The sequence below is a fragment of the Chromobacterium piscinae genome, assembly GCF_021129175.1.
GTDB lineage: Bacteria > Pseudomonadota > Gammaproteobacteria > Burkholderiales > Chromobacteriaceae > Chromobacterium > Chromobacterium piscinae.
In genome coordinates this window covers 113,279-156,983 of record NZ_JAJOHV010000003.1, presented here as the reverse complement: position 1 = coordinate 156,983, position 43,705 = coordinate 113,279, and the positions used below count along the sequence as shown (strand labels likewise).

The window sequence follows — 43,705 nt, the reverse complement described above, 5'->3', positions numbered from 1 at the left end:
AACCCATGTAGAAAAAGCCGCTCTGTGCGGCTTTTTCTACATGGGTTCCGGGAAGCGCTTACTCCCCGAAACCACAGAACACTTCGCGCATCATCCTGAGCACGTCCAGCGTGCGGATGTCGCCCACCCGGTAGTAGACCCGGTTGGCGTCCTTGCGCGTGCGCAAAACGCCCTTGTCCCGCATAATGGCCAAGTGCTGGGAAATATTGCTCTGGGAAGTGCCAACCTGCTCGACGATGTCTTGCACGCTCACCTCCCTGTCTTCCAGCACCGATATGATCTTCAGACGCAGCGGATGCGACATGGCCTTCATCGCCCGCGATGTCTGTTCGATCTGGTCGTCGTTGAACAGCAAAGCTTTTCTCCTAATGTAGCCTGACATTTTTTTGATTTGACTGCGGTACAATAGTATCCACAAAACCAGATACTATCAAGGTTTTCTAATATTCTGAATGCGAATGCCATGAAATCCATCAAGCCAGTGTTGTTATTGATCCTCGACGGTTTCGGCCACCGCACGGAAGGCGATGACAATGCCATCCTGCACGCCAGAATGCCGGTATGGAACCGCCTGTGCGAACAGTACGCATACGGAACAATAAACGCCTCGGAAAACTTCGTCGGCCTGCCCTCCGGCCAGTTCGGCAACTCCGAGGTCGGCCATCTGAACATCGGCGCCGGCCGCATCGTCCAGCAGGACATCAGCCGCATCGACTGCGACATCGAGGACGGCCGCTTCGCCGACAATGACACGCTGCAGCAATCCATGAGCAAAGCTCAAGGTTCGGCCCTGCATATCCTGGGCCTGCTGTCCGATGGCGGCGTTCACAGCCACGAGAACCACATCCACGCGCTGATCCGCGCCGCCCAAGCCGCCGGCGTGCCCCAGATTTACGTCCACGCCTTCCTCGACGGCCGCGACACGCCGCCGCGCAGCGCCGAAACCTATCTGAAGCGCCTGGACGCGGCGCTGGCCGAGTGCCCGAACGCGCGCCTGGTTTCCGTGACCGGCCGCTACTGGGCGATGGACCGCGACAAGCGCTGGGAGCGCGTCGAGCCCGCTTATCGCCTGCTGGTGGATGGCGAGGGCCTGTTCCACGCCGAAACCGGCCTGGAGGCGCTGGCCGCCGCCTACGCCCGCGACGAGAACGACGAGTTCGTCAAGGCCACCGGCATCGGTGCGCCGGTGAAGATGCAGGACGGCGACGCGCTGATCTTCATGAACTTCCGCGCCGACCGCGCCCGCCAGCTGACCACCGCGCTGACCGACCCGGCCTTCGACGGCTTCCAGGCGCGCCAGCCCAAGTTCTCGTGCTACGCCACGCTCACCAGCTACGGCGAAGCCTACTCGGCCCTGCCGGTGGCCTACGCGCCGCAGAAGATCCACAACGGCATGGGCGAATACCTGTCGTCGCAGGGCCTGAAACAGCTGCGGATCGCCGAAACCGAGAAGTACCCGCACGTCACCTACTTCTTCAACGGCGGCGAGGAGCAGGTCTACCCGGGCGAAGACCGCATCCTGGTGCCCTCGCCCAAGGTGGCCACCTATGACCTGCAGCCGGAAATGAGCGCCGGCGAAGTCACCGACAAGATCGTCGCGGCGATCCAGTCCGGCCAATACCAGGCCATCTTCTGCAACTACGCCAACGGCGACATGGTCGGCCACAGCGGCGTGTTCGACGCCGCGGTCAAGGCGGTGGAGGCGCTGGACGGCTGCATCGAACGCTGCGTGGAAGCGATGCTGGCCGCCGGCGGCGAGGTGCTGATCACCGCCGACCACGGCAACTGCGAGCAGATGTACGACGGCCAGCACCACCAGCCGCACACCCAGCACACCACCAACCAGGTGCCCTTCCTGTATATCGGCCGCCCGGCCAAGATTCGCGCCGGCGGCTCGCTGCGCGACATCTCGCCGTCGCTGCTGAAAATGATGGGGCTGGAACAACCGGCGGAGATGACCGGTCAATCGCTGATCGACTTCCAATAATCGCCTCACGGAGCGGCGGCCATGCTCCGGCATGGCCGCCGTTATTGCCTCAAGCGAAAGAACATCAAGGGCATGAAACCTTACCTGCTGCTGGCCTTGCTGGCCGGCGCCGCCCAAGCGGCCAACACCAACGCCTCCTCTACCAGCCTGTCCGCCGCGCCGCACCAGCAGGACCTGAAAAACGTGCGCAAGGAAATCGACAGTCTGAGGAAGGATCTGGCGCAGAAACAGACGGTCCAGAAAGAGGCGCAATCCGCGATCCAGGAGTCTGAGCAGGCGATCACCCAGACCAAGCAGGCGTTGGCCACGCTGGAGCAGCGCCAGAGCCGCTCGGAGCAGCAATTGGCCGAGCTGCGCGGCAAGATCGAGCAAACCCGCGCCAAGCTGGCCGGCACCCGCCAGCGCGTCGGCCAGATGCTGGTGCGCCAGTACAAGAATGGCCGGCATGACGCGATGAAGCTGATGCTGAACGCCGACGACCCGAACCAGAGCGCCCGCGACCTCGCCTACTATCAGCACATCGCCCGCGCCGAACAACAGTTGGTCCAGCAGCTGGTCGCCCAGCAGCGGCAGTTGGAGACGCTGTCCGCGCAACTGGAACAGGAGCTCGCGCGGCTGAACAATTTGTCCGATCGCAAGTCGCAGGAAAAGAGCGATCTGGAAAAGGACAAGACTCAGCAGGTGCAGCAGCTGAACAAGGTGGCCGGCGAGATCAAGCAGGGCCAGAGCAAGCTGACCCAGCTGCAAGAGGATGAGAAGCATCTGGCCAACGTGATCGCCCAGATCAACCGCGAAATCCAGCGCCGCAAGGCGGAAGCCGCGCGCAAGGCCGCCGAGGCGCGCAAAGCCAAGCTGGCCGCCGCCCGCGAAGCCGCGCGCAAGGAAAACGAGCGCCGCCGCAAGCTGGCCGAGCAAGCCAAGAAACAGGGCAAACCGGTGCCGGAAGAAGCGAAGAAGCCGGTGATCGTCAAGGAAGAACCGGCCCAGAAGGTGGACGAGGTCGCCGACGACAGCACCTCCGGCCGCGCCTTCGCCAGCCTGCAGGGCAAGATGAAGATGCCGGTGGCCGGCCAGATCGGCGGCGCCTACGGCAAGCCGCGCAAGGAAGGCACCACCTGGAAAGGCGTGTTCATCCGCGCCGCCGCCGGCCAGCCGGTGCGCAGCGTGGCCGACGGCACCGTCGTCTATGCCGATGAGTTGCGCGGATTCGGCAAGGCGGTGATCATAGACCATGGCGGCAATTACATGACGGTGTACACCAATCTGTCCGCCATCGCCAAATCGTCCGGCGGCAGCGTCAAGGCCGGGGAAACACTCGGCAACACTGGATCGCTGGACAACGGGGAATCCGGATTGTACTTTGAAATCCGGCACCTGGGCCGCACCCTCAACCCGCAAGCCTGGACACGCTAAGGTGCCGGACACGGAGAATCAGCAAAGCATGAGCAGCCAAAAAATGAAGAAAATCGCATGGTTGGTGGCAGGCGCCATGGCCGGTGGCGTACTGACCCTCAGCATGCAGGCCCTGGCCGACAAGGAAGCCTCGCCGCTGCCGCTGAACGAACTGCGCACCTTCGCCGAGGTATTCAGCGTGATCAAGCAAAGCTACGTCGAGCCGGTGACGGACAAGAAGCTGATCGACGAAGCCATCAAAGGCATGCTGACCGGCCTGGATCCGCATTCCGACTACATGGACGCCGAGGAATTCAAGGAACTGCGCGAAGGCACGCAGGGCGAATTCGGCGGCCTGGGCATCGAGATCGGCGCCGAGGACGGCCTGGTCAAGGTGGTATCCCCCATCGAAGACACGCCGGCGCAGAAGGCCGGCATCAAGAGCGGCGACCTGATCATCAAGATCGACGACACCCCGGTGCGCGGCCTGTCGCTGAACGACGCGGTGAAGAAGATGCGCGGCAAGCCGGGCAGCAAGGTCACGCTGACCATCGCCCGCAAGAACGAAGCCAAGCCTCTGGTGTTCACGCTGGCGCGCGCGGTGATCAAGACCAAGAGCGTCAAGTACAAGATGCTGGAATCAGGCTACGGCTACGTGCGCATCGCCCAGTTCCAGGAGCATACCGCGGAAGACCTGGCCGCCGGCCTGCAGAAGCTGTACCAGGAGAACAAGCAGCCGCTGAAAGGCCTGGTGCTGGACCTGCGCGACGACCCGGGCGGCCTGCTGAACGGCGCCGTCGGCGTCGCCGCCGCCTTCCTGCCCAAGGACAAACTGGTGGTCTACACCGAAGGCCGCACGCCGGACGCCAAGATGCGCCTGACCGCCACGCTGCAGAACTACGCCCGCCAGAACGGCAGCGACCCGCTGGCCAAGCTGCCGGTGGCGGTGCGCAGCGTGCCGCTGGCCGTGCTGGTCAACGGCGGCTCCGCCTCGGCGTCGGAAATCGTCGCCGGCGCGCTGCAGGACCACAAGCGCGCGGTGCTGGTGGGCACGCAGACCTTCGGCAAGGGCTCGGTGCAGTCCATCCTGCCGCTGGGCAGCCAGGGCGGCATCAAGCTGACCACCGCCCGCTACTTCACGCCTAGCGGCCGCTCCATCCAGGCCAAGGGCATCACGCCGGACGTGGTGGCCGAGGACGCGACCCTCACCGCCGCCGACCAGGCACTGCGCGTGCGCGAGGCCGATCTGGAAAACCACCTGGCCAATCCCAATGGCGACGACAAGCCCGCCAAGACGGCCAAGCCCGCCGCCAAGCCGGTGCCGCCGCCGGCCCCCGCGCCGGAGAGCAAGGACAAGGAGCCGGCCGCACCGGAGGCCCAGGGCGGGCAGCGGATGCCGAATCCGAAAAACGACTACCAGCTGTCGCAGGCGCTGAACGTGCTCAAGGTGCAGCAGATCCTGCAGAAAAACGAGAACTGAGCTTCCAGTTCCCGACATCGTGCCGCCCGGTCCCGCCGGGCGGCATTTTTCATGCCGCCGCGCTTACTTTCCGAAACACAATGCCGCGGCAATCCTGATATTCTTGATGGTTATCCATCCCTTCCACCGGCCGGAGCCCGCCGCATGCTGACCCGCGAGTTCGTCCACACCTTCCGCGAAGCCGCGCCTTACATCAACGCCTACCGCGGCAAGACCTTCGTGCTGGCCATGGGCGGCGAAAGCCTGCTCGACGGCGACTTCTCCAGCATGGCGCAAGACATCAACCTGCTGGTCAGCCTGGGCGTGCGCATCGTGCTGGTCCACGGCATCCGGCCGCAGATCGAAACCCTGCTGCAGCGCCAGGGCATCGCCCCCCAGTTCCACCAAGGCCGACGCGTCACCGACGCCGCCACCATGGACATCGTCAAACAGGCCGCCGGCGCCACCCGCCACGACGTGGAGGCGCGGCTGTCGATGGGCATGCCGCACTCGCCGATGCACGGCTCCCACCTGCATGTGGCCGGCGGCAATTTCGTCACCGCACAGCCGCTGGGCGTGCTGGACGGCGTGGACATGCAGTACACCGGCCAGGTGCGCCGGGTGGACGCCGCGGCCATCCGCCAGCGGCTGGACGCCGGCGAGCTGGTGCTGTTGACCCCGGTTGGCTATTCGCTGACCGGCGAAAGCTTCAATCTGACCATGGAGGAACTGGCCGCCCACGCCGCCATCGCGCTGAAGGCGGAGAAACTGATCTACGTGGTCGAAGGCCGCGGCGTCGTCGAGCACGACGGCCAGCTGGTCAGCTCGCTGACCTCCCATCAGGCCGAAGAGATGCTGCAATCGGGCAGCCTGCCCGACGACGTGGCCACTTACCTGCCCTACTGCATCCGCGCCACCCGCGACGGCATCCCGCGCGCCCACTTGGTCAGCCGCCATCAGGACGGCGCGCTGCTGCTGGAGCACTTCACCCGCGGCGGCAACGGCACCATGATCGCCCGCGACCCGCTGGTCAAGGTGCGCAACGCCAGCATCGAGGACGTCGGCGACATTCTGGGCCTGATCCGCCCGCTGGAAGAACAAGGCATCCTGGTGCGGCGCAGCCGCGAGCGGCTGGAAGTGGAGATCGGCGAATACTCGGTGCTGGAGCACGACGGCAAGATCTACGGCTGCGTGGCGATGCACCCGTTCCCGGAGGCGGAAACCGCCGAACTGGCCTGCCTCGCCGTGTCGCAGGAGAAGCGCGACGGCGGCTTCGGCGAAATGCTGCTCAAGCACGTCGAATACCAGGCGCGCACCCGCGGCCTGCAGTCGCTGTTCGTGCTGACCACCCAGACCTCGCACTGGTTCGTCGAGCGCGGCTTCGCCGAGGCCGACAAGAGCTCGCTGCCGCTGGCCCGCCAGCAGTTTTACAATTACCAGCGCCGTTCCAAGGTATTCGTAAAGAAGCTGTAACAATTAACGGCGATGATGCCGCCACGGTTGGAACGGCGCGGGCTCTGTGACACAATAGCCTGTTGTTTCAATCCGATTTCAAGCAAGGATTTCAAGCGATGAGCCGAACCGTTAACTGCATCAAGCTGGGCCGCGAAGCCGAGGGCCTCGACTTTCCCCCGCTGCCGGGCGAACTGGGCAAGCGCGTTTACGAAAGCGTGTCCAAAGAAGCCTGGCAAGGCTGGCTGCGCTACCAAACCATGCTGATCAACGAGAACCGTCTCAGCCTGGCCGACGCCCGCGCTCGCCAGTATCTGGCCAGCCAGCTGGACGCCTACTTCTTCGGCCAGGGCGCCGACGCGCCGGCGGGCTATACGCCGCCGCAGAACTAAAGCCGTGAACAAGCCCTCCAAGCGAGGGCTTTATTGTTTCCGATCACCGTCATTTTGGCTCGCTACCGTATGTCACAACCGCAAGACTTGCTGCTGAACCGTGAACTGGGACTGATAGAATTCAACCGCCGGGTCCTGGCCCAGGCGGAGGACCCGGACCTGCCTCTGCTGGAACGCCTGAAGTTCCTCTGCATCGTCTCCTCCAATCTCGACGAATTCTTCGAGGTCCGCGTCGCCTGGCTGCAAGACGCGGCCCACGCCACGCCGGACCGCATCCTGGCCGATGGCTCCACGCCGGAGCAGGCGCTGGTCAAGGTGGCCCGCGCCAGCCACCAGTTGGTGCGCGATCAATACGCGGTGATGAGCGAAGTGCTGTTCCCGGCGCTGCGCGAACAGGGAATCGTCTTCCTGCGCCGCAGCGAATGGACGGAGCAGCAGCAGGAATGGGTGCGGAATTATTTCTTCCGCGAGCTGATGCCCATCCTGACGCCGATCGGACTCGATCCATCCCACCCCTTCCCCAAGGTGCTGAACAAGTCGCTGAACTTCGCGGTGGAACTGGAAGGCCGCGACGCTTTCGGCCGCGCCTCCGGCACCGCCATCGTGCAGGCGCCGCGCATCCTGCCGCGGGTGATCAAGCTGCCGGCCGACGCCTGCGACGGCCGCCCGCACTGCTTCGTCTTCCTGTCATCCATCCTGCACTCGCACGTGCATGAGCTGTTCCCCGGCATGACGGTCAAGGGCTGCTACCAGTTCCGCGTTACCCGCGACAGCGAGCTGTCGGTAGACGACGACGACTTCAAGAACCTGCGCACCGCGCTGCAGGGCGAATTGCGCCAGCGCCAGTTCGGCGACGCGGTGCGGCTGGAAATCGCCGACACCTGCCCGCAGCACATGGAATCCTTCCTGCTGACCCAGTTCAATCTGCAGCCGCGCGACGTCTACCGCGTCAACGGCCCGGTGAACCTGGTGCGGCTGATGCAGGTGCCCGACCTAGTGGACCGCGCCGATCTCAAGTTCGCGCAGTTCACCCCCACGCTGCCGCTGCCGCTGCAGAAAAAATCGAAGTCGTCGCCGCTGTTCGAAACGATACGCAAAGGCGACATCCTGCTGCACCACCCGTACCAGAGCTTCCAGCCGGTGATCGACTTCCTGACCCAGGCGGCGACCGATCCGCACGTGGTGGCGATCAAGATGACGGTGTACCGCACCGGCACCGACTCGGTGTTGATGGAGTCGCTGATCGCCGCCGCCCGCGCCGGCAAGCAGGTGACGGTGGTGGTGGAGCTGATGGCCCGCTTCGACGAAGAAGCCAACATCGGCTGGGCCAGCCGGCTGGAAGACGCCGGCGCCCACGTCGTGTACGGCGTCATCGGCTACAAGGTGCACGCCAAGATGCTGATGGTGGTGCGCCGAGAAGGCCCCGGCCTGCACCGTTACGTGCATCTGGGCACCGGCAACTACCACCCGCGCACCGCGCGGCTGTACACCGACTTCGGCCTGTTGACCTGCAACGAGGAAATCGCCAGCGACGTCAACGACATCTTCATCCAGCTGACCGGCCTGGGCCGCGCCAGCAGCCTGAAGCGGCTGTACCAAAGCCCGTTCACGCTGCACAGCATGATCATGGAGGCGATACAGCGCGAGACCGAGCACGCGCAGGCCGGCAAGCCGGCGCAGATCATCGCCAAGATGAACTCGCTGCTGGAGCCGCAGGTGATCCACGCGCTGTACCGAGCCAGCCAGGCCGGCGTGAAGGTGCAGCTGATCGTCCGCGGCGTGTGCGCGCTGCGCCCCGGCGTGCCGGGCTTGTCCGACAACATCTCGGTCCGCTCCATCGTCGGCCGCTTCCTCGAACATCCCCGCATCTTCTATTTCTACAACGACCACAAGGAAGACCTGCTGATGTCCAGCGCCGACTGGATGAGCCGCAACTTCTTCCGCCGCATCGAAACCTGCGCGCCGATCCTGGACAGCAAGCTGAAGCGCCGCATCATCAAGGAGGCGCTGCGCCTGTACCTGGAAGACAACGTCAACAGCTGGGAGATGCTGCCCGACGGCGGCTATAAACGCCGCTCCAGCCGCGGCAAGCCGCACTGCGCGCAGCGCGAGCTGCTGGCCTCCTACACCGGCAACCCCGAGGCGGAGTAAACGCATGGAAATACTCGGCTATATCGCGGCCGCGCTGATGGTGCTGGCCGGCCTCGCCGGCACCATCCTGCCCGCCATTCCCGGCCTGCCGCTGATGTTCGGCGGCCTGCTGCTGGCCTCCTGGCTGGACGGCTTCAACCACCTAGGCGCCGTCAGTCTCACCGTGCTCGCGGTGCTGGCCGCGCTGGGCCTGTTGATAGATTTCGTCGCCGGCCTGCTCGGCGCCAAGGCCACCGGCGCCAGCCGCCAGGCGCTGTGGGGCGCCTTCATCGGCAGCCTGGTCGGCATGTTCTTCGGCATCGCCGGCGTCATTCTCGGCCCGCTCGTCGGCGCCATCGTCGGCGAATTCATCGCCCGCAAGGACGCGTTCCAGGCCGGCAAGGTCGGCGTCGGCACCTTCATCGGCTTCATCGTCGGCGCGGTGGCCAAGGTGGCCTGCGCATTCGCGATGCTGGCCACCGCCGCGCTGGCGCTGGCGCTGTAACCCCCTGGCCATGCGGATGGACGGCGCAGCCATCCCGCACCAGGCGCGAAGATTTTGCTATGCTGCTGCGATCGATAGCGTCCGCCCCTTCAGCCGAGGACATTCGCCATGGCACTGCAGCACCTGATCTACGTCAGCACCGCCCGACGGGAGCTTAGCAACGCGGAACTGGAAACCTTGCTTGAGTCCTGCGTGCGCCACAACCTGCAGAACGACATCAGCGGCGTGCTGCTGTATGGCCCCGGCAACTTCATCCAGGTGCTGGAAGGCGAAGCCGAAGCCGTCGCCGAAACCTACCAGCGCATTCTGGACGACCCCCGCCACCACCATCTGATAGAAATCCTGCTCGAAGACATCGAACGGCGCAGTTTCGCCAACTGGCGCATGGGCTTCACTCGGCTGGACGATGAAGCCATCCGCAGACAGCCTGGCTTCGTCGATGTCTACGGCCCTGACTTCCAGCCCACGCGGCTGGCGGAGCGGCCGACGCTGGCGATGAACATGCTGCTGAGCTTCCGCGAAAATTGCCGCTGACTGCCGCACCGGCGCTCATCCGGGGCGCTGGACCCGCGCGGATTTCGTTATAATCGCCGATTAGTCCCATCCAACCAATGTGAACGCACTCATGGCCCAATACGTGATGTCGATGCTCCGCGTGAGCAAGATCGTCCCGCCCAAGCGGCAAATCATCAAAGATATTTCCCTCAGTTTCTTCCCCGGCGCCAAGATCGGCCTCTTGGGCCTGAACGGCGCGGGCAAGTCGACCGTGCTGCGCATCATGGCCAACGTGGACAAGGAATACGACGGCGAGGTGCAGCACCTGGCCGGCGTCAAGATCGGCTACCTGGAACAGGAACCGAAGCTGGACAATGACAAGACCGTGCGCGAGGAAGTGGAAAGCGGCATGGGTGACGTGATGGGCGCGCAGAAACGCCTGGAGGAAGTCTACGCCGCCTACGCCGAGCCGGACGCCGACTTCGACGCGCTGGCCGAAGAGCAGGCCAAGCTGGAAGCCATCATCTCCGCCGGCGCCGGCGACAATGTGGCGCTGCAACTGGAACTGGCCGCCGACGCGCTGCGCCTGCCGCCGTGGGACGCCAAGATCGGCCCGCTGTCCGGCGGCGAGAAGCGCCGCGTGGCGCTGTGCAAGCTGTTGCTGTCCAAGCCGGACATGCTGCTCTTGGACGAGCCGACCAACCACCTGGACGCCGAATCGGTGGAGTGGCTGGAGCAGTTCCTGGTGCGCTTCCCCGGCACCGTGGTGGCCGTCACCCACGACCGCTACTTCCTCGACAACGCCGCCGAATGGATTCTGGAGCTGGACCGCGGCGAAGGCATCCCGTGGAAGGGCAACTATTCGTCCTGGCTGGAACAGAAGGAAGAGCGCCTGGCGCAGGAAGCCAAGAGCGAAGGCGCCCGCATGAAGGCGATGAAGCAGGAGCTGGAATGGGTGCGCCAAAACCCGAAGGGCCGCCAGGCCAAGTCCAAGGCGCGTATCGCCCGCTTCGAGGAGCTGTCCAGCTTCGAAACCCAGAAACGCAACGAGACCCAGGAAATCTTCATCCCGGTGGCCGAGCGCCTGGGCAATGAAGTGATCGAGTTCGACGGCGTGTCCAAGGGCTTCGGCGACCGCCTGCTGATCGACAACCTGTCGTTCAAGGCCCCGCCGGGCGCCATCGTCGGCATCATCGGCCCCAACGGCGCCGGTAAATCGACGCTGTTCAAGATGATCGCGGGCAAGGAACAGCCGGACAGCGGCGCGGTGAAAATCGGCCAGACCGTGCAGATGGCTTTCGTCGAGCAGAGCCGCGAAGGCCTGGACGGCGACAAGACCGTGTTCGAAGACGTGGCCGCCGGCGCCGACATCCTGACCGTCGGCCGCTTCGAGATGTCCAGCCGCGCTTACCTCGGCCGTTTCAACTTCAAGGGCGCCGACCAGCAGAAGAAGGTGGGCATGCTGTCCGGCGGCGAACGCGGCCGCCTGCACCTGGCCAAGACCCTGCTCAAGGGCGGCAACGTGCTCTTGCTTGACGAACCGTCCAACGACCTCGACGTGGAAACCCTGCGCGCGCTGGAAGACGCGCTCTTGGAATACGCCGGCACCGTGTTCGTGATCTCTCACGACCGCTGGTTCCTGGACCGCATCGCCACCCACATCCTGGCGGCGGAAGGCGATTCGCAGTGGACCTTCTTCGACGGCAACTATCAGGAATACGAGGCCGACAAGAAGAAGCGCCTGGGCGAGGAAGGCGCCAAGCCCAAGCGCATCCGCTACAAGCCGATCAGCCGCTGATCCGCTGCGCATCGCCAAGCCCCCGCCCGCGGGGGCTTTTTGCCGCCCTCAATCCAGATAACGCGCCACGATTCGGGCGCTGGTGCCGTCTTCATGCAACTGCTTGAGCGCGGCGCCCAGCTTTTGCGCCATGTCGTCCGGCAAGCGCCGGCTGCAGGCCAGATAGATGCCGGTGCTCTGCAGCTTCATCACCTCGCGTATCGGCACGCCGCCGCTGCCCTGCTTCTTCACCATGTAGCGCGCCACCGGACTATGCACCGCCCAAGCCTCGGCCACGCCGCTGCTGAGCTCGCGGTAAGCATCCTCGGTGGTCGGCAGCTCGGAAAACGCCACCTGATGCTGCCGCAGCCAGTCCGCCATCGACGAGCCAAGCAGCGTCACCACCCGCAAGCCCTTCAGATCCGCCACGCCGCGAAGCTGCAGCTTGCTGCCGGCCGCCACGAACAGCGATTGGCTGCTCTCGTCTATCAGCCCCACCCAGCGGTAGGTATCTTCGCGCTTGGGCGAACGGGTCAGCGGCAGCAGGCAGCCGCTTCCCTCAGCCTGCACCTGCATCTGCGCCCGCTTCCAGGGCAGATCGACATATTGCGCGCGCACTCCGCTGCGCGCCAACGCCTGCGCCAGCAACTCTACGGCGATGCCATGGGGGGGACGGTCAGTGCCTTCGCGGATCACGAAGGGCGGGTAATCCACGGTATACAAGTTGATTGATGGCTCCGCCCGACAAAGGGAACCTATGCAGCACAAGCCAAGCCAAAACCATTTCCTCATCGCGAAGCCCCGTTCCTCCCCGCGCCCGGACAGCAGCCCGGACAGCGGACGGTGATAGAATCCCAAACCATGTCCTTGCGTACCCTTATTCTTTGTAGCAGCTTATTGCTGGCTGCCTGCGCCACCCCATCCTCGCCGAGCGCGCCTGCGCCGGCGGGTTATTACCGCGTGCAGCCGGGCGACACGCTGTACCGCATCGCCCGCCAGAACAAGCAGAGCGTCGCCAACCTGGCGCGCTGGAACCAGTTAGCCGACCGCTCCAGCATCCAGGCTGGCCAGTTGCTGCGGGTTCAGCCGCCAAGCGGCGCGGCCAAGCCCGCTTCATCCGGCGCTGGCAAGCCTGCGGCGTCGAAGCCGGCGGAGACCAGGCCGGCCCCGCCGCCGGCGAAGCTGGACATCAAACTGCAATGGCCGGCCGACGGCGCGCTGATTTCCGGCTTCGACGGCAACCGCAACAAGGGGCTCGATCTGGCCGGCAAGGCCGGCGACCCGGTGCGCGCCGCCGCCGCCGGCAAGGTGATATACGCCAGCAAAGGCATACGCGCCTACGGCAACCTGCTGATCGTCAAGCACAATGAAAACACGCTGACCGTCTACGCCCACAATCAGAAGCTGTTGGTGCAGGAAGGCCAGCAAGTGAGCGCCGGCCAACAAATCGCGACCATGGGCGACTCCGGCGCCAACCGGGTGATGCTGCACTTCGAGCTGCGGCTGGGCACCCGGGTGGTGGATCCGGCCGCCTACCTGCCGCCTCGCTGACCGCCTACGCAAGCCGAGCACGAACAGCGCGCCAGGCTTCGCTTGCCCGCGGCGGCGGCTTGGCCTAAGCTCGCCGCTGTCGCACCCTCGCTCCAAATACAATGAGAACATTCAGCCTGATGCTGTTATGCGCGCTGCTGGCCGCTTGCGCCGACACACGCCCCCTCCCGTCCTCCGCGCCGGCGCTTCTGCCCGAAGCCGCGCCGCCGCCGACAGAACCTCTGCCCCAGCAGCCCGCAATCGTCGAGCCGCCACCCACAACTCCCACAACGCCACCCGTCAGCCAGCCCAAGCCGCTGCCGGCCTCGCGCGCCTTCATCGTCGCCGCCGTGCCAAGCAACGCGCGCGACCGCCAGGGCTGGATCGCCGATATCGACGCCGCCTTCCGCCACCTGCAGATTCCCGCCACCGCCGACAATGCCTGCGCGCTGGCCGCGGTGATCGAGCAGGAGTCCAGCTGGCAGGCCGATCCGGTGGTGCCAGGCTTGCCCAAGATCGTCTGGGGCAAGATAGAGGAGCGCGCGCACCGCTACCTGGTGCCGCTGACCGTGGTAAAGGGCGCGCTGTTGAAAACCTCGCCCAACGGCCAGAGCTACAAGGCGCGGATAGACAACCTGCGCACAGAGCGGGAAATGAACCTGCTGTACGAGGACATGTCGCGGGAGGCGCAAAAACTGGGCCTGCCCATGGAGATGAAGAATCCGATACGCACCGGCGGGCCGATGCAGGTCAGCGTGGAATTCGCCGAAGGGCACGCCAGGGTCTGGCCCTATCCCTATCCGGTGCAGGGCAGCATACGCCACGAAGTGTTCAGCCGCCGCGGCGGCGTCTACTTCGGCGCCGCCATCCTGCTGCAGTATCCGGCCCCGTACCGGGACATGCTGTACCGCTTCGCCGATTTCAACGCCGGCCGCTACAGCAGCCGCAACGCCGCCTTCCAGGCCGCGCTGTCGCGGCTTTCCGGCCGCAAGCTGGCGCTGGACGGCGACCTGTTGAACTACCAGGGCAAGGCTGCCTCCGGCAGCCAACAGGCCGCGCTGTCGCTAGCCGGCCGGCTGGGCATGAGCGCCGCCGCCATCCAGCGCGATCTGCAGCTGGAAAAAAACGCCGCCTTCGGGCAAACCCCGCTCTACCGGCAGGTGTTCGCGCTGGCGGACAAGCAGGCTGGCCAGGCGCTGCCGCGCGAGCGGATGCCGCAGATCGACCTGAAAAGCCCCAAGATCAGCCGCAAGCTGACCACCGAGTGGTTCGCCAAGCGGGTGGACGGCCGTTACCGCCAGTGCCTGGCCCGCGCAGCCGGCGCGCGCTGATGCGCTGGCGCTGACGACGTCATATAATGCCCACGCAACGGCCGGCCCCTCCGGCCGTTTGTGCATTCAAAAAAACAGCGGCGACGCCGCATTTGCTCAGGTTGAACCCATGCCTTCCACTTTTTCCTATTTCCGCGGCTCGCTGATCTTCAGCGTCGCCGTGCTGGCCGCCGTCGCCTGGTACGGCCACATGCGCGGCGGCGCCGAGCTGGCCGGCGCCTTCCTGCTGACCACCGCGGTGCTGGCGGTGCTGGAAACCAGCGTCTCCTTCGACAACGCGGTGGTCAACGCCACCGTGCTCAAGGCGATGAGCCACCGCTGGCGGCAAGTCTTCATGACCGTCGGCATCGCGGTGGCGGTGTTCGGCATGCGCGTGCTGTTCCCGCTGCTGATCGTGTCCACCGCCGGCGGCGTATCGCTGGCCGAAGCCTTCGCGGTGGCGACCCGGCAGCCGGAGCGCTATCAGCAGATCATGCACGACAGCCATCTGATGATCATGGGCTTCGGCGCCACCTTCCTGCTGATGGTGGTGATCGAATATTTCGTCCAGCACGAGAAGGACGAGCACTGGCTGCCCGGCATCGAGCCGTTGCTGGCCAAATTGGGCAGCGTGGAGAACGCCCAGTCGCTGGTCACCATCCTGGTGGTGGCCGCCATCGCCGCGCTGCTGCCGGCCGGACAGAAAATGGCTTTCATCAGCAGCTGCTTCTGGGGCTACGTGGTATTCATGGTGCTGCACATGTTCAAGCAGCTGTTCGGCGGCGTGGACATCCAGACCGCCGCCGCCAAAAACGGCCTGATCGGCTTCGTCTACCTGGAGGTGCTGGACGCCAGCTTCTCGATGGACGGCGTGATCGCCGCCTTCGCCATCACCAACGATTTCTGGCTGATCGCCGCCGGCCTGGGGATAGGCGCGATGTTCGTGCGCTCGCTGACCCTCTACCTGGTGGAGCGCGATGTGATGGGCCAGTTCAAATACCTGGAAGTTTCAGCGTTCTGGGCGATCGCCGCGCTGGTGGCCATCATGTTCGCCGCCGCCCTGCACGTTGAGTTGGGCGAAGTGACCACCGGCCTGATCAGCATCGCCATCATCGGCCTGGGCGTGCTGACCAGCCTGCCCTCGCGCAACAAGCGCTGAGCCGCTGCCGCGGACAGGAAAAAGGCCGGGGTTTCCCCCGGCCTTTTTCCATCCCGACCCGGCGCCCCGCGCGGGGCAACCTGGTCAGGCGGAAGTGCTCAGCAACGCGCCGACGCCGGCATTGGCGCCGGGCTGGTTCTGCTGCAGATCCTTGGCCAGATTCTGCAGGAACGCCTGCAACGAAGACGACTGCCCAGACTGCCCCGAAGTCAGTCCCAGCGCCTGCTGCAGGCTCTGGAACGCGGACTGGATGCCCGAGGTGGCATTGTTTTGCGTGCCATTGGCAAGGTCTTGCAGCAGTTGCTGCAGATTGTTCTGCAAACCGCTGTAGCCGCCGACCGCCGCGCCGCCATCCTGATCCCGTCCTCCGGTGTCGACATCGCCGTCATTGTCGGAGGCCGAAGCCGAGGTGCCGGAGGAAGACGCGCCCTCCTGCTGCAAGGCCTGGAACAGCGAATGCATGAAGGTGTGTATCGCCTGCTGGCTGCTGCCGGCCGCGCCTACGGCGCCGTCGCTGCCGCTGTCGGATGCCCCGCTGCCGTCGCTGGAGGAGCCGGACGAAGCCTGCTGCAGCAAGCCTGATTGCTGCAAGGCCTGCAACACGCTCTGCGCGAACTGGCCGCCGCCTCCCCGGTGGTGATGGCCGCCGCCGCCCTGGACGGCGCCGCTGCCCGCTGACTGTCCCGAATCCGAAGAGAAGCTTTCCTGTATGTCCACTTGCGTGTACTGCAAAGAAATGGAGCTATTGCCGAGAGAACTAACTGACATGATGCTCTCCTTCCAAGGAAGAACCGAATGGCCCACGCCCAGCCTGCGCTGATATCGGTATATCGGCACCCAGACTGCGAAGCACAGCAACAAAATGCAAATCTTTGTTAATTCAAGGAAAACATCAAAATGGCCATTCCGCAAGGTTGATCAGCATCGGTCCATCTTGGCCGCTACTCAAACTCAGGCGGAAGTGTTGACCAGAGAGCCCAGAGCCCCGACGAGTTCAGCGGGCTGTTTTGCCGGGTGACCAGATTTTGCAGGAAATCATGCAATGAGCCCTGCCGCGACATGGAGGCGGCGGCCGAGCCGCCCAGCGAATGCTGCAGATTGCGGAGGGCCGAAGCCAGGTGCTGCGTGGCGCTGCTCTGCACGCCGTTGCCGACATCCTGCAGCAGCTTCTGCAGATTGTCCTGAAACGCGCCATACCCATCGGATGGCGAGCTGCCGGAATCGCCGCTGGAGAAACTCTCGGCCTGCACTGCCTGGTATACCGCATGGACAAAGGTATGAAGCGCCTGCTGGGCCGCGCCGGCCTGGGTCTCACCGGATGCCCCGCCAGCCGTGCCAGGCCTGGACTCTCCCGCCGCGCTTGAGGCCGACACATTGATCCCGCTCAGCAGCAAAGCCAGCATGACGCTTTAGCCGAAGCCGCCGGCAGATTGGCCGCCCCCAGAAGAAGCGCCAACGGTCTGCGGCGCATCAGCGCCATTCTGTGCCAGCGGAGGGGAAAGCGGATCGACCGCAGGCGTGTAGCCAATAGACGAGCAGGGGTTACCGATGGCGCCGATGGACATGGCACACTCCTCTCAACCAGTGCCACGTCCGCGTTCCAGCCAGCAAAACCCGGGCACCATCCGGAAACAGGAATCACTAGTATATTTAAAATGATAAATAAATACACATTGCTTCGCTATAAGCACAGAATGGTAGGCAGGCCATCCCAGCCCCGTCGGTTAAGCATTGCCACTTAACCGCTTGCGCCCTAATCAAATCCGCGCCAGCAGCCCAAGCGCCGCCAGCGTGCCCGCCGCCGCCACACCGTAGGTCAGCGCCTTGGCCAGCGGGCCGCCATGGACGCCGACATCGTGCAGGCTGTGGTAGATGCGGTGCGCCGCATGCCACAACAACAGGCTGACCAGGCACCACAACACCGCCTTGCCCACCAGGCTCTGCGCCAGCGCCAGCATGCCCTGGTAACTGGCGGCTTTGACCGGCAGCCAGCCCAGCGGCGCGGCAAAGCCGGTGAGTAAAACCAGCATCGGCCCGCACAAGGCCGCCAACATGCCGCCAGCGCCGAACAGCCCCCAAAAGATGGGCGCATGAGAACGCTTCAATTGCCGGTTTTTCATTGCGAGATCCCCCAGACGATGCCTAGAAGCGCCAGGCTGGCCAGCAAGGTGGCGGCAAAGCCGCCGGCGGTGATGGCAGCAGCGGACACGCGCCTGCCGCCGATGATGACCGGCGGCAAGGTGCGCGGCATGATCTTGAACCAGGTGTAGCCGTGGTAGCCGATCATCGCAAGCAGGATCAGGTGAAACAGCAGCGCCAGCGGGCTCTGCAGCGTCGCCATGAAACCATTCCACGCCGCCTCGCCCTGGCTCAGCCGCCACAGGCCCCACAGCAGCACGAAAGCGTAGGCGGCGACGAACAGCGCCGTGCCCTCGTGGATCATGTACTCGATGAAATAAGGGTTCTTCTTCCACCAGCCGTCCATGGGCCGGACATAAGGCTTGCGCTTGCTCATTTGCATGCTCCCTTCGGCCTGGCGAATCGCAGGAAATAATCCTTGGCCACCGCGGTCTTGTTCAGGTTGACCGCGTTGGCCGGGTCCACCGCCTTGGGGCAGACTTCCGAGCAGTAACCTACCGCGGTGCAGTTGAACACACCCTCCTGCGCGGCCAGCAGCTCCATGCGCTGCCCGCAAGCGCCGTCGCGGCTGTCCTGGTTGTAGCGATGCAGCAGCGCGATGGCGCCGGGGCCAAGGAAGTCGGAATTCAAGCCATACTGCGGACAGGCGGCGTAACACAGCAGGCAGTTGATGCAGCCGCTGAACTGGGCATACCAGTCCATCTGCGCCGGCGTCTGCTTGTATTCGCCCTCGGATAAAGGCTTGTCTTCCTTGGGCACGATATAAGGCGTGATGCTTTCGAGTTTCTCGATGAAGTCGTCCAGCACCACCACCAGATCGCGCTCGATCGGGAAGTGGTTCAAGGGTTCGATGCGCACTTTGCCGGGGTAGTCGCGCAGAAAGGTTTTGCAAGCGAGCTTGGGCACGCCATCCACCATCATGCCGCAGCTGCCGCAAATGGCCTGGCGGCAGGACCAGCGGAAGGCCAGCGTGCCATCGAGATAATCCCGGATGTATTGCAGGCCCTGCAGCACCGACATGTCGTCGCTGTATGGCACATCGAAGCCTTGCAGCCACGGCTTCTTGTCCTGCTCGGGCCGGTAGCGCAGCACCTCGATATGGATGGTTTTGTCCATCATGCCTGTTCTCCTTGTTCTGCGGCCACACCCGCCGCGCCATAAGCGCGCACGCCGGGTTGGGACGTGGTGATCTTCACTGCGCCGTACTCGATGCGCGGCCCGGCATCCGGCTGATAAATGGCGTGGCTGTGCTTGAGAAAGTTGGCATCGTCTCGCGCCTCGTAGCCATCCAGCCGCTGATGCGCGCCGCGCGACTCCTTGCGGTTCAACGCCGAGTGCGCCATCGCCTCGGCCACGTCCAGCTGGTAACCCAGCTCGATGGCCAGCAGCCAGTCGCTGTTCCACACGCTGGACTTGTCTTCCACGTTGACGTTGTTGAAGCGCAGCTTCAGCTCGGCCAGCTTGTCGCAAGTAGCGCGCATGCTGTCTTCCATCCGGTAGATGCCGCAGCCGGCCTCCATCGTTTCCGCCATCTCGCGCCGTAGATCGGCGATGCGTTCCGTGCCGTCCTTGGCCCGCAACGCATGCAGGCGGGCCTCCGCTGCTTCAGCCTGTTTCAGCAGCCGCTCGCGCTTGGCCGGCTTGCTGTCGCGGGCGAAGCGCGCGGCCTCTATGCCCGCCACCTTGCCGAACACCGACAACTCGGCCAGCGAATTGGAGCCCAGCCGGTTGGCGCCGTGAATGCCGACGCTGGAACACTCTCCCGCCGCGTACAGGCCGGGCATGGGCGCGGCGCAATGGCCATCCACCAGGATGCCGCCCATGGTGTAGTGCACCGCCGGGCGCACCGGGATAGGTTCCTTGGCCGGATCGATGCCGAGGAATTCCTCGGCCAGCTCGCAAATCTGCGGCAGCCGCTCGCGCAGCTTGGCGTGGCCCAGATGGCGCAGGTCCAGGTATACGGCGTAACCCCATGGTCCCTGCACGGTGCGGCCCTTCTGCTGCTCGTACCAGAAAGCCTGGCTCAGGCGGTCGCGCGGGCCCAGCTCCATGAACTTGTTGCGCGGCTTGTCCTCGGCCGGCCCCAGTCCATAGTCCTGCAGGTAGCGGTAGCCGTCCTTGTTGATCAACAGGCCGCCCTCGCCGCGGCAGGCCTCGGTGAACAACAGCCCGGTGCGCGGCATGCAAGTGGGGTGGTACTGGACAAACTCCATGTCCCTGAGCGGCACGCCGTGGCGGTAGGCCAGCGCCATGCCGTCGCCGGTGACGATGCCTCCATTGGTGTTCTCGCGAAACACCCGCCCCGCTCCGCCTGTGGCCATCACCACCGCGCCGGCCTCGATCAGCAGGCTTTCGCCACTGGCGATCTCGATGGCCAGCACGCCGCGCGCCTGGCCGTCCTCGACGATCAGGTCGGCGCAGAAGTATTCGTCGAAGCGCTGGATGTTCGGAAACTGGATCGACGTCTGGAACAAGGTGTGCAGCATGTGAAAGCCGGTCTTGTCGGCGGCGAACCAGGTCCGCTCTATTTTCATGCCGCCGAAGGCGCGCACATTGACGCTGCCGTCGTCCTTGCGGCTCCAAGGACAGCCCCAATGCTCCAGTTGCACCATTTCCTGCGGGCACTGGCGGACGAAATACTCCACCACGTCCTGCTCGCACAGCCAGTCGCCGCCGGCGACGGTGTCGTGGAAGTGGGCGTCGAAGCTGTCATGGTCCTGCTTGACCGCCGCCGAACCGCCCTCCGCCGCCACAGTGTGGCTGCGCATCGGATACACCTTGGACACCAGGGCGATCTTGAGCTTGGGATCGAACTGCGCGGCAGCGATGGCCGCCCGCAATCCGGCGCCGCCGGCGCCGACTATCACCACGTCTGCTTGGTAGGTCTTCACGGACTCCCCCTCGTCAGAAATAAAAATGCGTCAATGCGTAGGCCGCCGCCGTCGACACGCCCACCCCGATCAGCCCCGGCATCATGAAGCTGTGGTTGAGCAGGTATTTGCCGATGCGGGTGGTGCCGCTGCGGTCCATATTGATGGCCGCCAGGTCGCTGGGATAAAAGGCGAAAAAGAAATAGGCGTAGCAAGACGGCATGATGGCAAGCAGTTGATGCGGCGTCAGGCCCAGCGCCAAACCGAACGGCACCATGATGGTCAACGTGGCGGCCTGGCTCTTGACGAAGGCCGACACCGCGAACATCGCCAGCGCGAAGGTCCACGGCGCGTAGGCCACCATCACCTTGATGTTGTCGACCAGGAAGGCCTCGTTGGCCTTGACGAAGGTGTCGCTCATCCAGGCGATGCCGAAGATGGACACCACGGCGATCATGCCGGCGGTGAATACTTCGGAGCGGGCGATCACGGCGGCCTTGGCCTTGGACAGGAAGAGGATGAAGGCGCCGAAGGCCAGCATCACGAACTGCACCGCCGTCGTCATCGGCACCGGCTTGCCCTTGCCGTCCAGCGGCAGCCAGTGCGGGAACAGCGCCAGCAGCACCACCAGCAAAATGCCGGAGAAGAACAGGACCACCGCCGGCTTGGCGTGGGCGGGCAAGGTCTTGTCCAAGGTAGTGACGGATTTTTCGATCGAGGCGCGGAAGTCCGGGTCCTGCAGCCGCGCCTGGTACTCCGGGTCCTGATCCAGCTCGGCGCCGCGCTTCAGGCTCCAGAAGGCCGCAGCCAGCACACCGATCAAACCGGCGGGAATCGTAACCATCACGATTTGCCACAGCGTCAGCGGCTGGCTACTTTTTGCCGTCATCGCCAGCAAGGACGTCACGGCAGCCGCCGCCGGGCTGGCGGTGATGCCCATCTGCGAGGCGACGCTGGCCATGGCCATCGGCCGCTCCGGCCGGATCTTGGTTTTCAAGGACACATCGGCGATCACCGGCAGCAGCGAATACACCGCATGCCCGGTGCCGACGCACATCGTCAGCAGAAAGGTGGACAAGGGAGCGAGGAAGGTGATCTGCTGCGGATGCTTGCGCATGACTTTTTCCGCCTGCTGCACCAGGAAATCCAGCCCGCCCGCCACTTGCAGCGTGGCCGAGGCCGTCACCACCGCCAGGATGATCAGCATCACAGTGATCGGCGGCTCGGCCGGTGCCACCCGGAATACGAAGGCCAGCACGGCCACACCTAGCCCGCCTATCATTCCCAACGCCACGCCGCCGCGCCGGATGCCGATCAGTATCGCCGTCAACAGCAGCGCGAATTCAACCCAGAAAGTCCACATGTCCCACTCCCCGCGGCCGCCACGCCGGCTCCGTACGAGCCAAGCCGAAGACACGGCCGCTTGCTATTGGGATCGTTTATAGGGCAAGCGCGGAGACGGCTGGTAGACCTTGATCAAGCAAGTGGAAGGCGCGTTGACAAGATATGAATCCAGCATCGCGAATCCGGAACAAGTTTGAGGCAGAACAAACAAAAAGCCGGCGCAAGGCCGGCTGACAGGATGCTGCGTCCGCTTGGAACGCGCGCTTAGAACCTGTTCAAAGTCTCGCGGGTAAGAGCGAGACAAGGCGAAAACGAGCGAAAAAGCGGAATGTACAAGTGGTACATGAGCATTTTGAGCTTGTTTTCAACGCCGTATCGCCGAAGCGCAGCAGACTTTGAACAGGTTCTTAGAGACGGTAGCTGCTGCCGGTCATCACTTTGGCCGACAGCTTCATCGCCGCCTTCACGGGCGCGGGCAATTCCGCCGCGCCCAGCTCATGCGCCATTTCGGCGTGCTGCAACTCGTCGTCGCGCATCTGGCAGACGATGGCGCGGCTTCGGGCGTCATCCGGCGGCAAGGCGCTCAGATGGCTGTCCAGATGGGCGCCGACCTGGCGCTCGGTTTCCTGCAGAAAACCCAGATTCCACTTGTCGCCCAGCACGCCGGCCGCCACGCCCAGCGCCAGCGAGCCGGTGTACCACAGCGGATTGAGCAGGCTGGGCCGGCCGCCCAGCTCGCGGATGCGGCGCTCGGTCCAGGCCAGGTGCTCCACCTCCTCCCGCGCCGCCTGCCTCAGGGCTTCGCGCGCGGACGGATCGCGCGCGGTCAGCGCCTGGCCCTGGTACAAAGCCTGCGCGCATACTTCGCCGCAGTGGTTGACTCGCATCAGCCCCAGCGCGTGGCGCTTCTCGGCCGCGGAGAGATCGGCCTCGTCGACGCCCTGGTCCGGATGCGCGCGGGCGCTGTGCGCCGGCGCGCACAATGTGCGCAGGCCCTTGTCCAGTTCGGTGATCAGCTTGTCCAGCATCGGCGCGTTCTTCCTCGCGTGAATGGCGTCAAACGGCCGATTATACCTTGCGGGCACAGCGCAGGCAGCAGCTGATATAATCGGCCGGTTAAACCCGTTTAATTACTCAATACACGAAGGATTGCGCGCAATGAACCTCGCAAGCATCGGCCCGGGCAAAGACATGCCGGGCGACTTCAACGTCGTCATCGAAATCTCCGCCAACGCCGCTCCGATCAAGTACGAATTCGACAAGGAATGGAACACGCTGGTGGTTGACCGCTTCATGGGCACCTCCATGATGTATCCGGCCAACTACGGCTTCGTGCCGCAAACTCTGGCCGGCGACGGCGATCCGGTCGACGTGCTGGTGGTGACCCCGTTCCCGCTGCCGCCGGGCGTGGTGGTGCGCTGTCGCGCGCTGGGCCTGATCAAGATGGAAGACGACGGCGGCGTGGATGCCAAGCTGGTCGCCGTTCCGGTCGAAAAGCTGTGCCCGATGTACAAATCCATCCAGAAGCTGGAAGACCTCCCGGAACTGCTGCGCGCGCAGATGGTGCACTTCTTCGAGCACTACAAGGATCTGGAAAAGGGCAAGTGGGTCAAGATCCAGGGCTGGGGCACGCTGGAAGACGCCAAGACCGAACTGGTCGAAGGCATCGAGCGCTTCGGCAAGTAAGCCGTTCCCCGCGAAACAAACCGGCCTCATGGCCGGTTTTTTTATCGCCCGGCGCATGCTGCATTGCACAACACTCATCTTCCACGGGATAATGGTTTGCCGTGGCCGGCGTTATCTGCCACGCTTCCCATGCAACCTCGCTTCATGGTGGTCCGTGGTATCCGAATGATGGTCGTTTCCTACCGCATCGGGGGACAAGCCCCCCACCTTCCCTGGTTCTTGCGCCGCCTCGCCGCGCAAGGACTGGCGGCTGCGCCGGAAGGCGGCCAGCCCGGCCGGCTGCCCGCCGACTGGGCGGGCCTGGAATTCGCCGACTGTTGGCTGGATCTGGGCCGCGATGGCGACCAGGCACTGGCGGAGCGCGCCGCCCGCTGCCGCGACGCCGGACTTTCCTTCGTGGAGCTGGCCGGCGGCTGGGCGCCGGCAGGCGCCGAATTCGGTTTCATCCTGCTGGTGGGCGACCCGCCGCCCCCCGGCACCGCAGCCCGCCTGGCGCTCGACGCGCTGGCGCCCCAACCCGGCTGCTGGCTGTCCAGCGGCCCCGTGCACAGCGCGCGCTTCTGCCAACGCGCCTTCGACGGCCTGATGCATGCCGGACTGGCCCCCATGCCCGAACCCGACAGCCAGCCGCGCGCGCTGGAGTGGGAAGCGATACTGCAGAAACAGTGGATGCTTGCCGGCAAGCTGCGCCAATTGGCGGAAGCCTATCTGACCGAGCGCGTCGGCCTGCTACCGCCCTACTCCGCCCCTCTTCCCGAAACCGCAGCCCATTACGCGGCCAACCTGGCCAGAACCATCATGCTGGCGCTGCCGGATAGCCGCGACTGGGCCGCGCTGCAAAACGAACTGGCCGCCCATCTGCAAAGCCGGGACGACGCCCGGAAATGAAAAACCCGCCGCGGCATGCCGTCGGCGGGAGTGACTTGACCAGAGCGCGGGATCAGGCGGCGCTAGTGGTGGTCTTCTTGCTGCGGGAAACGGCGGCGCTGGCGGCCTTCGCGGAGTTGGTGGCGGCTTCCACGCCGGCTTCGGCGATTTCGGCGCCCACTTTCTTTGCGGTCTTGGACACGCTTTCAAACGCGGCGGTGGAGGTGTTCAACAGCGTCTTCAACGCGGCGACGGCGACGTCGGAACCGGCCGGCGCGTTCTTGGACAGGCGGTCCAGGCCGGATTGCAGCGCCTTGCTGTTCTCGGCGATTTGCTCTTCGACGAAGCTGCTCAGCTCGTTCTGGGTGGTCAGCGCGGCGTCGTAGACGTTGCGGGCGGCCGAGAAGGCCTGGTCCAGCGCCGGCTGCGCCAGGCTGGTCTGCAATTCACCCAGCGTCTTGGCGTCCTTCACTTCGCTCAGCGCCTTGAAGGTTTCGGCATTGTCGTTCAGCAGTTTGCGGGACAGGTCCAGCTGCAGGCTGGCGAAACGCTCGGCGCCTGCCAGGACGATGGAAGACAGACGAACGGCCTTGTCGAACTGCGACTGGCCGAGGGCGGAGAGTTCCTGGGTAGTGGTAAACATGTGATCGGCTCCTAGTATGTCGGATAGACAACGACTCGGTACGGCAGCGACAACACCGCTGTTCCGCGAATGCTGCATTGCAACAATTCCACTTTAACGCCGGACAACTCGCCCAGTCAAGAATTTGACGCAACGCACAATGCACTAAATGGCTATTTCGCCACGGTTTTATCACGCGATTATTCCATAATCATTACAAGGCCACACCTGTCCGCCGAGGCAAGATCCCGGCTGGAAATTTTCGCGCCGCAACAGCCATGGTCGCATCCCTGCCCCGACGCCGGCCCGCCGGTGTCTGACCTCCGCCACGACGCGGCCCGCCCGCGGATCGCCGCCATTGAAAGGCCGCGCCCAAGCCAGTACACTCGCGCCATAGAAGAAATCTATCTACCAAAATTAAAGCTAGCCCAATGAGCCCTGTGGCCAACGCCTTCGATATTAAATCCGCCAGCCTGGACTTGCTGGCGCTCTTGCTGCGCACCGACAACCTGGACGAACTGAGCCAGGCGCTGGACGCGCGTTTCGGCGACACCAGCGACGCCCCCGCCGAGGCCTTCGTCCTCGACGTGGAAGCGCTGCCCAATCCGGCCGAGCTGGACTTGGGCCGCCTGCTGCCCCTGCTCAGCCGCCGCGGCATCCGCGCGGTGGCGCTGCGCCATCCGGACAACGCGCTGGCCGCCATGGCCAGCCGCTTCGGCCTCGCCTTCGCCAACAGCGCCGCCCAGCCCCGCTCGGTGCAAGCCGCCGCGGAACCGGCGGCCAAGCCGGCCGTCGAAACAGTTGCGTCGCCCGCCGCCGCGACCATGATCGTCGACCGTCCGGTCCGCGCCGGCCAGCAGATCTACGCCAAGGGCGGAGATCTGGTGGTGCTGGCGATGGTCAGCGCCGGCGCCGAAGTCATCGCGGACGGCAACATCCACGTTTATGCGCCCTTGCGCGGCCGCGCCCTGGCAGGCGCGCGCGGCAATCACGCCGCACGCATCTTCGCCCGCAGCATGGAGGCCGAGCTGGTGTCCATCGCCGGCGTGTACCGCACGATCGAACAGGCCTTGCCGGACAGCATTCTGGGCAAGCCGACCCAAATCTATCTTGAGAACGAGCGGCTGGTGATGACCGCGCTCGGCGAGTAACACTTTCAAAGGAAAGCCCCGTGGCAAAAATCATCGTTGTGACATCCGGCAAGGGTGGCGTAGGCAAAACCACCACCAGCGCGAGCTTCGCCTCCGGCCTGGCACTGCGCGGCCACAAGACTGCCGTGATCGACTTCGACGTCGGCCTGCGCAACCTGGACCTGATCATGGGTTGCGAACGCCGCGTGGTGTACGACCTGATCAACGTGGTCAACGGCGAGTCCAGCCTGAACCAGACCCTGATCAAGGACAAGCACTGCGACAACCTCTACATCCTCCCGGCCTCGCAAACCCGCGACAAGGACGCGCTGACGCTGGAGGGCGTGGAAAAAGTGCTGAAGGAGCTGGAGGAAGCCGGCTTCGACTACATCGTCTGCGACTCCCCCGCCGGCATCGAGAAGGGCGCGCTGATGTCGCTCTACTTCGCCGACGAAGCGCTGATCGTCACCAACCCGGAAGTGTCGTCGGTGCGCGACTCCGACCGCATCCTGGGCATCCTGTCGTCCAAGTCCAAACGCGCCGAGGAAGGCCGCGAGCCGGTCAAGGAGCACTTGCTGATCACCCGCTACTCCCCGGGCCGCGTAGACAAGGGCGAAATGCTGTCTGTAGATGACGTGAAGGAAATCCTGCGCGTGCCGCTGATCGGCGTCATCCCGGAATCGCAAAGCGTGCTGCAGGCCTCCAACTCCGGCACCCCCGCCATCCACCTGAAGGGCAGCGACGTCGCCGACGCCTATGGCGACGTGATCTCGCGCTTCCTCGGCGAAGAGCGCCCGATGCGCTTCCTGGAAGCACCCAAGGTGAGCATCCTCAAGCGCCTGTTCGGAGGTTAAGTATGTCATTGATCGATATGATTTTCGGCAAGCGCCAAAAATCCGCCGCCATCGCCCGCGAACGCCTTCAGATCATCCTCGCGCATGAGCGCAACGGCCGCCACGCGCCCGACTACCTGCCCGCGCTGCAGCGCGAGCTGATGGAAGTGATCTCCAAGTACGTGGCCGTCAACCTGGAAGACATCAAGGTGCAGGTCGAGCGCCAGGACGACTACGAAGTCCTGGAGGTCAACATCGTGCTGCCGGAACACCAACGCTAAGCCATGACGCTGACCGAACTGCGCTATATCGTGGCGGTGGCGCGCGAGCGCCACTTCGGCCGCGCGGCCCAGAGCTGCTTCGTCAGCCAGCCGACGCTGTCGATCGCCATCAAGAAGCTGGAAGACGAGCTGGGCATCACCCTGTTTGAACGCGGCGGCCAGGAAGTGGCGGTCACCGAAATAGGCGAACGCATCATCGAGCAGTCCCAGCGCGTGCTGGAAGAAGCCGAGGCGGTCAAGCGCCTGGCCGGCGAGCACCAGAACGAGCTGGCCGGGCCGCTGAAGCTGGGCGTGATCTTCACGATCAGCCCCTATCTGCTGCCCAAGCTGATTCCGGCGCTGCGCATATTGGCGCCCGACATGCCGCTGATCCTGGAGGAGAACTACACCTCCCGGCTGGCGGAAATGCTCAAGCGCGGCGAGGTCGACGCCATCATCGTCGCCGATCCTTTCGAGGAAACCGGCATCGAAGCCTGGCCGCTGTACGACGAGCCCTTCGTCGTCGCCACGCCCAAGGGCCATCCCTGGGAAAAGCAGCAGGTCATCGACCCCTGTCAGCTGGCCGAGGAAAGCGTGTTGCTGCTGACCCAGGGCAATTGCTTCCGCGACCAAGTGCTGCAAACCTGCAGCGAGCTGTCCAGCCGGCAGAACCATGGCAACAATCTGGCCAGCGCGCTGCAAGGCAGCTCGCTGAACACCATACGCCACATGGTGGCCAGCGGCATGGGCGTCACCGTGATGCCGGCCACATCGGTCGGCGCCGGCGACGAGTCACTGCTGTCCATCGTCCCCTTCGACGCGCCCGCCCCGCAACGCCGGGTGCTGCTAGTGACCCGCAAGCAGTTCTTCCGCAAGAAGGCGATAGAAACGCTGCGGCAGGCGGTGTTCCGCTCCGGCCTGCCCGACGTCGTCATGCTGGAAGGCGAGCCCAAGCTGGCATAAGGCCGACATGGTCCAACAACCCGCCCGGTCCGCCGAGGCGGGTTTTTCATATCCTAAAGGAGAGTCGCCGCGCCGAATCTGAATAGCGTCGAACTGAAAGCCTTCATACCCAGCCGCGACTTCGCTCTGCCCCAGGCCTTCTATCAGGACATCGGCTTCGAGAGGAAATTCGTCGGCAACGGCATCGCCTACTTCGCCCATGGCGACTGCAGCTTCCTGCTGCAGGACTACTGCCATCCGGAATTCGCCGCCAACTGCATGATGCATCTGCTAGTCGAAGATGCCGCCGCCTGGCATGCGGAACTGAAACGCCTCGGCATCGCCGAGACATACCGGATCGAAATGGGAGAGCTGAAGCAGCAGCCGTGGCGCATGCTGGACTTCACGCTGACCGATCCATCCGGCGTGCTGTGGCGGATCGCGCAAAACTTGTAACATTCCGTCGGCATGGCCTGGTTTGTTTCGACCAGAAACAATGCTAAGGTCATGAGCTCAACGCCAACCAAAGCGAGAAGAGCGCCATGAACGCCAATCCCCTGCTGCAAGACTGGACCACTCCGCACCAGTTGCCCCCGTTCGAGCAGATCCGCCCCGAGCACTTCGAACCGGCCTTCGACGCGCTGTTCGCCGAGCACCTGTCCCAGATCGACTCGCTGGCATCGCTGGCCGAGCCGGCAAGCTTCGCCAACACCGCCGCGGCCTTCGACCGCAGCGGCCTGAAGCTGGAGCGCGCCCATCTGCTGCTGGACAACCAGACTTCGTCAGAAACCTCGCCCGAGCTGCAGGAAGTGGAGCGCCGCATGGCGCCCAAGCTGGCCGACCACCACAGCCGCATCTACATGCACGAGGGCTTCTTCGCCCGGCTGGACCAGGTTCACGCCCAGCGCGACAGCCTGGGCCTCAGCGAGGAGCAAGGCCGTCTGCTGGACCTGATCCACCGCAATTTCGTCCGCGCCGGCGCCAAGCTGCAGGGCAATGATCGCCGCCGTTACGCCGAAATCGTGTCCCGCCTGGCCGAGCTGACCACCGCCTTCAGCCAGAACGTGCTGGCCGACGAAAGCGAGTACGCGCTGCAATTGGGCGAGGCGGATCTCGCCGGGCTGCCGCCCTTCCTGCTGGACGCCGCCCGCGCCGCGGCCGAGGCCCGCAAGCTGCCAGGCTGGGCGATCACGCTGTCGCGCTCGTCCATCGTGCCCTTCCTCACCTTCTCCGCCCGCCGCGAGCTGCGCGAAACCGCCTGGCGCGCCTGGACCGGCCGCGGCGAGCACGCCGAGCGCGACAACCGCCCGCTGGCCAAGCAGATCCTGGCCTTGCGCGTCGAGCAGGCCAAACTGCTGGGCTATGCCAACTTCGCCGACTACGCGATCGCCAACCGCATGGCCGGCACGCCGGCCGCGGTGCACGCGCTGATGGACCAGGTATGGGAGCCGGCCAAGGCCCGCTTCGAATCGGAAAAAGCGATGCTGCGCGAAGAGGCCGCCAAGCTTGGCGAGCTGGCCGACATCCAGCCCTGGGACTGGTTCCACCTGGCGGAGAAGGTGCGCATCGCCCGCTACGCGCTGGACGACGCCGAGATCAAACCCTATTTCGGCCTGGACAATATGATCGCCGCGATGTTCGACGTCGCCGGCCGCCTGTTCGGCCTGGGCTTCAGCGAACGCCACGACCTCAAGCTCTACCACCCGGACGTGCGCGCCTGGGACGTCAGCCGCGGCGGCAAGGTGATCGGCCTGTTCCTCGGCGACAACTACGCGCGCCAGAGCAAGCGCGGCGGCGCGTGGATGAGCGTCTACCGCTATCAGGCCCGCAACGGCGGCGAGGCGCTGCCCATCGTCGTCAACAACAATAACTTCGCCAAAGCCGGCCACGGCCAGACGCTGCTGAGCTTCGACGACGTGCGCACGCTGTTCCACGAATTCGGCCACGGTCTGCACGGCATGCTGTCCGACGTCGAATACCGCTTGCTGGCCAGCCCCAACTGTCCGTGGGACTACGTCGAGCTGCCGTCGCAGCTGATGGAAAACTGGGCGCTGGTGCCGGAAGTGCTGGAAAAGCACGCCCGCCACGCGGAAACCGGCGCGGCCATTCCGGTCGAGCTGGTCGCCAAGATCAAGGCGGTCCGCCACTTCAACCAGGGCTTCGAGACGGTGCGCTATGCGGCGTCCACGCTGATCGACCTGGCGCTGCACCAACGGGACGACGCCGAAGGCATCGACATCGCCGCCTTCGAGGCCGCCGAGCGCGAGCGGCTGGGCATCCCGCCGGCTGCCGGCATGAACCACCGCCCGCCGCACTTCGGCCATATCTTCTCCGACGACGCCTACGCCGCCGGCTACTACGTCTACATGTGGGCGGAAGTGCTGGAAGCCGAAGCCTTCGCCGCGTTCGAGGAGGCCGGCGATCCGTTCAACCCGAAACTGGCGGACAAGCTCTACCGCCACATCTACAGCGCCGGCGACGCCCGCGAGCAGCGCGCGGCTTTCCGCGCCTTCCGCGGCCGCGATCCGCAAGCGGAGGCGATGCTGAAGAACCGCGGGCTATTGTAAGCCCACAGGCCGCCGGCCCCGCCCGGCGGCCTCAGCCAAACAGCCTCGCCGCGCCGACGGCAAACCAGCGCCTGACCCCAAAACATCCCAGGCGCCGCGAGCGCGTCCAGCCGACAAAAACAACAGAGAAACCATCATGAGCAACCCGCTGCTGCAAGACTGGCGCACGCCGCACCAACTGCCGCCGTTCGATCTCATCCGCGCCGAGCATTTCGCGCCGGCGCTGGAACTGCTGATGACGGAGCACCGCCAGGCGGTGGAGGATATCGCCAATCAGGCCGAGCCAGCCGATTTCGCCAACACGCTGGAAGCGCTGGAAACGGCTGCCGTGCCGCTGAATCGGGTTTCGCTTGTTTTCCATAACCTGTGCGTGTCTCACTCGTCGCCCGAGTTGAGAGCGGCCGAGCGCGAATTAGCGCCCAAACTGGCAGCTCATCACAGCGCCATCTATCTGAATGAGAAACTGTTCGCCCGCCTGGACGCCGTTGCCAAGCAGGCCGTGGAGCTGGAGCTGGACGCTGAGGCTCGCCGCCTGCTGCAACGCCTGCATCTCGACTTCACGATGGCCGGCGCCTGCCTGCGAGACAAAGCTCGAAGCGAATTCGCTGATTGCGCCGCCGAGCTGGCTCGACTATCCACCGAATTCGGCCAAAACATCCTGACCGACGAAGCCGAGTACGCGCTGCAGCTGCGCGATGAAGCCGAGCTGGCCGGCCTGCCGGCGGCGCTGCGCGAAACGATGGCGGAAGCCGCGCGCCAGCGCGGCCTGGAAGGCTATGCCGCAACGCTGGCCCACTCTTCCGCCGCCGCCTTCCTCACTCACTCCAGCCGCTCCGATCTTCGCGCCGCCATTTGGCACGCCAAAACCGGGCGCGGCTCGCAGCCTGCGCGGGATAACCGCCCAATTCTCCGCCGCATCCTGACGCTGCGACAGCGACAAGCCCGCCTGCTCGGCTACGCCAACTACGCCGATTACGCGCTGAGCGACCGCATGGCCGGCTCGGCGCAAGCGGTGTACCGGCTGCTGGAGCCGACCTGGGAAGCCGCGCTCGGCCAGTTCGCGCGGGAAAAGGCGCTGCTGCAGGAAACCGCCAGACGCGAAGGCCTGCCTGAAGACATCGCGCCTTGGGACTGGCGCTATCTGGCGGAGAAGGTCCGGCTGCAGCGCTACGCGCTGGACGATGCGGAAGTGAAGCCATATTTCAGCCTGGAAAACATGCTGGCCGCCATGTTCGATGTAGCGGGCCGCTTGTTTGGCCTCAGCTTCGAAGAACGACATGACCTGCCTCGCTACCACGCCGATGTCCGCAGCTGGGAAGTAAGCCGCCACGGCCAGTTGATCGGCATTTTCCTCAGCGACAATTTCGCCCGCCCCGGCAAGAAAAGCGGCGCCTGGAACAGCATTTACCGCGCCCAGGGCCTGCATGGCGGCACATCGCTACCCATCGTCGTCAACAAAACCAATTTCGCCAAGGGCGAGCCGACACTGCTGAGCTTCGACGACGTGCGCACGCTGTTCCATGAATTCGGCCATGGCCTGCACTGCCTGCTGTCCAACGTGCGCTATCAACGCCTGGCCGGCACGAGGGTGCCGCGCGACTACGTGGAGTTGCCGTCGCAGCTGATGGAGAACTGGGCGCTGGTGCCGGAGATATTGGACAGACACGCCCGCCACGCGGAAACCGGCGCGGCCATCCCGCCGGCGCTGGTGGCTAAAATATTGGCCGCGCAAAACTTCCAACAGGGCTACGCCACCGTTCGCTACACGATATCAGCCTTGCTGGACCTGGCGCTGCACCAGGAAGCCGACGGCGTCGACGATCCCTCCGCCTTCGAAGCCGAGCTGTGCCAGCATTACGGCCTGCCGGCTGAGGCTGAACTCGCCCATTCGCTTCCCCACTTCAACCATCTGTTCAACGGCGGCTACGCGGCCGGCTACTACGTCTACTTATGGGCGGAAGTGCTGGAAGCCGAAGCCTTCGCCCGCTTCGAGGAAAGCGGCGACCTGTTCGACGCCGGGCTCGCCGACGCGCTGCGCCGCCACATCTACAGCGCCGGCAACGCCCGCGACCCGCGGCAGACCTTCCAGGCTTTCTGCGGACGGGAACCATCGGCGCAGGCCATGTTGAAAAAAAGAGGACTGGCAAGCTAGAGCGCGCTGGCGGACTGGCGCCTGGCACGTCGCGCCAGTCCAGCGTCCCCCCATTGAAGCAGCCTCACCGGAGGGCGCGACGCCAGGATTAGCGCTAACAAACCCGGCCCCGCAGCCGCGCCGCAACACTCATCTCCCTCCCCACGGCGTGGAAATGAAAATGTCATTGATCTATTCAGTCGCTGCCGGGATACTGACGCATCCGTGATCAACCCATGCATTGGAGACGCGCATGCGCCGCTTCGCCGCAGCCTGCCTCGCCTTTTCCGCATTGTCCTGCAGCCAAGCCCAGGCCTTCGACCTGGGCTCGGTGCTCAACTCAGTCAACCAGGCCGTCGACACGGTCAAAAGCGTCGGCGGCGCCATCGGCTCCAACCAGACCGGCGACCAATCCACCACGCCCAGACTGCGGCTGAGCCAGCCGTCGCCGGTCGTCTCGCCGCTGCCGGCCAAGCTGGATGAATACCGCCACAGCTACAAGGAGCTGGACGAGCAAACAGTATTCCTGAGCCGCCCCAACCTGAACAACGACGGCTCGATCCGCGTCGTCAAGTCGGAGCTGCTGCGGGGCCAGGTCTACAAGGATCTGTACGAACACCCGGACACCCAGAGCACGATGCAGGTGTGGGCCGCCTACCAGAGCCAGTTGCGCCAGAACGGCTACGCGTTGGATTTCGTCTGCGACAAGCCCTGCGCCAACGACCCCAGCCTCTGGCAGACCGCCCAGAATTCATCCTTCATCGTCTATCACAAGACCGACCGCTACCTGGTCGCGCACAAGGACGACACCTGGGTATCGGTCGCGGTCGGGGAAATCAGCTCCCACCCGCTTTCCAGCGTCAACGTGGTGATTCGCCAGCGCTGAACCTTCTTATTCATGCCGGCGGCCGCCGGCGCCCATCAACCTGAACAGGACACGACATGAGCCAGTCTGTTGCAAACAAGGAGGCGGAAACCGGTCTGGACACCCGGGCAGCGATCGAGATTTTCTACTACGCGTACAAGGCGTTGACCGCCAAACCGGACGAAATGCTGGCCCGGCGAGGCCTGGCCCGCGTCCACCACCGCATCCTGTTCTTCGTGGCGCGCTATCCCAAGCTGTCGGTCAAGGATCTGCTGTCCTTCCTCGGCGTCACCAAGCAGGCGATCAACATCCCGCTGCGCCAGCTGATGGAAATGGAGCTGGTTCTCAGCCAGCCGGCTCCGCACGACAAGCGCGTCAAGCAACTGACGCTGAGCGAGGAAGGCCTCAGGCTGGAGGAAGCCCTCCACCGCGAGCAGCAGCGGGTGCTGCAGAATGCCTTCGACGATTGCGGCGACAAGGCCACCCGCGACTGGTTCATGATCAACGGCAAGCTGTCCGAGCACATGCAGCCCTGATCCCGCCCGCCGCCCAAACAGAAACGGCCCGGAATATTCCGGGCCGCTATTTTTCCATCCGCGTTCCGCCTCAGTCCAGGCGGACGTAGCAGACCTCCAGCACTTCGATATCCTCGTCGCCGTCCGGACCGCGGAACAGCACGCTGTCGCCCTCGCGCGACTTCAACAAGGCCCGCGCGATCGGCGAGATCCAGCTGATGCGGCCGCGCGCCAGATCGATCTCGTCGACGCCGACGATGGACAGGCGCTGCTCGTTGCCGTCGCCGCGTTGGATCAGCACGGTGGCGGAGAAGAACACCTGATCGGTGGCTTCGCGCGCTTCCGGGTCCACCACCTCGGCGATCTCCAGCCGCTTGGTCAGGAAGCGTATGCGGCGATCTATCTCGCGCAGCCGACGCTTGCCGTACAAGTAATCGCCGTTTTCCGAGCGGTCGCCGTTGCTCGCCGCCCAGTTCACCACCTGCACCATCTCCGGACGCTCGCGATTCACCAGGTGGTACAGCTCGTCCTTCAGCCGCTGCCAGCCGACCGGAGTGATGTAGTTCTTGGTCGAGGCCGGCAGGCGGCGCTCGGCCGGCAGGTCGTCGTCCTGCTGCTCGTCTTCTTTGGTAAACGCCTTGCTCATGTCGTTCATCCTGATACGGGTTGCGCCATTATGCCCCAGCCTGTCCCGCCTCCTCCAGCAGAGCCAGGCAATGCGGACGCAGCGACTTGGGCCGCAGCTTGACCCGCTCCAAGGCCTCGGCGTCCAGCCAGACCAATTCGTAAAGATTGTCCGGCGACAGCTTGGCCAGCTCCGGGCCGCCCAGCCTCAGCATGCCGCGATGCTCGCGGGCGACGAACACGTGCTCGGTCCGGCTCTCGCTCTCCAGCACGCACAGCGGGCCGGGCACCAGCCAGACGTTCAAGCCGGTTTCCTCGCGCGTCTCGCGCACGCAGGCGATCGCCGCCGTCTCGCTCCGCTTGATATTGCCGCCGGGCAGCGAGTAATAGTCCTTGCCCGGCTTGACCCTGTGCATCAACAGCAGCCTGCCGTCCTCGATGATGACGATGGACGCGCGCTGTTTTCTCTCCGGCGCCGGCAGGGGCAGGCCGGCTTGGCATTGACCGAATTCTTCCAACAAACCTCCCGAAAAACAAAACGGGCAACCGCCTCTCGGCGGTCGCCCATATCTTCGACGCGGATTCCGCTCTCGCGGAAACCCGGCTTACTCGCTGCGCGCGGCCTTGGGCTTGCGAGGCGAACCGCGGCGCTGGCCGCCGGTCTTCTTGCCGCCGGTGACAGTCAGGTTGGACCATTTCATCACCGCGGCGACCTCGGCGGCGTTCAGCTCATAGAACTGGCCGCGCTTCAGGCGAGGAGGCAAACCGATATTGCCGAAACGCACGCGCATCAGCCGGCTGACGGTCAGGCCGAAATGCTCGAACATGCGGCGCACTTCGCGGTTGCGGCCTTCCTTGATCACCACGTTGAACCACTGGTTGGCGGACTCTTCCTGGCCGCCGGTCTGGAAAATGCGGTCGAAACGGGCTTCGCCGTCTTCCAGTTCCACGCCCTTGGTCATTTCCTTCATGATTTCCGGAGTCAGATCGCCCAGCACGCGCACCGAGTACTCGCGCTCCACTTCGAAGCTGGGGTGCATCATGCGGTTGGCCAGCTCGCCGCTAGTGGTGATCAGCAGCAGGCCGGCGGTATTGACGTCCAGACGGCCGATGGCCACCCAGCGGCTGGACTTGGCTTGCGGCAGACGGTCGAACACGGTGACGCGGCCTTCCGGATCATCGCGGGTGACGATCTCGCCCTCTTCCTTGTGGTACATGATCACGCGCGGCAGGCGGTCCGGCCACTTCAGCTTGATCTGGTCGCCCTTGACCAGCACCTTGTCCTGCGGGCCCACCTTGTCGCCCAGGCTAGCCTTCTTGCCGTTTACGGTGACCAGGCCGGCCTCGATCCACTCTTCCATCTCGCGGCGGGAGCCGACGCCGGACGAGGACAGGGCCTTCTGCAAGCGCACCGGCTCGATCTCGTTCAGATCGACGCGCACTTCCTTCAGCTTCTGCGCCTTGTTCTTGATGTCCTGGCTGGGGCTGCGCAGACGCAGTTTCTTGGCCTTCTGCACCTGCAGCTTGGGCTTGGCGTCGCCGCGCGGCTTGGCTTCCGTCGCCGGAGCCTGGCCGGACTGGGCCTGGGCGGCCGCGGGCTTTCGGCCCCTCGCGGCGTTTCCATTGGCGGCCGGGCGCGCGGCGTTCTTGTTGCCGAAACGCTGCTCGTGGTCCAGCGCCACATTGCCGTTGACGTCGCCATTGCTGTCGCGTTGATACTGCGGCTTGCGGTTGCCTGCGGCCAGCGCCTGCTGTTCCTGCTCGCGGCGGCTCAGCTTGAACAGCGGCACGCCGTTCTGCGTCGGCGCGATGGGGTTGCCGTAAGCGTCGCGCGCCTGGCGCTGTTGACCGCCGCGGCGGCCTTGCTGGCCTTGTTGCGCTTGCTGCTGCGGGAAGCGCGGCTGGGCGCCGGCGGCGGTGTTCTTGCCCTGGCCCTGGCGCGACTGGCTCTGGCTGCGGCCGGCATTCTGGCGCGGCTGCGAGGTTTCATGACCTTTGGCACGCGCGACCGGTTGGCGCGCGTGGTTACGTTGTCCTTTTGTAGACATGTGCTTGCTCTTTCCATGCGAGCAACTGGCGGAAGCGTTATTCCGCGACTGGCTCTAAATTGTCCGCCTCATCGTCGAGGGGGAGATCGTCTGCGCCCGCGTCGGGGCCGTCGTCCTGCGTTTGGCTGTCCGGCACCACCAGGCTGCCCAATTCCGCCAGCGGCGGCAGGTCGTTCAGCGAGACGAAGCTCAGATCATCCAGAAATTTGCGTGTGGTGGCGTACAGGCCGGGGCGGCCCGGTACGTCCTTATGGCCGATGACTTCGATCCAGCCCCGCTCCAGCAGGGTCTGCATCACATTGGTGGACACCGATACTCCACGTATCGCTTCGATGTCGCCGCGGGTCACAGGTTGTTTGTAGGCGATGATCGCCAGGGTTTCCATCACCGCCCGCGAGTAGCGAGGCGGCTTTTCCGGGTTGAGCCGGTTCAAATAAGGCGTGAATTCGGCCCGGGCGCGGAAGCGCCAGCCGGAAGCCAGCTTGACCAGCTCTATGCCCCTGCCGCGCCAGTCGCCCTGGATATCTTCCAGGATGTCGTTGATCAACGCGGCCTTGACGTCCTCGGTGAACAGCCGTTTCAACTGGGAAACCGACAAGGGTTCCTGCGCTGTCAGCAAAGCCGTCTCCAGCACAATCTTCAAATACTTTAAATCGGTAATGGTGGACATTAAACCGGGGTGCCGGGGAGTTCTGGGGTTTAAGCGCGGGAAGCCGAGGATTCTACACGACTTCCGCCGCGCGCGAAACTATTGCATCAGTCCCAACGACGCCAGGCTGTAACGCCTCAGCACCCGGCCGTCCGGCTGCGGCATGTCTTCCAGCCGCTGGCCGCCGCAGGCCTCTATCGTGCGCACCGACGCCTGATTGTCGGCGTCGCACACCAGCACCCAGTTGCCGCAGGCTGGCGGCGGCGCCATCGCCTGCACGTACTGCAGCAGCACCCGGCCATAGCCGTTGCCCCGCCACTGCGGCAGGACTTCGAAACCGATGTGCCCGATCACGTCCTGGATCACTGCGGTCTCGCCCTCCCGCAGCCTCGCCGCCCCGGCGATCTCGCCATCGTCGCTCAACAGAAACCAGGTCTGGCAAGGCACCCAGCCATCTGGCAGCGCCTCGCCGTCGGCATGCTGCACCACCTTGTGCAGCCAGCCATCGGCGTCGCAGGGAAGGCCGCGATAGTATTCGAAGTCCTCATCGCGACAAGCCTGAAAATAGCGGCGATAGACGGACAGATGCTGCTCGCTGGCTGCTTCGATTTTCATTGACGCCTCCCAGGGTCGATACTCACATCGTAAACAGCTGAGCGGCAAGGTCAAGCCTTTCGCGCATGTCCCCGCCGGCTATGCGACAATCGCCCCCTGACCGCAACGAGCAATACCATGAGCGACACCCCGCAAGCGATACTGCTAATGGGCCCCACCGCCTCCGGCAAGACCGGGTTGGCACTGGAGCTGGCCCGTCGTTTTCCCGTCGAAATCGTCAGCGTCGATTCGGCGCTGGTCTACCGCGGCATGGACATCGGCACCGCCAAGCCCTCCGCCGAGGAAATGGCCGCCTGCCCCCACCATCTGATAGACATCATCAGCCCGCTGCAAAGCTATTCCGCCGCGCAGTTCCACGCCGACGCCAACCGGCTGATCTCGGAGATACAGGCCCGCGGCCGGCTGCCGTTGCTGGTGGGCGGCACCATGCTCTATTACAAGGCGCTGCTGGAAGGCCTGTCCGACCTGCCGCAAGCCGACGCCGCGCTGCGCGCCGAACTGGACGCCGACGCCGCGCTGTTGGGCTGGCCGGCGATGCACGCCCGCCTGGCCGAGCTGGACCCGGCCACCGCGGCGCGGCTCAATCCCAACGATTCGCAACGCATCCACCGCGCGCTGGAAGTCTGCCTGCTCAGCGGCAGGCCGATGTCGGAGCTGATCGCCCAGGGCAAGGAAGCCGCCGCCGGCTTCCGCTTTCTGCCGCTGGCGCTGGTGCCGCGCGAGCGCGGCTGGCTGCACGCGCGCGTCGCCGAACGCTTCCGCATCATGCTGGAGCAAGGCTTTCTGGACGAGGTCAGCCGGCTGCGCGCGCAATATCCGGAGCTGACGCTGAATCTGCCCTCGATGCGCTGCGTCGGCTACCGCCAGGCCTGGGAACATCAGGACGGTCTCTACGGCCTGGACGAATTCGTCGAGCGCGGCGTCGCCGCCACCCGCCAACTGGCCAAGCGCCAGCTGACCTGGACCCGCAGCCTGGACGTGATCCCAGTGGACGCGCAACGAGACGGTCTGGCCGCGCTGCTCGGCGACGCGGTGGACGATTTCCTGGCCGGCCGCCCCCCGGCCGCATCGCTGCGCTACGATGGCGGTTTCTGAACGGCAAACGGCGGGCTCGGCCCGCCGTTCTCGCATCCGCATTCCCGTTCAGGGGCTGACGCTCATCCTCAGCGTGTGGGTCCAATCGTGATCGCTGGCCGACACCACGCTGTTGTACGAGGCGTAGGTCATCCCCTCGCCCGGCCACGGGTTCATCATGTACAGGTAATTGCCGCTGCCGGTCTGATAGCCGCGGCCGACGATGAAGTGGCCGCCGCCATTGGTCCAGCCGTAACGGATCACGAAGGGGCGGTTGGCCTGGATGTCCTGCAGCACGTGGGTCCAGGACAGGTAGTCGTACACCGCGGTGTTGGGCACGCCCCAGTTCTTCAGGATGCCCTGCAGGCTGCCGTTGCTGCCGAACATGTCGTTGGGCTGGTTGGCATAGCTGTTCCAGTTGAAATTGCTATTGCCGCAGGCGTAATTGATGCCGAAGGCCCAGTTGACGATCGCGCACTGGGTGGGCGTCTTGTTGTACAGGCCCAGCACCGCCTTGCTGGAGCCGGCCCAGCACCATTGGCTGTGCTCCTGCGTGGTCAGCGGCACATTCAGCACCTTGCTGTCCGCCAGCGCGACCGCCGCCGACGCCGACAGGGCCGAGGCCAGGATCATCGCGTTCAAGCGCTTGTTCATGTTCACGCCCTCCTCAACGGAAACTAGCCAGGCCGGCGCGCACCGCGGCGCGCAGCGGTTCGATCAGGTCCGCGCCGTCCAGCAGCGCCGGCTGCTGCTTCAGCGACAGCCTCTCCCGCGCCGACATCAGCGCGGCGAATCGCGGCTTGCCGTCCGTCTGCGCCACCTCCAGAAAATCGGACTGAGCCTGGTAGACGCGCAAGAAACGGGTCTGGCCGCCGTGGCCGGCTTGCGCGGCCTCGACATTGCGGGCCAGCTCGGCCGCGCCAAAGGAGATGGCTTGCCAGCGGCCATCCATCTTCTCCACGGTCACCAGCCCCACCGGCCTCGCCCCGGACAACACGACGAAGCGCCAGCTGCCGGTGGGTGCCATCAAGCCGCTCAGGTCGGCATCGGCGGCCAGCAGGCGCTGCGGATTCACGCTGTACACCGGAAATCCCCGGCCCAGCCGCAGCGAGGCCAGTTCCCGCCCATCCGCCACCGAAAGCGGAAAGCCATCCGGCAGGCGGACGCCGTACTCGGCCAGGTTCTGCTTGACGAAGCCGGCCAGGCCCTGGCGGGCGGCGTCGGCGATGCCCCGCTCCTGGACCGCGCCTGGGGCGGGAAGCGGTTGCGCATATGCGGAGCCCGCGGCGATGGCGGCCAGGCCGAGCGCGGCCGCCAGAATGATTGCGGATTTCGACTGCATGGCTGGACTCTCCTTGCTGGGAATGCGGTTTCGGTTCACTGCGCCGTCAATACCAAACGCATACCAATAGTCTTAGCGGTCGAAAATCTGCGATTCAAATTTGCCGACAAGGTCCAATTCATTGAATTTTCAATAAAAAATCAAAGAATTACATTTACTTATATGATGTTTTTAAAGTAAAAAATCAGACAAAAACTGTTCGGAAGATCAGGAGTCGTCTTGTTCTTCATGCAAACGTCCGCCTATCGTGAAACATCTTCCCAGGAGACGCTCCATGCGCATCGCCATTCCGCCGCTCCTGTCGGCCTTGCTGGCCGCGGCATCGATCCAGGCCGCCCCCGCTCCGGACCACCAGCGCGTGCCGCCCGACGAGGCGTTCCAGGCCTGCAACGGCAAGCAAGCCGGCGACGCCGTGTCGTTCACCACGCCCCGCGGCGAAAAAATGACCGGCAAGTGCAAGATGATGCCGGCCCGGATGGCCGCGGTGCCCGACCATCCTCCTCCGCCGCCGAACGGCAAGCCGCCTCCGCCGCAATGAGCCGCGCGGATGGCGTCCTTCCAGATGCCGGAATAAAAACGGCGCGGCCCGTCCGGACCGCGCCGCGGCTACGCGCTCACTTGGTCAAAGCGCGCTCCCACAGCTGGTTCAGCTTGGGATCGGTGAACGGCTTGATGCTCTCGTAGATGTGGCTGACGCCCACCGTGGCCTTGACATTGGTGTTGGTGGCCTTGCCGACGTTGTGGCAGGAAAAGCAGTTGTACAGCTTGTTGCCCAGGGTGACGTAGGTTTCCATCGTCGAATTGGCCAGCGCGTTGCCGCCGACATGATTGGGCTGGTTGTTGCCGCCTACCGGCTGGAATGGGTTGTAGGGATCGTTGCCGCCATTGGTCCAGGTGGCGCCGATCAACAAATAGTTGCGCCGGATGTCGCCCTGCTTCAGCAGGCTGCGCACGCTGCTGTTGATCGAAATCACCTCGCTGTTGGCCTGCGCCGCGCTTTGCGCCGGCTGTATCGGCAAGGCCGCGGACACGCCCCAGGGGAAGGTGCGCAAGGTATCGCTGGGCGAGATGGTTTGCCCGGTGCTGGCCTTGATCGTCAGCGGGCTGGCATCCGGATCGACGTACATGTGCTGGACGTTGAACGGCCCGGTCGCGCCATTGGCCGAAAACAGCATGCCGCGCGGCACTTCCTGCTGCACCGCCACCGTCGCGCCCCTGGCGTTGACATAGGAATAAGCGCCGTTGGGCGAGTTGTTGTCGTGCTCATAGGTGGCCCAGATCATTTCCGGATGCCCGGCCGCGCTGCCGACCACATGCAAGCCCACCAGCGCCAGCAATGCCTGGCGGCTGCCGGTTTGCACCCATTTCTGCGGATCGCGGGTATCGAACACCGGAATCTCGCCCACGGTGGTGATGTAGTGGTTGGTGTCCAAGCCGCCGGCGTCCACCCAGGAAGCCTTCAGCTCCAGCGCCAGCGCATCGGCGTCCGGCACCTGATGATGGTGCTGCTTGGCCCAGGCCAGCACCTTGTCGAGCTCGGCCTGGGTGGTTGGAAAACGCAGCCTGGGGTTCTTGGTGCCGCTGGCTGAGGCGAAAAAAGCGTACACGTCGTTGACCAGGATAGTGTAGTAGACCATCTTGCCGCCCTGCGCCATCAAGGCCGCGCCGTCCGCCTGCTTCGGCCCGCTGCCGTCAGCCTGGTTGACCGCGCTGTCATTGTCTACTGTATCGGTCTTGTCGAAGCGCGGCTTGTTCACCCTGATGTTGAACACCGAGGCCGGCTTGCCGCCGCAGGTGTTCACCCCCAGTTCGCGGTTGACCAGGCAGCGCGCCTTGCCATCGTCGCTATCCAGCACGCTGTAGAACGCCACCGAGTCCATCACCGTGCCGTTGCCGCCGTACATGCGCATCGGCGAGGACGTCAGCCACAGAAACATCCGCTGCGACCATTGGTAGAAATTGCAATTGATGGTCTTGTTGCTGGCCGGCGGATTGACGGTGTCGTGGTTGAACTTGACGCTGTTGGCCGGCGTGACCGCGCCGTTGGGCGTCACCCGGTCGAGCAGGAACCAGCTCTGGAACATGCCCGGCGTCACCGTACAGGTCGGCGCCGCGTCGACGGGAAGCGCGTTTTGCGCCTGGCTGGCGCCGCTGGCCAGCAACGCGACAAGCGGAATCGATGCGACGGCAATCGGTTTGAGGATGAACATTGTGCTTATCTCCCTGGAAGTCTTCCCGGCCGGAAAATCAAACAGCCGGATATGAAAAAGGCGCCCATTCATGCCTACGGCCTGAATGAAGCGCCTGTATCCGTTCTAGCGAAGACAAAATGACGTTTCAATTGCAAAATAACTAATTGAAATTACTTAGGAATGTTTCCATAACCCAATCAAATCCAGCTGGGCGCGCCGCTGCGGCAAAGAGAAAATGGAAGACGACTGTCAACCGCCCGGGATCAACAGGTGCGCTGACCAAATGAAAAAGCCCGGAACCTGCGATGCAGGCTCCGGGCTTTCGAATCCAACGGGAACGGCGTCGCCGCCGTCAATCCCCCGGCAGGACTGCGCGGCTGATCAGCGCGCGGCCACCAGTTTGATTTCCACTTTCCACGCCGGATTCGCCAGCTTGGCTTCCACCGTGGCGCGGGCGGGCACGTTGCCGGCCGGCACCCAGGCGTCCCAGGCGGCGTTCATCGCGTCGTAATCGGCCAAGTTGGCCAGGAAAATGGTGACGTCGACGATCTTGCTCTTGTCCGAATCCAGCTCTGCCAGCAGGGCATCGATCTGAGCGAGCACATTCTCGGTCTGGCCGCGCGCGTCGGCGTCGGTGTTTTCCGGCACCTGGCCCGCCAGGAAGATCAGGCCATTGGTGACCACGGCTTCGGCCAGGCGGGCGCCCTGCTTGTGACGGTAAATGCTCATATCGTTCTCCTTATTGGATGAGTGGGTGGGCATGACGGCTGATTCTAGCGATAAAGCGCTCAGCTGTCCCGCT

At 64.6% G+C, this 43,705-nt stretch carries 47 protein-coding genes (1 of these 47 only partly in view); 25 read left to right on the top strand and 22 right to left on the bottom strand.

Features of this window, described 5'->3' with window-relative positions; genetic code table 11:
- Positions 1-58: 58 nt before the first annotated feature.
- Complete coding sequence (locus tag LQR33_RS01250; protein ID WP_021475094.1) at positions 59-355, bottom strand: ArsR/SmtB family transcription factor; 297 nt, start codon at positions 353-355, stop codon at positions 59-61.
- Positions 356-463: 108 nt separating this feature from the next.
- Between LQR33_RS01250 and gpmI the strand changes: the two genes are divergently transcribed.
- The 9 genes from gpmI to ettA all read left to right on the top strand — a co-directional run bounded on the left by gpmI (position 464) and on the right by ettA (position 11,610).
- A complete protein-coding gene (gpmI, locus tag LQR33_RS01245; protein ID WP_231467079.1) occupies positions 464-1,987 on the top strand; it encodes a 2,3-bisphosphoglycerate-independent phosphoglycerate mutase in 1,524 nt (507 codons plus the stop codon).
- 72 nt (positions 1,988-2,059) lie between these two features.
- Positions 2,060-3,400, top strand: a complete 1,341-nt coding sequence (locus LQR33_RS01240) for a murein hydrolase activator EnvC family protein (RefSeq protein ID WP_231467077.1) — start codon at positions 2,060-2,062, stop codon at positions 3,398-3,400.
- A 43-nt stretch (positions 3,401-3,443) separates the two neighbouring features.
- The gene (locus tag LQR33_RS01235) at positions 3,444-4,859 is read left to right on the top strand and encodes a S41 family peptidase (RefSeq protein WP_166438000.1); all 1,416 of its coding nucleotides are present in this window, start codon (positions 3,444-3,446) and stop codon (positions 4,857-4,859) included.
- A gap of 144 nt (positions 4,860-5,003) precedes the next feature.
- Positions 5,004-6,311 (top strand): amino-acid N-acetyltransferase, encoded by a 1,308-nt coding sequence (gene argA / locus LQR33_RS01230; RefSeq protein ID WP_166437999.1) that lies wholly within the window; start codon positions 5,004-5,006, stop codon positions 6,309-6,311.
- 98 nt (positions 6,312-6,409) lie between these two features.
- Positions 6,410-6,682 (top strand): oxidative damage protection protein, encoded by a 273-nt coding sequence (locus LQR33_RS01225; RefSeq protein WP_021475089.1) that lies wholly within the window; start codon positions 6,410-6,412, stop codon positions 6,680-6,682.
- 69 nt (positions 6,683-6,751) lie between these two features.
- Entirely contained in the window at positions 6,752-8,833 is a 2,082-nt protein-coding gene (ppk1, locus tag LQR33_RS01220; protein WP_166437998.1) for a polyphosphate kinase 1, read from the top strand.
- Positions 8,834-8,837: 4 nt separating this feature from the next.
- On the top strand, positions 8,838-9,317 hold the full coding sequence (locus LQR33_RS01215; RefSeq protein WP_221669019.1) for a DUF456 domain-containing protein: 480 nt from the start codon (positions 8,838-8,840) through the stop codon (positions 9,315-9,317).
- Between the two features lie 108 nt (positions 9,318-9,425).
- Entirely contained in the window at positions 9,426-9,851 is a 426-nt protein-coding gene (locus LQR33_RS01210) for a BLUF domain-containing protein (protein ID WP_021475086.1), read from the top strand.
- A gap of 91 nt (positions 9,852-9,942) precedes the next feature.
- Positions 9,943-11,610 (top strand): energy-dependent translational throttle protein EttA, encoded by a 1,668-nt coding sequence (ettA, locus tag LQR33_RS01205; RefSeq protein WP_166438160.1) that lies wholly within the window; start codon positions 9,943-9,945, stop codon positions 11,608-11,610.
- 48 nt (positions 11,611-11,658) lie between these two features.
- Here ettA and LQR33_RS01200 read toward each other — a convergent pair whose 3' ends face one another.
- Positions 11,659-12,303 carry a substrate-binding periplasmic protein gene (locus tag LQR33_RS01200; RefSeq protein ID WP_231179227.1) on the bottom strand — a complete coding sequence of 215 codons (645 nt, stop codon included), beginning with the start codon at positions 12,301-12,303 and terminating at the stop codon, positions 11,659-11,661.
- Between the two features lie 147 nt (positions 12,304-12,450).
- Between LQR33_RS01200 and LQR33_RS01195 the strand changes: the two genes are divergently transcribed.
- The 3 genes from LQR33_RS01195 to LQR33_RS01185 all read left to right on the top strand — a co-directional run bounded on the left by LQR33_RS01195 (position 12,451) and on the right by LQR33_RS01185 (position 15,588).
- Positions 12,451-13,140, top strand: coding sequence for a LysM peptidoglycan-binding domain-containing M23 family metallopeptidase (locus LQR33_RS01195; protein WP_166437994.1), 690 nt, complete (start codon positions 12,451-12,453; stop codon positions 13,138-13,140).
- A 101-nt stretch (positions 13,141-13,241) separates the two neighbouring features.
- Positions 13,242-14,450, top strand: a complete 1,209-nt coding sequence (locus LQR33_RS01190; protein WP_231467075.1) for a DUF1615 domain-containing protein — start codon at positions 13,242-13,244, stop codon at positions 14,448-14,450.
- A 109-nt stretch (positions 14,451-14,559) separates the two neighbouring features.
- Complete coding sequence (locus LQR33_RS01185; RefSeq protein WP_166437992.1) at positions 14,560-15,588, top strand: DUF475 domain-containing protein; 1,029 nt, start codon at positions 14,560-14,562, stop codon at positions 15,586-15,588.
- Between the two features lie 84 nt (positions 15,589-15,672).
- Here the strand turns inward: LQR33_RS01185 and LQR33_RS01180 are convergent, their stop codons facing one another.
- From LQR33_RS01180 to coq7, 9 genes are all read right to left on the bottom strand, one after another.
- On the bottom strand, positions 15,673-16,356 hold the full coding sequence (locus LQR33_RS01180; protein ID WP_231467073.1) for a hypothetical protein: 684 nt from the start codon (positions 16,354-16,356) through the stop codon (positions 15,673-15,675).
- Between the two features lie 173 nt (positions 16,357-16,529).
- On the bottom strand, positions 16,530-16,991 hold the full coding sequence (locus tag LQR33_RS01175; protein ID WP_221669018.1) for a hypothetical protein: 462 nt from the start codon (positions 16,989-16,991) through the stop codon (positions 16,530-16,532).
- A gap of 6 nt (positions 16,992-16,997) precedes the next feature.
- Positions 16,998-17,153, bottom strand: coding sequence for a hypothetical protein (locus tag LQR33_RS01170; protein WP_221669017.1), 156 nt, complete (start codon positions 17,151-17,153; stop codon positions 16,998-17,000).
- Positions 17,154-17,345: 192 nt separating this feature from the next.
- On the bottom strand, positions 17,346-17,708 hold the full coding sequence (gene frdD / locus LQR33_RS01165; protein ID WP_231467072.1) for a fumarate reductase subunit FrdD: 363 nt from the start codon (positions 17,706-17,708) through the stop codon (positions 17,346-17,348).
- Positions 17,705-18,103, bottom strand: a complete 399-nt coding sequence (locus LQR33_RS01160; protein ID WP_221663534.1) for a fumarate reductase subunit C — start codon at positions 18,101-18,103, stop codon at positions 17,705-17,707. Before LQR33_RS01160 ends, frdD begins: the two co-directional genes overlap by 4 nt.
- Entirely contained in the window at positions 18,100-18,846 is a 747-nt protein-coding gene (locus LQR33_RS01155; protein ID WP_231467070.1) for a succinate dehydrogenase/fumarate reductase iron-sulfur subunit, read from the bottom strand. The genes LQR33_RS01160 and LQR33_RS01155 overlap by 4 nt, the downstream gene beginning before the upstream one ends.
- Positions 18,843-20,618 (bottom strand): fumarate reductase (quinol) flavoprotein subunit, encoded by a 1,776-nt coding sequence (gene frdA / locus LQR33_RS01150; RefSeq protein WP_231467068.1) that lies wholly within the window; start codon positions 20,616-20,618, stop codon positions 18,843-18,845. The genes LQR33_RS01155 and frdA overlap by 4 nt, the downstream gene beginning before the upstream one ends.
- 13 nt (positions 20,619-20,631) lie before the next feature.
- A complete protein-coding gene (locus tag LQR33_RS01145; RefSeq protein ID WP_231467065.1) occupies positions 20,632-21,960 on the bottom strand; it encodes an anaerobic C4-dicarboxylate transporter in 1,329 nt (442 codons plus the stop codon).
- 388 nt (positions 21,961-22,348) lie between these two features.
- Positions 22,349-22,969, bottom strand: coding sequence for a 2-polyprenyl-3-methyl-6-methoxy-1,4-benzoquinone monooxygenase (coq7, locus tag LQR33_RS01140; RefSeq protein ID WP_221663532.1), 621 nt, complete (start codon positions 22,967-22,969; stop codon positions 22,349-22,351).
- A 130-nt stretch (positions 22,970-23,099) separates the two neighbouring features.
- Here coq7 and ppa point away from each other — a divergent pair, with 130 nt between their 5' ends.
- Complete coding sequence (gene ppa, locus LQR33_RS01135; RefSeq protein WP_021478635.1) at positions 23,100-23,627, top strand: inorganic diphosphatase; 528 nt, start codon at positions 23,100-23,102, stop codon at positions 23,625-23,627.
- Between the two features lie 165 nt (positions 23,628-23,792).
- A complete protein-coding gene (locus tag LQR33_RS01130) occupies positions 23,793-24,515 on the top strand; it encodes a hypothetical protein (RefSeq protein WP_221663531.1) in 723 nt (240 codons plus the stop codon).
- Between the two features lie 52 nt (positions 24,516-24,567).
- On the opposite strand, the gene LQR33_RS01125 is transcribed toward LQR33_RS01130, so the two are convergent.
- Positions 24,568-25,137, bottom strand: a complete 570-nt coding sequence (locus LQR33_RS01125; RefSeq protein ID WP_021478633.1) for a phasin family protein — start codon at positions 25,135-25,137, stop codon at positions 24,568-24,570.
- A gap of 410 nt (positions 25,138-25,547) precedes the next feature.
- On the opposite strand from LQR33_RS01125, the gene minC reads away from it, so the two are divergent.
- From minC to LQR33_RS01080, 9 genes are all read left to right on the top strand, one after another.
- Positions 25,548-26,267, top strand: a complete 720-nt coding sequence (gene minC / locus LQR33_RS01120) for a septum site-determining protein MinC (RefSeq protein ID WP_231467063.1) — start codon at positions 25,548-25,550, stop codon at positions 26,265-26,267.
- 20 nt (positions 26,268-26,287) lie between these two features.
- Positions 26,288-27,100, top strand: a complete 813-nt coding sequence (gene minD, locus LQR33_RS01115) for a septum site-determining protein MinD (protein ID WP_021478631.1) — start codon at positions 26,288-26,290, stop codon at positions 27,098-27,100.
- A 2-nt stretch (positions 27,101-27,102) separates the two neighbouring features.
- Positions 27,103-27,360, top strand: a complete 258-nt coding sequence (minE, locus tag LQR33_RS01110) for a cell division topological specificity factor MinE (protein ID WP_114059820.1) — start codon at positions 27,103-27,105, stop codon at positions 27,358-27,360.
- Between the two features lie 3 nt (positions 27,361-27,363).
- Positions 27,364-28,302 carry a LysR substrate-binding domain-containing protein gene (locus LQR33_RS01105; RefSeq protein ID WP_021478630.1) on the top strand — a complete coding sequence of 313 codons (939 nt, stop codon included), beginning with the start codon at positions 27,364-27,366 and terminating at the stop codon, positions 28,300-28,302.
- A 258-nt stretch (positions 28,303-28,560) separates the two neighbouring features.
- Positions 28,561-28,737, top strand: coding sequence for a VOC family protein (locus LQR33_RS01100; protein ID WP_231467061.1), 177 nt, complete (start codon positions 28,561-28,563; stop codon positions 28,735-28,737).
- 86 nt (positions 28,738-28,823) lie between these two features.
- Positions 28,824-30,848 carry a M3 family metallopeptidase gene (locus tag LQR33_RS01095; RefSeq protein ID WP_231467059.1) on the top strand — a complete coding sequence of 675 codons (2,025 nt, stop codon included), beginning with the start codon at positions 28,824-28,826 and terminating at the stop codon, positions 30,846-30,848.
- 136 nt (positions 30,849-30,984) lie between these two features.
- Positions 30,985-33,000, top strand: a complete 2,016-nt coding sequence (locus LQR33_RS01090) for a M3 family metallopeptidase (RefSeq protein ID WP_231467057.1) — start codon at positions 30,985-30,987, stop codon at positions 32,998-33,000.
- Between the two features lie 232 nt (positions 33,001-33,232).
- Positions 33,233-33,865, top strand: a complete 633-nt coding sequence (locus tag LQR33_RS01085; RefSeq protein WP_166437980.1) for a hypothetical protein — start codon at positions 33,233-33,235, stop codon at positions 33,863-33,865.
- Between the two features lie 56 nt (positions 33,866-33,921).
- Entirely contained in the window at positions 33,922-34,380 is a 459-nt protein-coding gene (locus LQR33_RS01080; RefSeq protein ID WP_021478625.1) for a MarR family winged helix-turn-helix transcriptional regulator, read from the top strand.
- Positions 34,381-34,450: 70 nt separating this feature from the next.
- Here the strand turns inward: LQR33_RS01080 and greB are convergent, their stop codons facing one another.
- The 5 genes from greB to LQR33_RS01055 all read right to left on the bottom strand — a co-directional run bounded on the left by greB (position 34,451) and on the right by LQR33_RS01055 (position 38,295).
- Positions 34,451-35,005 (bottom strand): transcription elongation factor GreB, encoded by a 555-nt coding sequence (greB, locus tag LQR33_RS01075; RefSeq protein WP_166437979.1) that lies wholly within the window; start codon positions 35,003-35,005, stop codon positions 34,451-34,453.
- Positions 35,006-35,033: 28 nt separating this feature from the next.
- Positions 35,034-35,501 carry an NUDIX domain-containing protein gene (locus LQR33_RS01070; protein ID WP_166437978.1) on the bottom strand — a complete coding sequence of 156 codons (468 nt, stop codon included), beginning with the start codon at positions 35,499-35,501 and terminating at the stop codon, positions 35,034-35,036.
- A gap of 87 nt (positions 35,502-35,588) precedes the next feature.
- Positions 35,589-36,665 (bottom strand): pseudouridine synthase, encoded by a 1,077-nt coding sequence (locus LQR33_RS01065; RefSeq protein WP_231467086.1) that lies wholly within the window; start codon positions 36,663-36,665, stop codon positions 35,589-35,591.
- Positions 36,666-37,068: 403 nt separating this feature from the next.
- The gene (scpB, locus tag LQR33_RS01060; protein WP_021478621.1) at positions 37,069-37,701 is read right to left on the bottom strand and encodes an SMC-Scp complex subunit ScpB; all 633 of its coding nucleotides are present in this window, start codon (positions 37,699-37,701) and stop codon (positions 37,069-37,071) included.
- Positions 37,702-37,779: 78 nt separating this feature from the next.
- Positions 37,780-38,295, bottom strand: coding sequence for a GNAT family N-acetyltransferase (locus LQR33_RS01055; RefSeq protein ID WP_021478620.1), 516 nt, complete (start codon positions 38,293-38,295; stop codon positions 37,780-37,782).
- 117 nt (positions 38,296-38,412) lie between these two features.
- Here LQR33_RS01055 and miaA point away from each other — a divergent pair, with 117 nt between their 5' ends.
- Complete coding sequence (gene miaA / locus LQR33_RS01050) at positions 38,413-39,390, top strand: tRNA (adenosine(37)-N6)-dimethylallyltransferase MiaA (RefSeq protein WP_221669011.1); 978 nt, start codon at positions 38,413-38,415, stop codon at positions 39,388-39,390.
- A 48-nt stretch (positions 39,391-39,438) separates the two neighbouring features.
- Here miaA and LQR33_RS01045 read toward each other — a convergent pair whose 3' ends face one another.
- Both LQR33_RS01045 and LQR33_RS01040 read right to left on the bottom strand, forming a co-directional pair.
- A complete protein-coding gene (locus LQR33_RS01045; protein WP_166437975.1) occupies positions 39,439-40,023 on the bottom strand; it encodes a C39 family peptidase in 585 nt (194 codons plus the stop codon).
- 13 nt (positions 40,024-40,036) lie between these two features.
- Positions 40,037-40,711 (bottom strand): hypothetical protein, encoded by a 675-nt coding sequence (locus tag LQR33_RS01040; protein ID WP_221669010.1) that lies wholly within the window; start codon positions 40,709-40,711, stop codon positions 40,037-40,039.
- Between the two features lie 274 nt (positions 40,712-40,985).
- Between LQR33_RS01040 and LQR33_RS01035 the strand changes: the two genes are divergently transcribed.
- Positions 40,986-41,249, top strand: a complete 264-nt coding sequence (locus tag LQR33_RS01035; RefSeq protein WP_021478616.1) for a hypothetical protein — start codon at positions 40,986-40,988, stop codon at positions 41,247-41,249.
- A 76-nt stretch (positions 41,250-41,325) separates the two neighbouring features.
- On the opposite strand, the gene LQR33_RS01030 is transcribed toward LQR33_RS01035, so the two are convergent.
- From LQR33_RS01030 to LQR33_RS01020, 3 genes are all read right to left on the bottom strand, one after another.
- A complete protein-coding gene (locus LQR33_RS01030; RefSeq protein WP_231467054.1) occupies positions 41,326-42,921 on the bottom strand; it encodes a hypothetical protein in 1,596 nt (531 codons plus the stop codon).
- A gap of 363 nt (positions 42,922-43,284) precedes the next feature.
- Positions 43,285-43,632 (bottom strand): RidA family protein, encoded by a 348-nt coding sequence (locus tag LQR33_RS01025; protein ID WP_021478614.1) that lies wholly within the window; start codon positions 43,630-43,632, stop codon positions 43,285-43,287.
- A gap of 59 nt (positions 43,633-43,691) precedes the next feature.
- Positions 43,692-43,705, bottom strand: partial view of a trans-sulfuration enzyme family protein gene (locus tag LQR33_RS01020; RefSeq protein WP_166437972.1) — the 3' end only. The gene runs 1,129 nt beyond the window's last position; 14 of the gene's 1,143 nt are visible here — the last part of the coding sequence; the start codon falls outside the window, past its right edge; the stop codon is at positions 43,692-43,694.

Bases quoted from the DNA above. Each gene is read 5' to 3' on its own strand.
- gpmI (WP_231467079.1), top strand. From the start codon at position 464: ATGAAATCCATCAAGCCAGTGTTGTTATTGATCCTCGACGGTTTCGGC.
- LQR33_RS01240 (WP_231467077.1), top strand. From the start codon at position 2,060: ATGAAACCTTACCTGCTGCTGGCCTTGCTGGCCGGCGCCGCCCAAGCG.
- LQR33_RS01235 (WP_166438000.1), top strand. From the start codon at position 3,444: ATGAAGAAAATCGCATGGTTGGTGGCAGGCGCCATGGCCGGTGGCGTA.
- argA (WP_166437999.1), top strand. From the start codon at position 5,004: ATGCTGACCCGCGAGTTCGTCCACACCTTCCGCGAAGCCGCGCCTTAC.
- LQR33_RS01225 (WP_021475089.1), top strand. From the start codon at position 6,410: ATGAGCCGAACCGTTAACTGCATCAAGCTGGGCCGCGAAGCCGAGGGC.
- ppk1 (WP_166437998.1), top strand. From the start codon at position 6,752: ATGTCACAACCGCAAGACTTGCTGCTGAACCGTGAACTGGGACTGATA.
- LQR33_RS01215 (WP_221669019.1), top strand. From the start codon at position 8,838: ATGGAAATACTCGGCTATATCGCGGCCGCGCTGATGGTGCTGGCCGGC.
- LQR33_RS01210 (WP_021475086.1), top strand. From the start codon at position 9,426: ATGGCACTGCAGCACCTGATCTACGTCAGCACCGCCCGACGGGAGCTT.
- ettA (WP_166438160.1), top strand. From the start codon at position 9,943: ATGGCCCAATACGTGATGTCGATGCTCCGCGTGAGCAAGATCGTCCCG.
- LQR33_RS01195 (WP_166437994.1), top strand. From the start codon at position 12,451: ATGTCCTTGCGTACCCTTATTCTTTGTAGCAGCTTATTGCTGGCTGCC.
- LQR33_RS01190 (WP_231467075.1), top strand. From the start codon at position 13,242: ATGAGAACATTCAGCCTGATGCTGTTATGCGCGCTGCTGGCCGCTTGC.
- LQR33_RS01185 (WP_166437992.1), top strand. From the start codon at position 14,560: ATGCCTTCCACTTTTTCCTATTTCCGCGGCTCGCTGATCTTCAGCGTC.
- LQR33_RS01180 (WP_231467073.1), bottom strand. From the start codon at position 16,356: ATGTCAGTTAGTTCTCTCGGCAATAGCTCCATTTCTTTGCAGTACACG.
- LQR33_RS01175 (WP_221669018.1), bottom strand. From the start codon at position 16,991: ATGCTGGCTTTGCTGCTGAGCGGGATCAATGTGTCGGCCTCAAGCGCG.
- LQR33_RS01170 (WP_221669017.1), bottom strand. From the start codon at position 17,153: ATGTCCATCGGCGCCATCGGTAACCCCTGCTCGTCTATTGGCTACACG.
- frdD (WP_231467072.1), bottom strand. From the start codon at position 17,708: ATGAAAAACCGGCAATTGAAGCGTTCTCATGCGCCCATCTTTTGGGGG.
- LQR33_RS01160 (WP_221663534.1), bottom strand. From the start codon at position 18,103: ATGAGCAAGCGCAAGCCTTATGTCCGGCCCATGGACGGCTGGTGGAAG.
- LQR33_RS01155 (WP_231467070.1), bottom strand. From the start codon at position 18,846: ATGATGGACAAAACCATCCATATCGAGGTGCTGCGCTACCGGCCCGAG.
- LQR33_RS01145 (WP_231467065.1), bottom strand. From the start codon at position 21,960: ATGTGGACTTTCTGGGTTGAATTCGCGCTGCTGTTGACGGCGATACTG.
- coq7 (WP_221663532.1), bottom strand. From the start codon at position 22,969: ATGCTGGACAAGCTGATCACCGAACTGGACAAGGGCCTGCGCACATTG.
- ppa (WP_021478635.1), top strand. From the start codon at position 23,100: ATGAACCTCGCAAGCATCGGCCCGGGCAAAGACATGCCGGGCGACTTC.
- LQR33_RS01130 (WP_221663531.1), top strand. From the start codon at position 23,793: ATGATGGTCGTTTCCTACCGCATCGGGGGACAAGCCCCCCACCTTCCC.
- LQR33_RS01125 (WP_021478633.1), bottom strand. From the start codon at position 25,137: ATGTTTACCACTACCCAGGAACTCTCCGCCCTCGGCCAGTCGCAGTTC.
- minC (WP_231467063.1), top strand. From the start codon at position 25,548: ATGAGCCCTGTGGCCAACGCCTTCGATATTAAATCCGCCAGCCTGGAC.
- minE (WP_114059820.1), top strand. From the start codon at position 27,103: ATGTCATTGATCGATATGATTTTCGGCAAGCGCCAAAAATCCGCCGCC.
- LQR33_RS01105 (WP_021478630.1), top strand. From the start codon at position 27,364: ATGACGCTGACCGAACTGCGCTATATCGTGGCGGTGGCGCGCGAGCGC.
- LQR33_RS01100 (WP_231467061.1), top strand. From the start codon at position 28,561: ATGATGCATCTGCTAGTCGAAGATGCCGCCGCCTGGCATGCGGAACTG.
- LQR33_RS01095 (WP_231467059.1), top strand. From the start codon at position 28,824: ATGAACGCCAATCCCCTGCTGCAAGACTGGACCACTCCGCACCAGTTG.
- LQR33_RS01090 (WP_231467057.1), top strand. From the start codon at position 30,985: ATGAGCAACCCGCTGCTGCAAGACTGGCGCACGCCGCACCAACTGCCG.
- LQR33_RS01085 (WP_166437980.1), top strand. From the start codon at position 33,233: ATGCGCCGCTTCGCCGCAGCCTGCCTCGCCTTTTCCGCATTGTCCTGC.
- LQR33_RS01080 (WP_021478625.1), top strand. From the start codon at position 33,922: ATGAGCCAGTCTGTTGCAAACAAGGAGGCGGAAACCGGTCTGGACACC.
- greB (WP_166437979.1), bottom strand. From the start codon at position 35,005: ATGAGCAAGGCGTTTACCAAAGAAGACGAGCAGCAGGACGACGACCTG.
- scpB (WP_021478621.1), bottom strand. From the start codon at position 37,701: ATGTCCACCATTACCGATTTAAAGTATTTGAAGATTGTGCTGGAGACG.
- LQR33_RS01055 (WP_021478620.1), bottom strand. From the start codon at position 38,295: ATGAAAATCGAAGCAGCCAGCGAGCAGCATCTGTCCGTCTATCGCCGC.
- miaA (WP_221669011.1), top strand. From the start codon at position 38,413: ATGAGCGACACCCCGCAAGCGATACTGCTAATGGGCCCCACCGCCTCC.
- LQR33_RS01045 (WP_166437975.1), bottom strand. From the start codon at position 40,023: ATGAACAAGCGCTTGAACGCGATGATCCTGGCCTCGGCCCTGTCGGCG.
- LQR33_RS01040 (WP_221669010.1), bottom strand. From the start codon at position 40,711: ATGCAGTCGAAATCCGCAATCATTCTGGCGGCCGCGCTCGGCCTGGCC.
- LQR33_RS01035 (WP_021478616.1), top strand. From the start codon at position 40,986: ATGCGCATCGCCATTCCGCCGCTCCTGTCGGCCTTGCTGGCCGCGGCA.
- LQR33_RS01030 (WP_231467054.1), bottom strand. From the start codon at position 42,921: ATGTTCATCCTCAAACCGATTGCCGTCGCATCGATTCCGCTTGTCGCG.
- LQR33_RS01025 (WP_021478614.1), bottom strand. From the start codon at position 43,632: ATGAGCATTTACCGTCACAAGCAGGGCGCCCGCCTGGCCGAAGCCGTG.